This is a genomic window from Pseudomonas sp. OVF7 (genome assembly GCF_030644265.1).
Classification (GTDB): domain Bacteria; phylum Pseudomonadota; class Gammaproteobacteria; order Pseudomonadales; family Pseudomonadaceae; genus Aquipseudomonas; species Aquipseudomonas gorinensis.
Genome location: NZ_CP128996.1, coordinates 631,786 through 689,456, shown reverse-complemented (window position 1 = coordinate 689,456; position 57,671 = coordinate 631,786). Strand labels below are relative to the sequence as shown.

At 60.8% G+C, this 57,671-nt stretch carries 49 protein-coding genes and 1 tRNA gene (2 of these 50 only partly in view); 32 read left to right on the top strand and 18 right to left on the bottom strand.

Annotated elements, in window-relative coordinates; translation table 11 throughout:
* From rsmA to QU606_RS03105, 8 genes are all read left to right on the top strand, one after another.
* Positions 1 to 742, top strand: partial view of a 16S rRNA (adenine(1518)-N(6)/adenine(1519)-N(6))-dimethyltransferase RsmA gene (gene rsmA / locus QU606_RS03140; RefSeq protein WP_024077718.1) — the 3' portion only. 71 nt of this gene lie to the left of the window's left edge; 742 of the gene's 813 nt are visible here — the last part of the coding sequence; its start codon lies off the left edge, out of view; the stop codon is at positions 740 to 742.
* Between the two features lie 160 nt (positions 743 to 902).
* Entirely contained in the window at positions 903 to 1,283 is a 381-nt protein-coding gene (gene apaG, locus QU606_RS03135; RefSeq protein WP_024077719.1) for a Co2+/Mg2+ efflux protein ApaG, read from the top strand.
* Positions 1,283 to 2,134 (top strand): symmetrical bis(5'-nucleosyl)-tetraphosphatase, encoded by an 852-nt coding sequence (locus QU606_RS03130; RefSeq protein ID WP_069077163.1) that lies wholly within the window; start codon positions 1,283 to 1,285, stop codon positions 2,132 to 2,134. The genes apaG and QU606_RS03130 overlap by 1 nt, the downstream gene beginning before the upstream one ends.
* A 29-nt stretch (positions 2,135 to 2,163) precedes the next feature.
* Positions 2,164 to 2,493 (top strand): thiosulfate sulfurtransferase GlpE, encoded by a 330-nt coding sequence (gene glpE, locus QU606_RS03125; RefSeq protein ID WP_024077721.1) that lies wholly within the window; start codon positions 2,164 to 2,166, stop codon positions 2,491 to 2,493.
* Positions 2,494 to 2,778: 285 nt separating this feature from the next.
* Positions 2,779 to 4,701: a PrkA family serine protein kinase gene (locus QU606_RS03120; RefSeq protein ID WP_024077722.1), complete on the top strand. Its 1,923-nt coding sequence runs from the start codon at positions 2,779 to 2,781 to the stop codon at positions 4,699 to 4,701.
* A 113-nt stretch (positions 4,702 to 4,814) separates the two neighbouring features.
* The gene (locus QU606_RS03115; protein WP_024077723.1) at positions 4,815 to 6,086 is read left to right on the top strand and encodes a YeaH/YhbH family protein; all 1,272 of its coding nucleotides are present in this window, start codon (positions 4,815 to 4,817) and stop codon (positions 6,084 to 6,086) included.
* The gene (locus tag QU606_RS03110) at positions 6,083 to 7,648 is read left to right on the top strand and encodes a SpoVR family protein (protein WP_024077724.1); all 1,566 of its coding nucleotides are present in this window, start codon (positions 6,083 to 6,085) and stop codon (positions 7,646 to 7,648) included. Before QU606_RS03115 ends, QU606_RS03110 begins: the two co-directional genes overlap by 4 nt.
* Before the next feature lie 63 nt (positions 7,649 to 7,711).
* The gene (locus QU606_RS03105; RefSeq protein WP_304998106.1) at positions 7,712 to 8,944 is read left to right on the top strand and encodes a multifunctional CCA addition/repair protein; all 1,233 of its coding nucleotides are present in this window, start codon (positions 7,712 to 7,714) and stop codon (positions 8,942 to 8,944) included.
* Between the two features lie 68 nt (positions 8,945 to 9,012).
* Here QU606_RS03105 and folK read toward each other — a convergent pair whose 3' ends face one another.
* Together folK and folB are read right to left on the bottom strand one after the other, a co-directional pair.
* On the bottom strand, positions 9,013 to 9,531 hold the full coding sequence (gene folK, locus QU606_RS03100; RefSeq protein ID WP_069077161.1) for a 2-amino-4-hydroxy-6-hydroxymethyldihydropteridine diphosphokinase: 519 nt from the start codon (positions 9,529 to 9,531) through the stop codon (positions 9,013 to 9,015).
* Complete coding sequence (gene folB, locus QU606_RS03095) at positions 9,522 to 9,875, bottom strand: dihydroneopterin aldolase (protein ID WP_015886183.1); 354 nt, start codon at positions 9,873 to 9,875, stop codon at positions 9,522 to 9,524. Before folB ends, folK begins: the two co-directional genes overlap by 10 nt.
* A gap of 72 nt (positions 9,876 to 9,947) precedes the next feature.
* Here folB and plsY point away from each other — a divergent pair, with 72 nt between their 5' ends.
* A complete protein-coding gene (plsY, locus tag QU606_RS03090) occupies positions 9,948 to 10,517 on the top strand; it encodes a glycerol-3-phosphate 1-O-acyltransferase PlsY (protein ID WP_024077727.1) in 570 nt (189 codons plus the stop codon).
* A gap of 33 nt (positions 10,518 to 10,550) precedes the next feature.
* Here plsY and tsaD read toward each other — a convergent pair whose 3' ends face one another.
* Complete coding sequence (gene tsaD, locus QU606_RS03085) at positions 10,551 to 11,576, bottom strand: tRNA (adenosine(37)-N6)-threonylcarbamoyltransferase complex transferase subunit TsaD (RefSeq protein WP_024077728.1); 1,026 nt, start codon at positions 11,574 to 11,576, stop codon at positions 10,551 to 10,553.
* A 203-nt stretch (positions 11,577 to 11,779) separates the two neighbouring features.
* Between tsaD and rpsU the strand changes: the two genes are divergently transcribed.
* The 6 genes from rpsU (at position 11,780) to arsA (ending at position 22,320) form a co-directional block, all read left to right on the top strand.
* Positions 11,780 to 11,995, top strand: a complete 216-nt coding sequence (rpsU, locus tag QU606_RS03080) for a 30S ribosomal protein S21 (RefSeq protein ID WP_002551877.1) — start codon at positions 11,780 to 11,782, stop codon at positions 11,993 to 11,995.
* Between the two features lie 442 nt (positions 11,996 to 12,437).
* Positions 12,438 to 14,408: a DNA primase gene (gene dnaG, locus QU606_RS03075; protein ID WP_069077159.1), complete on the top strand. Its 1,971-nt coding sequence runs from the start codon at positions 12,438 to 12,440 to the stop codon at positions 14,406 to 14,408.
* 67 nt (positions 14,409 to 14,475) lie between these two features.
* A complete protein-coding gene (gene rpoD, locus QU606_RS03070; protein ID WP_024077730.1) occupies positions 14,476 to 16,326 on the top strand; it encodes an RNA polymerase sigma factor RpoD in 1,851 nt (616 codons plus the stop codon).
* Between the two features lie 123 nt (positions 16,327 to 16,449).
* Positions 16,450 to 20,193 (top strand): EAL domain-containing protein, encoded by a 3,744-nt coding sequence (locus QU606_RS03065; protein WP_069077158.1) that lies wholly within the window; start codon positions 16,450 to 16,452, stop codon positions 20,191 to 20,193.
* A gap of 15 nt (positions 20,194 to 20,208) precedes the next feature.
* Positions 20,209 to 20,285 (top strand) — tRNA-Ile (locus QU606_RS03060).
* Positions 20,286 to 20,559: 274 nt separating this feature from the next.
* The gene (gene arsA, locus QU606_RS03050; RefSeq protein WP_193689894.1) at positions 20,560 to 22,320 is read left to right on the top strand and encodes an arsenical pump-driving ATPase; all 1,761 of its coding nucleotides are present in this window, start codon (positions 20,560 to 20,562) and stop codon (positions 22,318 to 22,320) included.
* Between the two features lie 62 nt (positions 22,321 to 22,382).
* Here arsA and QU606_RS03045 read toward each other — a convergent pair whose 3' ends face one another.
* Positions 22,383 to 22,808, bottom strand: coding sequence for a VOC family protein (locus tag QU606_RS03045; RefSeq protein WP_304998105.1), 426 nt, complete (start codon positions 22,806 to 22,808; stop codon positions 22,383 to 22,385).
* A gap of 112 nt (positions 22,809 to 22,920) precedes the next feature.
* Between QU606_RS03045 and QU606_RS03040 the strand changes: the two genes are divergently transcribed.
* From QU606_RS03040 to pqqE, 10 genes are all read left to right on the top strand, one after another.
* On the top strand, positions 22,921 to 23,790 hold the full coding sequence (locus QU606_RS03040) for a LysR family transcriptional regulator (RefSeq protein ID WP_150295712.1): 870 nt from the start codon (positions 22,921 to 22,923) through the stop codon (positions 23,788 to 23,790).
* A 36-nt stretch (positions 23,791 to 23,826) separates the two neighbouring features.
* A complete protein-coding gene (locus tag QU606_RS03035; protein ID WP_024077735.1) occupies positions 23,827 to 24,273 on the top strand; it encodes an Lrp/AsnC family transcriptional regulator in 447 nt (148 codons plus the stop codon).
* 167 nt (positions 24,274 to 24,440) lie between these two features.
* Entirely contained in the window at positions 24,441 to 26,123 is a 1,683-nt protein-coding gene (locus QU606_RS03030) for an NAD(P)/FAD-dependent oxidoreductase (RefSeq protein ID WP_150054475.1), read from the top strand.
* Positions 26,124 to 26,133: 10 nt separating this feature from the next.
* Complete coding sequence (locus QU606_RS03025; RefSeq protein ID WP_024077737.1) at positions 26,134 to 26,928, top strand: carbon-nitrogen hydrolase family protein; 795 nt, start codon at positions 26,134 to 26,136, stop codon at positions 26,926 to 26,928.
* 48 nt (positions 26,929 to 26,976) lie between these two features.
* Positions 26,977 to 29,358, top strand: coding sequence for a pyrroloquinoline quinone biosynthesis protein PqqF (pqqF, locus tag QU606_RS03020; protein ID WP_304998104.1), 2,382 nt, complete (start codon positions 26,977 to 26,979; stop codon positions 29,356 to 29,358).
* A 159-nt stretch (positions 29,359 to 29,517) separates the two neighbouring features.
* Entirely contained in the window at positions 29,518 to 29,592 is a 75-nt protein-coding gene (gene pqqA, locus QU606_RS03015) for a pyrroloquinoline quinone precursor peptide PqqA (RefSeq protein WP_003194766.1), read from the top strand.
* 71 nt (positions 29,593 to 29,663) lie between these two features.
* The gene (gene pqqB, locus QU606_RS03010; RefSeq protein ID WP_024077739.1) at positions 29,664 to 30,575 is read left to right on the top strand and encodes a pyrroloquinoline quinone biosynthesis protein PqqB; all 912 of its coding nucleotides are present in this window, start codon (positions 29,664 to 29,666) and stop codon (positions 30,573 to 30,575) included.
* An 11-nt stretch (positions 30,576 to 30,586) separates the two neighbouring features.
* On the top strand, positions 30,587 to 31,339 hold the full coding sequence (gene pqqC / locus QU606_RS03005) for a pyrroloquinoline-quinone synthase PqqC (protein WP_024077740.1): 753 nt from the start codon (positions 30,587 to 30,589) through the stop codon (positions 31,337 to 31,339).
* Entirely contained in the window at positions 31,336 to 31,611 is a 276-nt protein-coding gene (gene pqqD, locus QU606_RS03000) for a pyrroloquinoline quinone biosynthesis peptide chaperone PqqD (protein ID WP_024077741.1), read from the top strand. The genes pqqC and pqqD overlap by 4 nt, the downstream gene beginning before the upstream one ends.
* Positions 31,604 to 32,734: a pyrroloquinoline quinone biosynthesis protein PqqE gene (gene pqqE / locus QU606_RS02995; RefSeq protein WP_258538722.1), complete on the top strand. Its 1,131-nt coding sequence runs from the start codon at positions 31,604 to 31,606 to the stop codon at positions 32,732 to 32,734. Before pqqD ends, pqqE begins: the two co-directional genes overlap by 8 nt.
* Positions 32,735 to 32,739: 5 nt before the next feature.
* Here the strand turns inward: pqqE and QU606_RS02990 are convergent, their stop codons facing one another.
* Together QU606_RS02990 and QU606_RS02985 are read right to left on the bottom strand one after the other, a co-directional pair.
* On the bottom strand, positions 32,740 to 32,898 hold the full coding sequence (locus tag QU606_RS02990; RefSeq protein WP_024077743.1) for a YqaE/Pmp3 family membrane protein: 159 nt from the start codon (positions 32,896 to 32,898) through the stop codon (positions 32,740 to 32,742).
* Positions 32,899 to 33,080: 182 nt separating this feature from the next.
* Positions 33,081 to 34,349 (bottom strand): aspartate aminotransferase family protein, encoded by a 1,269-nt coding sequence (locus QU606_RS02985; protein ID WP_069077144.1) that lies wholly within the window; start codon positions 34,347 to 34,349, stop codon positions 33,081 to 33,083.
* A 209-nt stretch (positions 34,350 to 34,558) separates the two neighbouring features.
* On the opposite strand from QU606_RS02985, the gene QU606_RS02980 reads away from it, so the two are divergent.
* Complete coding sequence (locus tag QU606_RS02980; protein WP_024077745.1) at positions 34,559 to 35,458, top strand: LysR family transcriptional regulator; 900 nt, start codon at positions 34,559 to 34,561, stop codon at positions 35,456 to 35,458.
* Between the two features lie 241 nt (positions 35,459 to 35,699).
* On the opposite strand, the gene QU606_RS02975 is transcribed toward QU606_RS02980, so the two are convergent.
* The 10 genes from QU606_RS02975 to bioB all read right to left on the bottom strand — a co-directional run bounded on the left by QU606_RS02975 (position 35,700) and on the right by bioB (position 48,147).
* A complete protein-coding gene (locus QU606_RS02975) occupies positions 35,700 to 37,478 on the bottom strand; it encodes an acyl-CoA dehydrogenase C-terminal domain-containing protein (protein WP_168232761.1) in 1,779 nt (592 codons plus the stop codon).
* 119 nt (positions 37,479 to 37,597) lie between these two features.
* A complete protein-coding gene (locus QU606_RS02970) occupies positions 37,598 to 39,370 on the bottom strand; it encodes an acyl-CoA dehydrogenase C-terminal domain-containing protein (protein ID WP_168232762.1) in 1,773 nt (590 codons plus the stop codon).
* A 90-nt stretch (positions 39,371 to 39,460) separates the two neighbouring features.
* On the bottom strand, positions 39,461 to 40,750 hold the full coding sequence (locus tag QU606_RS02965; protein ID WP_041161035.1) for a diguanylate cyclase: 1,290 nt from the start codon (positions 40,748 to 40,750) through the stop codon (positions 39,461 to 39,463).
* Between the two features lie 202 nt (positions 40,751 to 40,952).
* Positions 40,953 to 42,758: a phenylacyl-CoA dehydrogenase gene (locus QU606_RS02960; protein WP_024077749.1), complete on the bottom strand. Its 1,806-nt coding sequence runs from the start codon at positions 42,756 to 42,758 to the stop codon at positions 40,953 to 40,955.
* 414 nt (positions 42,759 to 43,172) lie between these two features.
* The gene (locus QU606_RS02955) at positions 43,173 to 43,454 is read right to left on the bottom strand and encodes a hypothetical protein (protein WP_024077750.1); all 282 of its coding nucleotides are present in this window, start codon (positions 43,452 to 43,454) and stop codon (positions 43,173 to 43,175) included.
* Positions 43,455 to 43,558: 104 nt separating this feature from the next.
* Positions 43,559 to 44,239, bottom strand: a complete 681-nt coding sequence (bioD, locus tag QU606_RS02950; protein ID WP_024077751.1) for a dethiobiotin synthase — start codon at positions 44,237 to 44,239, stop codon at positions 43,559 to 43,561.
* Positions 44,236 to 45,048 carry a malonyl-ACP O-methyltransferase BioC gene (gene bioC, locus QU606_RS02945; protein ID WP_024077752.1) on the bottom strand — a complete coding sequence of 271 codons (813 nt, stop codon included), beginning with the start codon at positions 45,046 to 45,048 and terminating at the stop codon, positions 44,236 to 44,238. Before bioC ends, bioD begins: the two co-directional genes overlap by 4 nt.
* The gene (locus QU606_RS02940) at positions 45,041 to 45,772 is read right to left on the bottom strand and encodes an alpha/beta fold hydrolase (protein ID WP_024077753.1); all 732 of its coding nucleotides are present in this window, start codon (positions 45,770 to 45,772) and stop codon (positions 45,041 to 45,043) included. Before QU606_RS02940 ends, bioC begins: the two co-directional genes overlap by 8 nt.
* On the bottom strand, positions 45,765 to 46,946 hold the full coding sequence (gene bioF, locus QU606_RS02935; RefSeq protein WP_304998103.1) for an 8-amino-7-oxononanoate synthase: 1,182 nt from the start codon (positions 46,944 to 46,946) through the stop codon (positions 45,765 to 45,767). Before bioF ends, QU606_RS02940 begins: the two co-directional genes overlap by 8 nt.
* Before the next feature lie 145 nt (positions 46,947 to 47,091).
* Complete coding sequence (bioB, locus tag QU606_RS02930) at positions 47,092 to 48,147, bottom strand: biotin synthase BioB (RefSeq protein WP_168232764.1); 1,056 nt, start codon at positions 48,145 to 48,147, stop codon at positions 47,092 to 47,094.
* A gap of 92 nt (positions 48,148 to 48,239) precedes the next feature.
* Here bioB and QU606_RS02925 point away from each other — a divergent pair, with 92 nt between their 5' ends.
* From QU606_RS02925 to rarD, 5 genes are all read left to right on the top strand, one after another.
* Positions 48,240 to 48,977: a ComF family protein gene (locus QU606_RS02925; protein WP_304998102.1), complete on the top strand. Its 738-nt coding sequence runs from the start codon at positions 48,240 to 48,242 to the stop codon at positions 48,975 to 48,977.
* A 58-nt stretch (positions 48,978 to 49,035) separates the two neighbouring features.
* On the top strand, positions 49,036 to 49,800 hold the full coding sequence (locus QU606_RS02920; RefSeq protein ID WP_069077136.1) for a TOBE domain-containing protein: 765 nt from the start codon (positions 49,036 to 49,038) through the stop codon (positions 49,798 to 49,800).
* A 90-nt stretch (positions 49,801 to 49,890) separates the two neighbouring features.
* On the top strand, positions 49,891 to 51,789 hold the full coding sequence (locus tag QU606_RS02915) for a PhoX family phosphatase (RefSeq protein ID WP_102623887.1): 1,899 nt from the start codon (positions 49,891 to 49,893) through the stop codon (positions 51,787 to 51,789).
* Between the two features lie 178 nt (positions 51,790 to 51,967).
* Positions 51,968 to 52,942, top strand: coding sequence for a serine/threonine protein kinase (locus QU606_RS02910; protein ID WP_024077759.1), 975 nt, complete (start codon positions 51,968 to 51,970; stop codon positions 52,940 to 52,942).
* Between the two features lie 128 nt (positions 52,943 to 53,070).
* Complete coding sequence (gene rarD / locus QU606_RS02905; RefSeq protein WP_102623888.1) at positions 53,071 to 53,955, top strand: EamA family transporter RarD; 885 nt, start codon at positions 53,071 to 53,073, stop codon at positions 53,953 to 53,955.
* Positions 53,956 to 54,178: 223 nt separating this feature from the next.
* On the opposite strand, the gene QU606_RS02900 is transcribed toward rarD, so the two are convergent.
* Positions 54,179 to 54,691: a glycine cleavage system protein R gene (locus tag QU606_RS02900; RefSeq protein WP_024077761.1), complete on the bottom strand. Its 513-nt coding sequence runs from the start codon at positions 54,689 to 54,691 to the stop codon at positions 54,179 to 54,181.
* Between the two features lie 486 nt (positions 54,692 to 55,177).
* On the opposite strand from QU606_RS02900, the gene QU606_RS02890 reads away from it, so the two are divergent.
* Complete coding sequence (locus QU606_RS02890) at positions 55,178 to 57,355, top strand: malate synthase G (RefSeq protein ID WP_069077133.1); 2,178 nt, start codon at positions 55,178 to 55,180, stop codon at positions 57,353 to 57,355.
* 167 nt (positions 57,356 to 57,522) lie between these two features.
* On the opposite strand, the gene QU606_RS02885 is transcribed toward QU606_RS02890, so the two are convergent.
* Positions 57,523 to 57,671 carry the 3' portion of a response regulator gene (locus QU606_RS02885; protein ID WP_024077763.1) on the bottom strand. Its footprint extends 298 nt past the window's final position, so only the last 149 of its 447 coding nucleotides appear in the window; its start codon lies beyond the right edge, outside the window; its stop codon occupies positions 57,523 to 57,525.

The window sequence follows — 57,671 nt, the reverse complement described above, 5'->3', positions numbered from 1 at the left end:
CGACCGTATCCTGCGCTCCATCCATGCCAAGCCTGAAGACCGTCTGCTGGAAATCGGCCCGGGCCAGGGCGCCCTGACCCAAGGCCTGTTGGCCAGCGGAGGCCAACTGGACGTGGTCGAACTGGACAAGGACCTGATCCCGATCCTCAACCAGCAGTTTGCCGACAAACCCAACTTCAACCTGCATCAGGGCGATGCGCTGAAGTTCGACTTCAACACCCTGAACGCGGCGCCCAACAGCCTGCGGGTAGTGGGTAACCTGCCGTACAACATCTCCACACCGCTGATTTTTCACCTGCTCAACAACGCCGGGATCATCCGCGACATGCACTTCATGCTGCAAAAGGAAGTGGTGGAACGCCTGGCTGCCGGCCCTGGCGGTGGTGATTGGGGTCGCCTGTCGATCATGGTGCAGTACCACTGCCGCGTCGAACACCTGTTCAACGTCGGCCCTGGCGCATTCAACCCGCCACCGAAGGTCGACTCGGCCATCGTGCGCCTGGTGCCTCACGCCGTACTGCCGCACCCGGCAAAGGATCACAAATTGCTGGAGCGCGTGGTGCGTGAAGCGTTCAACCAGCGTCGCAAGACCTTGCGCAACACGCTGAAGGCCCTGCTGAGCAACGCTGAAATCGAAGCCGCCGGCGTCGACGGCAGCCTGCGCCCCGAGCAACTGGACCTGGCTGCCTTCGTGCGTCTCGCAGACCAACTGGCCATCCAGCCTGCCCCCGCGGTGGAATAAACACCAGGAGCCGGTTTGCCAGCGATGGCGTGCTCGTCATTGCTATCGCCGGCAAGCCGGCTCCTGCCGGGCCAGACAGCATGTCTGGCCTAGTGCCCACCTCATGGCCTAGACTGATCCGCATCTGCTGTCCTCCGCTTTTGCTTTTAAGGCCTCTTGCATGTCCGATCCTCGCTACCAGATCGACGTCAGCGTCGTCACCCGCTTCCTGGCGGACCAATCGCAACCTGAACAGAACCGCTTCGCCTTTGCCTACACCATCACGGTGAAAAACAATGGGCTGGTGCCGGCCAAGCTGCTGTCTCGCCATTGGGTGATCACTGACGGTGACGGCCAAGTCGAAGAAGTGCGCGGCGCCGGCGTCGTCGGCCAGCAGCCATTGATCGATATCGGCGCCAGTCATACCTACAGCAGCGGCACGGTGATGACCTCCAAGGTGGGCACCATGCAAGGCTCGTATCAGATGAAGGCCACTGATGGCCAACTGTTCGACGCAATCATCAAGCCTTTTCGCCTGGCGGTGCCCGGAGCCTTGCACTGATGGCGACGTACGCGGTCGGCGATCTGCAAGGCTGCCTGGAGCCCCTCCAGTGCCTGCTCGAACGCGTGGCCTTCGACCCAGCAAAAGATCGCCTGTGGCTCGTTGGCGACCTGGTCAACCGTGGCCCGCAGTCCCTCGACACCCTGCGCTACCTCTATCGCCTGCGTGACTCGCTGGTGTGCGTATTGGGCAATCACGACCTGCACCTGCTGGCGGTCGGCAATAATATCGAGCGCCTGAAAAAGGGCGATACGCTGCGCGAGATCCTCGAAGCGCCGGACCGGGGCGAACTGCTGGATTGGCTTCGCCAGCAGAAAATCATGCATTACGACGAAAGCCGTGACATGGCCCTGGTCCACGCCGGTATCCCGCCCCAGTGGACACTGAAAAAGGCCCTCAAGTGCGCCGCCGAGGTCGAAAGCGCCCTGGCCGATGACAGCCTGTACACCGCCTACCTCGACGGCATGTACGGCAACGAACCGGTCAAATGGGACAACGACCTCACCGGCGTGGCCCGCCTGCGAGTGATCACCAACTACTTCACGCGCATGCGCTTCTGCACCGCCGAAGGCAAGTTGGACCTCAAGAGCAAGGAAGGCGCCGACACCGCGCTGCCCGGCTACAAACCCTGGTTCGCCCATAAGGACCGCAAGACCCGCGACACGAAGATTATCTTTGGTCACTGGGCGGCCCTCGAAGGCAAGTGCGACGAACCTGGTGTATTCGCCCTCGACACCGGCTGTGTGTGGGGTGGCGCCATGACCATTATGAACATCGACACCGGCGAGCGCCTGAGCTGCCAGTGCCCCTCCCCTCTTCCCGCTACACTGCCGGCTGCCGCCAAGCGCTAGACGCAGCAGCCACGCCCAAGGAGCCCGCCATGAGCGAATTCAAACGTATCTCTCCCGAACAAGCCCAGGTCCTGCGCGAACAAGGCGCGGTGGTGGTGGATATTCGTGATCCGCAGACTTACGCCCTGAACCACATCAAAGACGCCCGTCATCTGGACAACCACAACATTGCCGATTTCATCCGCGCCGCCGACCTCGACGCGCCGGTGATCGTGGCCTGCTACCACGGCAACTCCAGCCAGAGCGCGGCCGCCTACCTGATCAGCCAGGGTTTCTCCGACGTCTATAGCCTGGACGGCGGCTTTGAGCTGTGGCGTACGACGTATCCTGCAGAAATTTCTTCATCCGATTCGCAATAATTTTTTTCACACCCCGCTACCCCCCGTGATGCTTGGGCTAGCGCCGTTTCTGACGAACGGCGCAGCCAAACTAATTGTGCATCGCACCTTGACCTCCCGGATTCCGAACTATCCTTAAGCGCAGGCCATCCGAATCAGGGGAGAGCCGGTACACCGGCGTGCGGGTCATCGGTAGCGTTTCAGGGTGTTCTGGGGGGAAAACAGCCATTGGCGTCCGTCAATGTCTGCCAGCATCGACTGATTGATCCGGCGTCGGCTCCACGTATCGAGCGAGGTGACGACGTCATGAGTATTTTTAGCCACTTCCAACAACGCTTCGCATCCACACAGCAGGAAGAACTCACGCTTCAAGAGTATCTCGAGCTGTGCAAACAGGATCGCAGCACCTACGCGTCTGCCGCCGAACGCCTGCTGCTGGCGATTGGCGAGCCGGAGCTGGTAGACACCTCCAACAATTCGCGCCTGTCGCGAATATTCTCCAACAAGGTGATCCGTCGCTACCCGGCCTTTGAGGACTTCCATGGAATGGAAGAATGCATTGACCAGATCGTCTCCTACTTCCGCCATGCCGCCCAAGGCCTGGAGGAGAAGAAACAGATCCTCTACCTGCTCGGCCCGGTTGGCGGCGGTAAATCGTCCCTGGCTGAAAAGCTCAAACAACTGATTGAGAAAGTGCCCTTCTATGCGATCAAGGGCTCGCCGGTCTTCGAATCGCCCCTGGGCCTGTTCAACGCCACGGAAGATGGTGCGATCCTCGAAGAGGATTTCGGCATTCCCCGGCGCTACCTCAACACCATCATGTCGCCCTGGGCCACCAAGCGGCTGGCCGAGTTTGGCGGTGATATCAGCCAGTTCCGCGTAGTGAAACTCTACCCGTCGATCCTCAACCAGATCGGCGTGGCCAAGACTGAACCGGGCGATGAGAACAACCAGGACATTTCGGCACTGGTGGGTAAGGTCGATATCCGCAAACTGGAGGAATTCCCGCAGAACGATGCCGACGCCTACAGCTACTCCGGCGCGCTGTGCCGGGCCAACCAGGGCCTGATGGAATTCGTGGAGATGTTCAAGGCGCCGATCAAGGTGCTGCACCCACTGCTCACCGCGACCCAGGAAGGCAACTACAACAGTACTGAAGGCCTGGGTGCGATTCCGTTTACCGGGATCCTGCTGGCCCACTCCAACGAATCGGAATGGCACACCTTCCGCAACAACAAGAACAACGAAGCCTTCATCGACCGGATCTACATCGTCAAGGTGCCGTACTGCCTGCGCGTCAGTGACGAAATCAAGATCTACGACAAGTTGCTGTTCAACAGCTCCCTGGCCAAGGCGCATTGCGCACCTGACACCTTGAAGATGCTTGCCCAGTTCACCGTGCTGTCGCGCCTCAAGGAGCCGGAAAACTCGAATATCTACTCGAAGATGCGGGTGTACGACGGCGAAAACCTCAAGGACACCGACCCCAAGGCCAAGTCGATCCAGGAATATCGCGACACGGCGGGCGTGGATGAGGGCATGAACGGCCTGTCGACGCGCTTTGCGTTCAAGATCCTGTCCAAAGTCTTCAACTTCGACCCCCATGAAATCGCCGCCAACCCGGTGCACCTGCTCTATGTGCTGGAGCAGCAGATCGAACAGGAGCAATTCCAGGCAGAAACCCGCGAACGCTACCTGCGCTTCCTCAAGGAATACCTCGCACCACGCTACATCGAGTTTATCGGCAAGGAAATCCAGACCGCTTACCTGGAGTCCTACAGCGAGTACGGCCAGAACATCTTCGACCGCTACGTGTTGTACGCAGACTTCTGGATCCAGGACCAGGAATACCGCGACCCGGAAACCGGCGAAATCCTCAACCGCGTGGCCCTCAACGAGGAACTGGAAAAAATCGAGAAACCGGCGGGCATCAGCAATCCGAAGGATTTCCGCAACGAAATCGTCAACTTCGTATTGCGCGCACGAGCGAACAACAACGGCAAGAACCCCACCTGGCTCAGCTACGAGAAGTTGCGGGTGGTCATCGAGAAGAAAATGTTCTCCAACACCGAGGATCTGCTGCCGGTCATCAGCTTCAACGCCAAGGCCAGCAAGGAGGACCAGCAAAAACACAACGACTTCGTCACACGCATGGTCGAGCGTGGCTACACCGACAAACAAGTACGGCTACTCTCCGAGTGGTATTTGCGAGTTCGCAAATCGCAGTAAGGCAGCGGCAAGCGTGCGCTGCCAGGCATTTGGCCTGGCAGCTGACCGCTTGTCTCTAAGCTTCCAGCTCGCGGCTTGAAGCTTGTAACGTGAAGCTGCCCGGAGGGCTCCCCATGAGCTATGTGATCGACCGACGCCTCAATGGCAAGAACAAAAGCACGGTAAACCGCCAACGTTTCCTGCGGCGTTACCGTGACCACATCAAAAAGGCCGTTGAAGAGGCCGTCAGCCGCCGCTCCATCACCGACATGGAGCACGGCGAGCAAATCAGCATTCCCGGACGGGACATCGACGAACCGGTGCTGCACCATGGCCGGGGCGGCAAACAAACCGTGGTGCACCCCGGCAACAAGGAGTTCACCACTGGCGAACATATCCAACGACCCCAGGGCGGTGGCGGGGGCAAAGGCCCAGGCAAGGCGGGTAACTCCGGCGAGGGCATGGACGAGTTCGTGTTCCAGATCACCCAGGAAGAATTCCTCGAATTCATGTTCGAGGACCTGGAGCTACCCAACCTGGTCAAGCGCAACCTGACCGGTACCGACACCTATAAAACGGTGCGCGCCGGGATCAGCAACGAAGGCAATCCGTCCCGTATCAACATCATCCGCACCCTTCGCTCAGCCCATGCACGGCGTATCGCCCTATCGGGAAGCAGCCGCGCCAAGCTGAGAGAGGCCAAGGAAGAGTTGGCACGCTTGAAGCGCGAAGAACCGGATAACTTCGGCGATATCCAGGAAATTGAAGTTGAAATCGAGAAACTCAGCGCGCGGATCCACCGGGTGCCGTTCCTCGACACCTTCGATTTGAAATACAACCTGCTGGTCAAGCAGCCCAACCCCAGCTCCAAGGCCGTGATGTTCTGCCTGATGGACGTGTCCGGCTCGATGACCCAGGCCACCAAGGACATTGCCAAGCGCTTTTTCATCCTGCTGTACCTGTTCCTCAAGCGGAACTACGACAAGATCGACGTGGTGTTTATCCGCCATCACACCAGCGCCCGTGAAGTGGACGAAGAGGAGTTCTTCTACTCGCGGGAAACCGGCGGCACTATCGTTTCCAGCGCCTTGAAACTGATGCAGGAGATCATGGCCGAGCGCTACCCCGCCAACGAGTGGAACATCTATGCCGCGCAAGCCTCGGACGGTGACAACTGGAACGATGACTCGCCCATCTGCCGCGACATCCTGATCAACCAGATCATGCCGTTCGTGCAGTACTACACTTATGTTGAGATCACCCCCCGTGAGCATCAGGCGCTGTGGTTCGAATACGAGCGCATCGGCGAAGCCTTTGCCGACACATTCGCCCAGCAGCAACTGGTCTCGGCCGGCGATATCTACCCGGTCTTCCGTGAACTCTTCCAGCGCAGGTTAGTGACATGACCGCCAAAAAAGAGCAAAAACGCCAACCTATCTCCACGGGGTCTGAGTGGACCTTTGAACTGATCCAGGCCTATGACCGGGAAATCAGCCGTATCGCGGCCGGTTATGCCCTGGACACCTACCCCAACCAGATCGAAGTGATCACCGCTGAACAGATGATGGACGCCTATGCCTCGGTGGGCATGCCGCTGGGTTATCACCACTGGTCCTATGGCAAGCACTTCCTCAGCACTGAAAAGTCCTATAGCCGCGGGCAGATGGGCCTGGCCTACGAAATCGTCATCAACTCCGACCCGTGCATCGCCTACCTGATGGAAGAAAACACCATCTGCATGCAGGCGCTGGTGGTGGCTCACGCCTGCTATGGGCATAACAGCTTTTTCAAGGGTAACTACCTGTTCCGCACCTGGACCGACGCCAGCTCGATCATCGATTACCTGGTGTTCGCCAAGCAGTACATCATGCAATGCGAGGAACGCCATGGCATCGACGCGGTGGAAGACCTGCTCGACTCCTGCCATGCCCTGATGAACTATGGGGTCGACCGCTACAAACGACCCTATCCGATTTCGGCCGAGGAAGAGCGCCTGCGCCAGAAGGAGCGCGAGGAGCACCTGCAGAAGCAGATCAATGACCTGTGGCGCACTATTCCCAAACGCGCGGGCAAGAACAGTGACAAGGATAATGCACGCTTCCCCGTCGAACCCCAGGAAAACATCCTGTACTTCCTGGAAAAACACGCACCGCTACTGGAGCCTTGGCAACGGGAAATCGTGCGCATCGTGCGCAAGATCGCCCAGTACTTTTATCCACAACGCCAGACCCAGGTGATGAACGAAGGCTGGGCGACATTCTGGCACTACACGTTGATGAACGACCTGTACGACGAAGGCCTGGTCACCGACGGCTTCATGATGGAGTTCCTCACTTCCCATACCAGCGTGGTATTCCAACCCGGCTTCGACAGCCCGTATTACAGCGGCATCAACCCCTATGCCCTGGGCTTTGCCATGTACCGCGACATCCGGCGCATGTGCGAGCACCCCACCGAGGAAGACCGTCGCTGGTTCCCGGAAATCGCCGGCAGCGATTGGCTGTCGACCATCAAGTTCGCCATGAGCAGCTTCAAGGATGAAAGTTTCATCCTGCAGTACCTGTCACCCAAGGTCATTCGCGACCTCAAGCTGTTCAGCATTCTGGATGACGACCTCAAGGATGACCTGGTGGTGCCGGCCATTCACGACGAACCAGGCTACCGCATCATCCGGGAAACCCTGGCGGCGCAGTACAACCTGGGCAACCGCGAGCCGAACATCCAGATATACAGCATCGACGTACGCGGCGATCGCTCGCTGACCCTGCGTCATCAGCAGCACGACCGCAAACCCTTGGGGGAATCCACCGAGGAGGTGCTCAAGCATCTGCACCGGCTATGGGGGTTCGATATCCACCTGGAAACCTTGCAGGGTGATCAGGTGATGAAAACCCACCATGTCCCCCCACGCAGCGATCACAACGACAACGACTACGGCCGCCTGGACCTCGCCGTCGTCCATCTCTGAAACAGCAAAGCCTCCATTGGCCAGGCACAGGCGGTATCCTGTGGCGCTAATGGAGGCTTTTTCATGAAAATCTACAAAGTCGGTGGCGCCGTGCGCGACCGCCTGCTGGGCATCAAGGTCACCGATATCGATCGCGTCGTCGTCGGCGCGACCACCGACGAGATGCTTGCCAAAGGCTACAAACCGGTGGGCGCGGACTTCCCGGTATTCCTGGACCCGAAAAACGGCGACGAATACGCCCTCGCCCGCACGGAACGCAAAAGTGGTCGTGGGTATGGCGGGTTTGTGTTTCACGCCAGCCCTGAAGTCACCCTGGAAGAAGACCTGATCCGTCGCGACCTGACCATCAACGCGATGGCCGAAGACGACGACGGCAACCTGACCGATCCATATCACGGCCAACGCGATCTTGAAGCGCGCATTTTGCGTCACGTTTCCCCGGCGTTCGCCGAAGATCCTTTGCGCGTACTTCGCGTTGCGCGGTTTGCCGCACGTTACGCCCACCTGGGTTTCACGGTCGCTTCCGAGACCCTGGAGCTGATGCGCCAACTCAGCGAATCCGGTGAACTGGAGGCCCTGACCCCGGAGCGCAGCTGGAAAGAAATCTCCAGGGCGCTGATGGAAGATCAACCCCAAGTGTTTATCCAGGTACTGCGTGACTGCGATGCGCTGAAAACCTTGATGCCGGAAGTCGACGCCCTGTTCGGCGTACCACAGCCCGAAGCCCATCACCCCGAAATCGACACCGGCGTGCACACCTTGAGCGTGTTGGAGCAGGCCGCCCTGCATCAGCAGCCGCTGACCGTGCGCTGGGCCTGCTTGCTGCACGACCTGGGCAAGGGCCTGACGCCTGTGGATAAGTTACCGCAGCATATCGCTCATGAGCATCGAGGCCTGGAACTGATCAAGGCCGTCAATGAGCGCTTCAAAGTACCGAGGGATTGCCAGGAATTGGCGTTGCTGGTGGGCCAATATCACACCCATGGCCACCGCGCGCTGGAGCTGAAAGCGTCAACGCTGCTGGAGTTACTGCAGAGTTTTGACGTCTACCGCAGGCCACAGCGTTTTGAAGAGTTTGTAGTCGCCTGCGAAATGGATGCCCGGGGCCGCAAGGGGCTGGAGCAAAGAAGTTATCCACAAGCGGATTACTTGCGCGGTGCGGCGAAGGCAGCGCGCGAAGTTGCCGTTGCGCCACTGCTTGAGAAAGGTTTCAAAGGCCCGGAGTTGGGCGAGGCACTCAAGCGCGAACGGCTCAAGACACTCAAAGCCTACAAGGAACAACACAAACCCTTGTAGGAGCCTTGCTCGCGAAGAACGTCAACGATAACGCAACGCTCTCAGTTTTTTCGCGAGCACGCTCGCGCCTACAAGAGCGCGTCCGGGGTGAGTTGCTGGCCCTGCCATTCAAACCCGACAGGCGCCAGCACCTGGTCGATCTGAGCATCACGCCAGAGTGCAGCCATCGTCTTGCCCGCTTCAGGATGCACACGATCGGGCGCCATCAACGACAGCGGCCACAGCACGAAGGCGTTTTTCAGGATTTCTGCCCGTGGCAGGATCAAACCATCAAAGTTGCCCACCAAGTCGCCGTACAGCAGCACGTCGATATCCAGCGGTAGCCCTTTGCGGTCTGGCGCATAACGACCGTTGTCGGCCTCGATGAATTTAAGCCGGCGATCCAGCTCCATCAACGGCAGGTCGGTATAGGCCGACACCACGAGATTGAAGAACGGTCCGCTCTTGATGCCCACGGGTTGGCTTTCGAACACAGCCGAACAGCGCACATCCGTCAAGAAGCTCGCCAGCGCGTCAAGACCCGCGCGCAGGTGGGCTTCGCGCTCAATATTGCTGCCAAGGCCGAGATAAACCTGAGTTAGCGACATCCGCGCTCGATCTCCACGCCCACGCCCTTTGCGGCCGGTACGGCACCCGGTTTGGTCAACTTGAGGTGCAGCCAGGGAATCTGGAATTCACTCATCAGCACTTCGGCCAGCCGCTCGGCGAACGTCTCCACCAACTGGTACTGAGACTGTTCGGCAAAGGCCTGGATGCGGGCAGATACGCTGGCGTAATCCAAAGCCAGGGTCAGGTCGTCACCGGCAGCGGCTGGGCGATTGTCCCACGCGAAGCTCAGGTCCAGGCGCAAGCATTGACGGATCCCGCGCTCCCAGTCGTAGGCCCCAATCACGGTGTCGACTTCCAGGCCTTCGATAAACACTCTGTCCAAGCTCTTCTCCGCAGCACGACAAGGGCGCAATGCCCCGTTAGAATCAGGGCGTCCTCGCCCGGAATAGTTAGCATGTTTTGGTCACTGGCGATTTTCGCCTACCTGCTTGGCTCGCTGTCCTTCGCCATTTTGCTCAGCCGCCTGACGGGAAATCCCGACCCGCGAATGAGTGGTTCAGGCAATGCCGGCGCTACCAACATGTTGCGCCTGGCCGGCAAGAAACTCGCCGTACTCACCCTGCTGGGCGACGTCTGCAAAGGCCTGTTACCCGTACTGATCGCCAGCCTGGCCGGCCTTACCCTGCAACAGCAGGCCTGGATCGGCGTGTGCGCCGTCCTCGGCCACCTGTTCCCTTTGTACTTCCGCTTTCGCGGTGGCAAAGGTGTCGCCACGGCGGCCGGCATGCTGCTGGGGATTTACCCACCGGCGGCGCTGCTGGCCGTGCTCGCCTGGCTGCTGACGTTCTACTTGACCCGCACCAGCTCGTTGGCCGCACTGATCGCCACCCCGCTCACCCTGCCCTTGCTGGCCTGGCAGGAACCGGCTGCATTGCTGCCGATGAGTGTGTTGACACTGTTGATTGTCTGGCGTCACCGCGGCAATTTACGCGACCTGTTTGCCGGGCGCGAACGGCATTTTTAAAATCGCCCGATAAGCCCGGCTCACATCGCGCCATTACAACGGCGACAACTGCTCCATCGGCCAGCGCGCCTGCACGCTGATCGCCAGGCTTTCATGCTGCCCGGCCTGCAGGCGCTGGCAACCGGCATAGGCGATCATCGCGCCATTGTCGGTGCAGAACTCAGGGCGCGCGTAGAACACATCACCCTTCATGTCTCCAAGCATTTTTTCCAGCGAGGTGCGCAAGGCCTTGTTGGCGCTGACGCCCCCTGCAATCACCAGGCGCTTCATGCCGGCCTGTTTCAGGGCGCGCTTGCACTTGATGGTCAAAGTCTCCACCACGGCCTGCTGGAATGCCAGCGCGATGTCGCAACGGGCTTGCTCACTGTCGTCCCCGGCGCTGACGCTTTGCTGCCAGGTATTGAGCGCGGAGGTTTTCAAGCCGCTGAAGCTGAACATCAGGCCCGGCCGATCGCACATTGGGCGCGGGAAGGTATAACGACCCTGGATGCCTTTTTCTGCAAGACGGGCGATTTCCGGACCACCGGGATAATTGAGCCCCATCATCTTCGCGGTCTTGTCGAAGGCTTCGCCGGCGGCGTCGTCCAGGGACTCGCCCAACAGCGTGTATTGACCGATGCCGTCGACCTGAACCAGCTGCGTATGGCCGCCCGAAACCAACAAAGCGACGAACGGGAACTGCGGCGGTGTTTTTTCCAGCATCGGCGCCAATAAATGGCCTTCCATATGATGCACACCCAGGGCAGGAATACCCCAGGCAAAAGCCAGCGCCTGGGCGCAAGAAGCCCCAACCAGAAGGGCTCCAACCAATCCAGGGCCGGCGGTATAGGCAATGGCATCGATCTCGGTGGGCACACAACCGGCTTCATCCAGCACCTGGCGAATCAACGGCAGCATGCGCTTGACGTGATCACGACTGGCAAGCTCGGGCACCACGCCGCCATAGGCGCGGTGCAGGTCGATCTGACTGAACAGCGCATCGGCCAAAAGCCCGCGTTCACTGTCGTAAAGTGCGACACCGGTTTCGTCGCAGGAGGTTTCAAGTCCCAGTACTAGCATGGGTTTGCGCCTTGTAGAGGCTGAATTCGAAGGCGCGCATAATAGTCGCCACTCCCCCTCCCGACTAGCGGTTTTCGATCAGAGGCTTTGCATTCCGGGCAATGAGGGGTTAACATCCGCAACCCTTAAAAACCGACGACCTCAGCCGCGAATTTTTTGCGACGAGAACGTTGATTCCCGGTAATGAAAGAAGGTAGCTCTGGATGCCAGCCGTCAAAGTAAAAGAGAACGAACCCTTCGACGTAGCTCTGCGTCGTTTCAAGCGCTCCTGCGAAAAAGCCGGTGTTCTGGCTGAAGTTCGTAGCCGCGAATTTTATGAGAAGCCAACTTCTGAGCGTAAGCGCAAGGCAGCAGCCGCTGTTAAGCGTCACGCCAAGAAAGTTCAGCGCGAACAGCGCCGCGCCGTTCGTCTGTACTAATACACAGACGTTCGTAGCAAGCTTCTGCCAAGCCCGGCCCTCAGCCGGGCTGTTGGCATTTGCGGATATCGCTTGATGCTTCATCGTCGACGCCGCCCATGCGACAGAGACACCGCTTCACACGTCAGGACTGGCTTTTCTGCCAGCGGTGCACGTCTCTTCTGACGAGCCTAACAAGGCTACTGACGAGCACACTTATTTTCAGGCAGGCGATCAACAGGTCGACTGTGCCCAACGATGAGCTTCCGAGGCCCTCTATTGGCCAAGACCGGATGCCAGGGCAGCCTTTACACGCCGGACACTGATTGAAATTAACGTCAGTGAACGTTCGGCAGATACACTTCCATACAGCCCAAGCAGACGATTGATGGTCGAGCCACTCGATACGTACGCCTGAGCACTTCACGGGCCCTCAATTACACGCAGTGATGACGAGAACGCCATGGCCGGGCTGATTCCCCAGAGCTTTATTGACGACCTTCTGAACCGCACCGACATCGTCGATGTTGTCAGCTCGCGCCTGCAAATGAAGAAGGCAGGCAAGAACTACACCGCCTGCTGCCCGTTCCACAAGGAAAAGACCCCTTCGTTCAGCGTCAGCCCCGACAAGCAGTTCTATTACTGCTTCGGTTGCGGCGCGGGCGGCAATGCCCTCGGCTTTATCATGGACCACGACAACCTGGACTTCCCCCAGGCCGTCGAGGAACTGGCCAAAGCCGCCGGCATGGAAATCCCTCGCGAAGAAAGTGGCCGACCGCACAAACCGCGGCAACCCACTGACTCGCCGCTATACCCACTGCTGACCGCCGCTGCGGACTTTTATCGCCAGGCGCTCAAGAGCCATCCGCAGCGCAAGGCCGCCGTCGATTACCTCAAGGGCCGTGGCCTTACCGGTGAAATCGCCCGCGACTTCGGTCTCGGCTTCGCCCCGCCGGGCTGGGACAACCTGTACAAACATTTGAGCAGCGACACCCTGCAGCAAAAAGCCATGATCGACGCCGGCCTGCTGGTGGAAAACGCCGAGACCGGCAAGCGCTACGACCGTTTCCGCGACCGCGTGATGTTTCCGATCCGCGATAGCCGCGGCCGGATCATCGCCTTCGGTGGTCGCGTGCTCGGCGACGACAAGCCCAAGTACCTGAACTCCCCGGAAACCCCGGTGTTCCACAAGGGACAGGAACTCTACGGCCTGTTCGAGGCGCGCAAGAACAATCGCAACCTCGATGAAATCATCGTGGTTGAAGGCTATATGGATGTGATCGCCCTGGCCCAGCAAGGTTTGCGCAACGCCGTGGCCACCCTCGGCACAGCCACCAGCGAAGAGCACATGAAACGCCTGTTTCGCGTAGTGCCCAGCGTTTTGTTCTGCTTCGACGGCGACCAGGCTGGCCGCAATGCCGCCTGGCGCGCCCTCGAAGCCACGCTGTCGAGCCTGCAGGATGGTCGCCGCGCACGCTTTCTGTTCCTGCCCGAAGGCGAAGACCCGGACACCCTGGTCCGCTCCGAAGGCACCGACGCCTTTCGCGCACGCATCAATCAACACGCGCAGCCGCTGGCGGATTATTTCTTCCAGCAACTGACTGAAGAAGCCGACCCGCGCTCTCTCGAAGGCAAGGCCCACATGGCCACCCTCGCGGCGCCACTGATCGACAAGGTTCCAGGCGCCAACCTGCGCACCCTGATGCGTCAACGCCTGCTGGAAATCACCGGCTTGAGCGGCGAAGCGGTCAGCCAGCTGGTGCACAGCGCACCACAGGACGCACCGCCCGCCTACGACCCTGGCATGGACTACGACGCCATGCCGGACTATTCCGACTTCCACCAACCGCAGGAGGCGTATGCGCCCCAGCAGGAGTGGACGCCGAAGAAACCCGGCGCCGGCGGCAAGAAATGGGACAAGAAACCGTGGAGCAAGAACGGCAAGCGCGGTGATCGCGACGAGCCCTATGCCCCCCGTACACCGGTAGCCGTGGAAGCCCCGACGCTCATTGCATTGCGCACGTTGATTCATCACCCGCAATTGGCGGGCAAGGTCGAAAGCGCCGAGCATTTTGCCAACGAAAGCAATACCTACGCCCAGGTGCTGATTGCCCTGATCGAGGCAGTTCAGAAAAATCCTAAGCTAAACTCTATTCAGCTGATGGCTCGTTGGCATGGCACCGAACAAGGTCGCTTGCTCAAGGCACTCGCGGAAAAGGAGTGGCTAATTGACGGCGACAACCTTGAACAACAGTTTTTAGACACCATTACTAGGTTATCCGAGGGCCAGCACACGCAGACCCTCGATGAACTCATCAAGAGAGCAAGGCAGCCGGGATTGTCGGCTGAAGAGCAAATTCAGATAGCAAAACAGATGCGCGACCTCTTAAAACAGAATGTTTCCGCATCAAACCCGACCTCAGCTGGCGTGTGAGGTCATAGCTCGGGTATAATCCTCGGCTTGTTTTTTGCCCGCCAAGACCTTCAGTGGATAGGGTGTTATGTCCGGAAAAGCGCAACAGCAGTCTCGTATCAAAGAGTTGATCACCCTTGGTCGTGAGCAGAAGTATCTGACTTACGCAGAGGTCAACGATCACCTGCCTGAGGATATTTCAGATCCAGAGCAGGTGGAAGACATCATCCGCATGATTAATGACATGGGGATCCCCGTACACGAGAGTGCTCCGGATGCGGACGCCCTTATGTTGGCCGACGCCGATACCGACGAGGCAGCCGCTGAAGAAGCCGCTGCCGCGTTGGCCGCGGTGGAGACCGACATCGGTCGCACGACTGACCCTGTGCGCATGTATATGCGTGAAATGGGTACCGTCGAGTTGCTGACACGCGAAGGCGAAATCGAAATCGCCAAGCGTATTGAAGAGGGTATCCGTGAAGTGATGGGCGCAATCGCGCACTTCCCTGGCACGGTTGACCACATTCTCTCCGAGTACACTCGCGTCACCACCGAAGGTGGCCGCCTGTCCGACGTCCTGAGCGGTTATATCGACCCGGACGACGGTATTGCGCCGCCTGCTGCCGAAGTGCCGCCGCCTGTCGACCCGAAAGCCGTGAAAGCGGACGACGATGCCGAAGACGACGATGCTGAAGCCAGCAGCGATGACGAAGATGAAGTCGAAAGCGGTCCAGACCCGATTATCGCTGCCCAGCGTTTCGGTGCGGTTTCCGATCAAATGGAAATCACCCGCAAGGCCCTGAAAAAGCACGGTCGCGCCAACAAGCTGGCGATTGCCGAGCTGGTAGCGCTGGCCGAGCTGTTCATGCCGATCAAGCTGGTACCGAAGCAATTCGAAGGCTTGGTTGAGCGTGTTCGCAGTGCCCTTGAGCGTCTGCGGGCACAAGAGCGTGCGATCATGCAGCTCTGTGTTCGTGATGCGCGCATGCCGCGTGCCGACTTCCTGCGCCAGTTCCCGGGCAACGAAGTTGACGAAAGCTGGACCGATGCACTGGCCAAGGGCAAGGCGAAATACGCCGAAGCCATTGGTCGCCTGCAGCCAGACATCATCCGTTGCCAGCAGAAGCTGACCGCGCTTGAGACCGAAACCGGTCTGACGATTGCCGAGATCAAGGACATCAACCGTCGCATGTCGATCGGTGAGGCCAAGGCCCGCCGTGCGAAGAAAGAGATGGTCGAAGCGAACTTGCGTCTGGTGATCTCCATCGCCAAGAAGTACACCAACCGTGGCCTGCAATTCCTCGATCTGATCCAGGAAGGCAACATCGGCTTGATGAAGGCTGTGGACAAGTTCGAATACCGTCGCGGCTACAAGTTCTCGACTTATGCCACCTGGTGGATCCGTCAGGCGATCACTCGCTCGATCGCCGACCAGGCCCGCACCATCCGTATTCCGGTGCACATGATCGAGACGATCAACAAGCTCAACCGTATTTCCCGGCAGATGTTGCAGGAAATGGGTCGCGAACCGACTCCGGAAGAGCTGGGCGAACGCATGGAAATGCCTGAGGATAAAATCCGCAAGGTATTGAAGATCGCTAAAGAGCCGATCTCCATGGAAACCCCGATCGGTGATGACGAAGACTCCCACTTGGGTGACTTCATCGAAGACTCGACCATGCAGTCGCCAATCGATGTCGCCACCGTTGAGAGCCTTAAAGAGGCGACTCGCGACGTACTCTCCGGCCTCACTGCCCGTGAAGCCAAGGTACTGCGCATGCGTTTCGGCATCGACATGAATACCGACCACACCCTTGAGGAAGTCGGTAAGCAGTTTGACGTGACCCGTGAGCGGATCCGTCAGATCGAAGCCAAGGCGCTGCGCAAGTTGCGCCACCCGACGCGAAGCGAGCATCTACGCTCCTTCCTCGACGAGTGATCCCAGAACCCCCGGCCCAGGCCGGGGGTTTTGCTGTGTGCCGATAAAATTCCCCGCGCGCCCCTCTCCCCCCTCAATGCCCGTCTACACTCGAAACATTCCCCGTGCCATAACGAGACCGTTATGCCCAGATTGCCGACCGTGATACTGCTGTCGCTGCTGACCTGGACCGCAACGGCTGGCGCGTTGACTCTCACTGATGATGAGCGTGGCTGGTTGGCGGACCATCAGGAGCTGCGCCTGGGGGTGGACGCGTCGTGGCCGCCCTTTGAGTACCGTGATGAAAACGGCCGCTACCAAGGCTTGGCGGCAGACTATGTGCGGTTGATCCAGGACCGCCTCGGCGTCAGGATCAAACTGATCGAGCCGGAGAACTGGAGCGCCCTGCTGGAGCTAGCCAGGCAAAACAAGCTCGATCTGCTGCCCGGCATCATGTCCACCCCGGAACGCCAGAGTTTTATGGCGTTCACACGCCCTTACCTGGATTTTCCCATTGTCATCCTCGCCCATGAAGGCGGTGCACAACCACGCAACCTGAAGGAGCTCTATGGCCTGAAGATCGCCGTGGTGGAAAACTACGCCCCCCATGAGCTACTGCGCACCCACCACCCTGACCTCAATCTGGTGGCTCTGCCCAATGTGAGCTCGACGCTGCAGGCGTTGGCCACTGATGAAGTAGACGCCGTGGTCGGCGATCTGGCTTCCAGCGTCTGGAGCCTGCGCCAGCTCAAGCTCGACGGTTTGTACGTCAGCGGCGAGACACCCTACCGCTACCAACTGGCGATGGGCGTACCTCGGGATGACAAAATGCTGGTGAGCATCTTGGACAAGGTTCTCGCCGACCTCAGCCCAGATGAAACTCAAGCGATTCAGCAACACTGGGTCGGCAGCCTCACCGATCACCGCACCTTCTGGTCAGACCTGCTGACCTACGGCCTGCCGGCGGTACTGCTATTGAGCACGGTGCTGGCCATCGTGATTCGCATCAACCGCCGCCTCAGCTCAGAGATCTCTCGCCGTGTCGCCCTCGAGCAGGAGCTGCGCAGCAGCGAATACCACTATCGCGGCCTGGTCGAAAGCCTGTCCGCCATAGCCTGGGAAGCCAGCGTCAGCGATTTCACCTACAGCTACGTGTCGCCGCATGCCGAAGAGTTACTCGGCTATCCTCGCGCCCATTGGCTGATTCCCGGCTTCTGGCGCAACATCATTCATCCTGCCGACCTGACACGTACCGAAGCGTATTGCTTGCGCGAAACCCGCGCCAACCGTGATCACAGTGTTGATTACCGAGTAATCACGGCCGATGGCCGCTGCTTGTGGGTCCGCGATATTGTCAGCCTGATCGAACATGGCCATGAACCGGTGCTGCGTGGCTTGATGATCGACATCAGCGACGCCAAGCGCACCGAAGAGGCGCTGCAGCTGTCAGAGCAAAAGTTTGCCTCGGTGTTCCAACAGTGCCCGGATATTCTGGTGATCGCACGGATGTCCGATGGCTGCCTGCTGGAGGTCAATAAAGCATTCGAGGACCAGGTTGGCCTGAAGGCCAAGGACGTGATTGGTAAAACCGCCACCGAGCTGAATATCTGGGGCATCCCCGGTACCGGCCCGGATCTGTTGCAACAGGTGCAGACCACCAGCATCCGCAACCTGGAAATGCCTTTTCTGCGCAGCAATGGCCAAGCGTTTACCGGCCTGATTTCGGCCGAACCCTTCCAACTCGACACTATCGAAGCGCTGGTGGTCGTGGTGCGTGATATCACCCAACTCAAGGAAACCCAGCAACAGCTGCAAACCTCCGAAGAAAAATTCGCCAAGGCCTTCCATGCCTCCCCCGATGGTTTACTGCTGAGCCGTCAAAGCGATGGCCTGCTGATCGAGGTCAACGAGGGGTTCAGCCGCATTACCGGCTTTACCAGCGCGACGTCCCTGGACCAGTCGACCCTGGACCTGGGCATCTGGGTCGACCTCAACGAACGCAAACACATGATCGAGCTGATGCAGCGCGACGGGTTTGTCCGGGACTTCATCTGTCACATCCGCCGCAACGACGGGCAGACTCGGCTTTGTGAAGTGTCCAGCCGCCCGCTGCCCATTGGCGGTGATGACTGCATGTTGACCATCGCTCGGGACATCACCGAACGCCAACAGATGCAGGAAAAACTGCAACAGGCCGCAACGGTTTTCGAGAGCACCGCCGAAGGCGTATTGATCACCGACACCCGGCAGAACATCAGCGCCGTCAACCGCGCCTTCAGCGAAATCACCGGCTACAGCGAAGCCGAGGCCCTCGGCCACACGCCGCGCCTGCTCGCCTCAGGCCTGCACGACAGCGCCTTTTATGCCGCCATGTGGCACCAGTTGACTGCCCATGGGCACTGGCAAGGCGAAATTTCCAACCGTCGCAAGAACGGTGAGGTGTATCCCAGTTGGCTGACCATCAGCGCCGTGCGCAACCGCGACCAGTTGATCACGCATTTTGTCGCCGTGTTCGCCGACATCTCCAGCCTCAAGCACGCCCAGGCCCGCCTCGACTATCAGGCACACCACGACCCCCTGACCGGCCTGCCCAACCGCACGTTGTTTGAAAGTCGGTTACAGGCCGCCATCAACTGCCAGCAGGAAACCGGCAGCCAGGGCGCGGTGCTGTTCCTCGACCTGGACCGCTTCAAACATATCAACGACAGCCTCGGTCACCCCATCGGCGACCTGCTGCTCAAGGACATCGCCGTACGTCTCAAGGAGCAGTTGCGCGACATCGACACCGTCGCACGCCTGGGGGGTGACGAATTCATCATCCTGCTGCCCGGCCTGCAACAAGCCAGCGATGCACAACACTTGGCCAACAAACTGCTGGACTGCTTCACCCCGCCGTTCCAGGCCGGTGAACACGAGTTCTTTATCAGCGCCAGTATTGGCACCAGCCTCTACCCCCAGGACGGCACCGACGTGGCCACCTTGGTCAAAAACGCCGACGCCGCGATGTACCGCTCCAAGGCCAAGGGCCGTAACCGGGTCGAAAGCTACACCCGCGACCTCACGGCCCAGGCCAATGAACGCGTAGCGCTGGAGCACGAACTGCGGCGCGCCATCGAACGCGATGAATTGAGCCTGTATTACCAACCAAAACTGAGCCTGCTCACGCAGGAACTGATCGGGGCCGAGGCACTGATCCGCTGGCACCACCCGACATTCGGCGATGTAGCGCCGGAACACTTTATCGCCCTGGCCGAAGAAAACGGCATGATCCTGCAGATTGGTGACTGGGTGCTGGAACAGGCGTGTCGACAAATGCACGCCTGGCAAACCGCCTTCGATGGCTTCGGCCCCCTGTCGGTCAACCTCGCCGGCGCCCAACTGCGCCACCCCAACCTGCTGTCACGCATCGAACAATTGCTGCGCGAGTACCACCTGGAACCTGGCTGCCTGCAACTGGAGATCACCGAGAACTTCATCATGAGCCAGGCCGAAGAAGCCCTCGATGTGCTGCATCAGCTCAAGCGCCTGGGCGTACAACTGGCGATTGATGACTTCGGTACCGGCTATTCGTCCCTCAGCTACCTCAAGCGCCTGCCCCTGGACTTCCTGAAGATCGACCAATCCTTCGTCCGCGGCCTGCCCGACGACCCTCACGACGCCGCCATCGTGCGCGCCATCATCGCCCTCGGCCACAGCATGCAATTCACCATCATCGCCGAGGGCGTGGAAAATTCGGCGCAGCAAGCCTTCCTTGCCGCAGAGGGCTGCGAACAGATGCAAGGCTACATCGTCAGCCTGCCTCTCCCCCCAGAGCTGTTCGCCGCGACCTTCCTTCGTATGAGTGTTGAGGATTTTTCGGATAGCACAGCGGAGAAACCATCGCTATAATCCGCGACCTACTAAGGGCCTATAGCTCAGTTGGTCAGAGCAGAGGACTCATAATCCTTTGGTCCACGGTTCAAGTCCGTGTGGGCCCACCAACTCCAAAGCCGCGCATTGCGCGGCTTTTGCGTTTCTGGCGTATCGACCTCATATACAGTCCAACGGTCCAAGTGATCGTGACCGAAGGTTATCGCCGGAGGAAGAACACCTTCTGCTCGCCGCCGTGAATCGACATAGCAACCCTATGTTGGGCTGGACTGTTTGCATCGCTGGGCTAAACCTGTCCGCTTGATTCATAAAATAAACTGGAGGTGCAGAACACCGGTCTAAACTCTGAGCCTCAGTTGTGCTCCGCGGGGAGGCCAGCACGCCATGCGACCCACCATCAAACTGCTCGATCAACCCACCAAATATATGTTCTTCACTGGCAAGGGCGGAGTGGGCAAAACGTCGGTCTCCACTGCGGTATCAATCGCCTTGGCTGATGCAGGCAAGCAGGTGCTGTTGGTTAGTACAGACGCCGCCTCGAACCTTGATGAGATGCTCGGTGTCGAGTTGAGCAATCAGCCTGTAGCAGTGCCGGAGGTGCCTGGGATGTTCGTGCTGAACATCGACCCCGAGGCCGCCGCCATCGACTACCGAGCCCGGGTAGTCGAGCAAATGGGCTCCCAGGCCAGCGATCAGGATATTGCTCTGGTACGCGAGCAGCTTTCGGGGGCATGCACGACCGAAATCGCAACCTTCGATGAGTTTGCCCACCTCCTGTCAGAAGGCGCAGCAGCCTACGATTATGTCGTGTTCGATACCGCGCCCACGGGGCACACGCTTAGACTGTTGAGCCTGCCAAAAGCGTGGAGCGGTTTTTTGGAAGGCAATGACCGTGGCGCGTCATGCCTGGGGCCGCACTCGGGTTTGAAAATGCAGGAGCAGCTTTTCAAGCAGGCGTTGGCGGCGCTCAACAATTCAGCCCTGACCACCGTTGTGCTAGTCACTCGCCCTGACAAAGGCGCGCTCGACGAGGCTGCGCACTCCTCCGACGAGCTCCGTGAGTTGGGTCTGGTCAACCAGCGTTTAGTGGTAAACGCGGTGTTCAAACGCAGCGATTTGAATGACCCGATCGCAGCAGCGATCGAGGCTATTGGCCAACGGGCGCTCGACCAGATGCCAGCTTCACTGCGCCAGCTTTCAGCCGACTATATTTCGCTCAAGGCCGTAGACTCCGTTGGTTTGCCCGCGCTTCGCGGACTGCTTGCCCCGGAGCCTGCCAGGCCAACAAGTACTGCAACTCAAGCGCCCTCACGCCTGGAACATCACACGCTCTCGGAGCTGATCGCCGAGCTTGCGAATGATGAACGCGGGTTGATCATGGTCATGGGCAAAGGTGGGGTTGGCAAAACCACTATTGCCGCCGCCGTCGCCCTGGGCCTGGTGCAGCACGGCAAGTCCGTGCACCTGAGCACCACTGACCCTGCGGCGCATCTGGCCGTGACCCTCAATGCCGATGTGAAAGGGCTTAGCGTTGGCCGCATTGACCCTAAGGTCGAGACCCAAAAATACGTAGACAAGATCGTGGCGTCCCGCGCGCCGACCCTGACGGAAGCTGAAATAGCCTTGCTCATCGAGGACCTTCGCTCCCCCTGTACCGAAGAGGTCGCCGTCTTCCACGCGTTCTCCCGCGTGGTTTCTCAAGCCAGGACCTCGTTCGTGGTACTGGACACCGCCCCCACGGGGCATTCTTTGCTACTGATGGATGCCACAGGCGCCTATCACCGCCAGATGCTTCGGGAATTCAAAGGCCGAGCCTCGGACCATATCGTTACGCCATTGATGCGCCTGCAAGATGCCAACTACACCAAAATTCTCCTTGTGACGCTGCCCGAAGCCACACCTGTGTCTCAGGCGACAGCGCTGCAAGATGACTTGCGCAGGGCCAACATCGAACCGTATGCATGGGTGGTCAATAAGTCACTATTGGCTACAGCCACCACCGACCCGCTGCTGCGCGCGCGCCTGGATAGCGAGCAAAAACAGATGACGCGAGTAGCCGACCAAACCAGCCATGCTGTCATTGTGGTTCCCTGGACGGCGGAGCCGCCTGTTGGCGTCGCTGCGTTAAAGCACCTGCTGGATTGATACGCCAGCGTCGGCTCGACGCTGCGTCTCTACTGGAAGAAAGACCGTGCGAAATACAGTCATCACTTCGCAAACAACTGCCCCATATCCCGAAACGCCTTGAACTCCAGCGCATTCCCGCACGGATCAAACAGGAACAACGTCGCCTGCTCCCCCACCTGCCCCTTGAACCGAATGTGCGGTTCCAACACAAACTTCGTCTCCCGCGCCTGCAAACGCTCGACCAGGGCATGCCAGTCTTCCCAGCCCAGCACCACGCCAAAATGCGGGACCGGCACGTCGTGGCCGTCCACTGCATTGGTATGCGCCGCTGCTTGAGAGGCGGTTTTCGGGTGTTCGTGGATGACCAATTGGTGGCCGAAGAAATTGAAGTCAACCCAGTGCTCGCTCGACCGCCCCTCCTCCAGGCCAAAGACTTCAGCGTAGAAGTGCCGCGCGGCGGCCAGGTCGAATACCGGGATTGCCAGGTGAAAAGGAGCCAATGCCATCAGGTCAAACCTCTGTGGGTATTAGATGCGTCGAGTTTAGCCTTGCTCCAGATGATGAAAAGACGATAATTTTTGCGCCGAGCTCAAATTATTTCGATGAATCGAGACGTCCATGCTGCGTGAATTGAAGACCTTTATTGCGGTAACCCGCCATGGCACGTTTGCGGCGGCGGGCATGCATATCGGGCTGACGCAGTCGGCGGTGAGTGCACAGATTCGCCAGCTGGAGCAGGTGCTGGGGATGCAATTGTTCGACCGCACGGGACGCCAGGCCACCCTGAATGCCGCCGGCATTCGCGCTTTGCCGCTGGCCAAGGAGATCCTGGAGACCTTCAACCGCATGGCGGTGCCGGTGGATGCCAATGAATACCGGGGCGAGTTGAAAGTCGGCGCGATCACCACGGCGCAGACCGGCCTGCTGCCTCAGGCGCTGGTGCGCTTACGCCAAGCCGCGCCGACAGTGGAATGCAAATTGGTGCCCGGGGTCTCCCTTGAGTTGCTGAGCCAGGTCGACGCCGGCGAGCTGGACTCGGCGATCATCATTCGCCCGCCCTTTGACTTGCCCAAGGAGTTGCATGTACGCGTGCTGCGCAAAGAGCCGTTCGTACTGATCGTGCCTCAGACCGTCGACGGCGATGACCCTTTGCAATTGCTCGGCACACAGCCACACGTACGTTATGACCGCGCTTCGTTTGGGGGGCGATTGGTCAGCCGATTTCTGCGTGAACAAAAGATAGAGGTACAGGTAGCGCTCGAGCTGGATGAGCTGGAAGCCATCGTGAAGATGGTCGAGTGCGGCCTGGGCGTGTCGTTGATTCCCCAGGCGGGCCTGTGGCTGGAGCGCTCGCCCAAGGTGCGGATTATCCCGCTGGGTCATCTGACCTTTTACCGCGAGATCATCCTGTTGAGCCGCTACAGCCAACGCCACCTACCGGTGCCGCAGCTGTTCGCCCGCTGCCTGCTCGCCGACGCAAGCCTGTAACATGCCACCCCATTGCCGCCCGTATCGGAGCCTCCCTTGCACGCCCTAGATGAAATCGATCGCCAATTGATCGCCGCTTTGCAGATCAACGCTCGCGAAAGCGTCGCCATGCTTGCCCGGCAGTTGGGTATCGCGCGCACCACGGTGACGTCGCGCCTGGCGCGCCTGGAAAAAACCCAGGTGATTACCGGTTACGGCGTGCGCCTTGGCCAGCGGGTCGTGGATGGCGGTTTGCAGGCTTATGTCGGCATCACCGTGCAGGCACGCTCGGGCAAGGACGTGCTGCGCAGGCTCAGCGCCATGGCTCAGGTCCAGCAGCTCTGCGCCGTGAGCGGCGAGTTCGATTACGTGGCCTGGCTGCGCACCGATTCGCCGGAGCAGTTGGATCAACTGCTGGACCAGATCGGCAGCGTCGACGGCGTGGAGAAAACCACCACCTCGATCATCCTCAGCAACAAATTAGACCGTGGCCAGCCAATCTGACCAGCCACCTCGTCAGATTGACCAAAAACAATCCAAACCGACGACAGTTTGCGTCTTATTAACGAGCGCTACGCTGCCTAAACTGGCTGCCATCTTTTCCTATACTCATCGGGTCGCTTCCCGCCGAGTCGTCAGTAAGGTCAGCCATGAGCATTCCTTCCAGCACCATCAGCAAAACCAACCGCCACCCGGTCGACGGCAAGAAGCCCATCACCATCTTCGGCCCGGACTTTCCGTTTGCCTTTGATGACTGGATCGAACACCCAGCAGGCCTGGGCAGCATTCCCGCAGCCAACCATGGCGCCGAAGTGGCGATCGTCGGCGCCGGGATTGCCGGGCTGGTGGCCGCTTATGAACTGATGAAGCTGGGTTTGAAGCCCGTGGTATACGAAGCCTCGAAGATGGGTGGCCGCCTGCGCTCCCAAGCCTTTGAAGGCGCCGAAGGCATCATCGCCGAGCTGGGTGGCATGCGTTTCCCGGTATCGTCCACGGCGTTCTATCACTACGTGGACAAACTGGGCCTGGACACCAAACCCTTTCCCAACCCACTGACCCCGGCCTCCGGCAGTACGGTGATCGACCTGGAAGGCCAGACCCACTACGCACAAAAGCTCTCTGACTTGCCGGCACTGTTCCAGGAAGTGGCTGACGCCTGGGCCGATGCCCTGGAAGCCGGTTCGCAGTTCGGCGATATCCAGCAAGCCATCCGCGACCGTGACGTGCCACGCCTCAAAGAACTGTGGAATAAACTGGTGCCCTTGTGGGACGACCGCACCTTCTATGATTTTGTCGCCACCTCCAAGGCGTTCGCCAAGTTGTCGTTCCATCACCGCGAAGTGTTCGGCCAGGTCGGTTTCGGCACGGGCGGCTGGGACTCGGATTTCCCCAATTCCATGCTGGAAATCTTCCGCGTGGTGATGACTAACTGCGACGACCACCAGCACCTGGTGGTCGGCGGCGTGGCGCAAGTGCCCATGGGCATCTGGCGCCATGTGCCGGAACGCTGCGCCCATTGGCCAGCCGGTACCAGCCTCAGTTCATTGCACAGCGGCGCGCCACGGGCCGGGGTCAAGCGCATTGCCCACGCGCCCGGTGGCCGGTTCGCAGTCACCGACAACTACGGTGACACCCGCGAATACGCGGCGGTACTGACCACCTGCCAGAGCTGGTTGTTGACCACCCAGATCGAATGCGATGAAACCCTGTTCTCGCAAAAGATGTGGATGGCCCTCGACCGTACGCGCTACATGCAGTCGTCGAAAACCTTCGTGATGGTCGACCGCCCGTTCTGGAAAGACAAAGACCCGGAAACCGGCCGCGACCTGATGAGCATGACCCTCACCGATCGCCTGACCCGTGGCACTTACCTCTTCGACAACGGCGACGACAAGCCGGGCGTGATCTGCCTGTCGTACTCGTGGATGAGCGACGCCCTGAAAATGCTCCCGCAGCCCATCGACAAGCGGGTGAAGCTGGCCCTCGACGCGCTGAACAAGATCTACCCGAAAGTCGACATCAAGGCGCGCATCATCGGCGACCCGATCACCGTGTCCTGGGAAGCCGACCCGCATTTCCTCGGGGCCTTCAAGGGCGCGCTGCCCGGCCACTATCGCTACAACCAGCGGATGTACGCGCACTTCATGCAGAAGGACATGCCCGCCGAACAACGAGGGATTTTCATTGCCGGCGACGACGTATCCTGGACCCCCGCCTGGGTGGAAGGCGCCGTGCAAACCTCGCTGAACGCGGTGTGGGGCATCATGACCCACTTCGGTGGCAGCACCCATCCAGAAAACCCAGGGCCGGGTGATGTGTTCGATGACATCGGGCCGATCGCCCTGCCCGAGTAAGGAGTTGACCATGCGTGTCGCCCTGTACCAATGCCCGCCCTTGCCCCTGGATGTGGCGGGCAACCTCAAGCGCCTGCACAAACTGGCGCATGAGGCGTCCGGCGCTGATGTGCTGGTGCTGCCGGAGATGTTCCTGACCGGTTACAACATCGGCGCCGAGGCCGTGGGCGCACTGGCCGAAGCGCAGAATGGCCCATCAGCCCATGCGATTGCCGAACTGGCACGCAGCGCGAAGCTGGCGATTCTGTACGGCTACCCGGAGCGAGCCGAGGATGGGCAAATCTACAACGCCGTGCAATTGATCGACGCCAATGGGCAGCGCCTGTGCAACTACCGCAAGACGCACTTGTTTGGCGACCTGGATCATTCGATGTTCAGCGCCGGCGAGGATGATTTCCCGCTGGTGGAACTCAACGGCTGGACGCTCGGATTCCTCATCTGCTACGACCTGGAGTTCCCGGAAAACACCCGGCGCCTGGCCCTGGCCGGTGCCGAACTGATCCTGGTGCCCACGGCCAATATGGTGCCGTTCGACTTTGTTGCCGACGTCACCGTGCGGGCACGGGCCTTTGAGAACCAGTGCTACGTGGCCTACGCCAACTATTGCGGGCACGAAGGCGAGATCCATTACTGCGGACAAAGCAGCATCGCCGCGCCCAATGGCCAGCGCATCGCCCAGGCCGGCCTGGATGAAGCCTTGATTGTCGGCACGCTGGAACACCAATCGATCCTCGACGCCCGCGCCGCCAATCACTACCTGCAAGACCGTCGCCCCGAGCTCTATGGCACTCTGTACAAGCCCTGACCTGATGGGTTTGCTAGCATAGGCGCTTCCTACGTTTCGGAAGTGCCCATGCCTGCGCCGGTCCATCCTCACCACTCTCATCTGACCCTGGCCAATGGTTTGCGGGTTTCCCTGCGTCATGCCCCGCGCCTGAAGCGCTGCGCCGCGGCCTTAAGAGTGGCTGCCGGCAGCCATGACGTCCCGTTGGCGTGGCCAGGCCTGGCGCATTTCCTGGAACACTTGCTGTTTCTGGGCACGGTGCGGTTCACGGGTGACGAAGGCCTGATGAGCTACGTGCAGCGCCACGGCGGCCAGGTCAACGCCAGCACGCGCGAGCGCACCACGGACTTTTTCTTTGAGCTGCCGGTATCGACCTTCGACGATGGGCTGGAGCGGCTGGCGGACATGCTGACTCACCCGCGCCTGATGCTGGAAGACCAACGGCGCGAGCGCGAGGTGCTGCACGCGGAGTTCGTCGCCTGGTCCGAGGATGCCAACGCACAGCAACAAGTGGCACTGCTGCAAGGCGTCGCCGCCAATCATCCACTGCGGGGTTTTCATGCCGGCAATCGCGATAGCCTGCCGCTGGAAAGCGAGGCATTCCAGCAGGCGTTGCGGGCATTTCACGCGCACTTCTATCGAAGCGGGCAGATGACGTTGAGCCTTGCCGGCCCACAATCCTTGGCGCAACTGGAAGCCTTGGCGCAGCGGTTCAGTGACGCACTGACATCGGGGCCCCTGCATCCGCAGGACGCCCCACCCGCCTTGATGGCCGGCCTGGCGCGCGGTTATCAACACACTGCTGGCAATCACCTGCATCAGGTCATCACCTGCGCAGCACCCCGCGAAGCGCTGGATTTCCTGTGCCTCTGGCTTAATACCTCGGCGCCGGGCGGTCTGCTTGCCGAAGTGAAAACGCGACAACTGGCCACCGCGCTGCATGCCAGCGTGGTTTATCACTTCAGCGGGCAAGCGCTGCTGGATATCGACTTTACCCTGGGCACCCAACGCGGCTCCGCACCACAGATCGAGACACTGCTGCACGACTGGCTGAGCTTTTTCGCCCACAGCGACTGGACACCCTTGCGCGAAGAGTTCGCCTTGCTGAACGCGCGCCAACAACAGACCCTGAGCGCACTCGCCTTGGCGCGACATGACAGCGACGGCCTGGAGCCACAACTGTCGGAACACAGCGCCACCGCCCTCAAGGCCATGCTCGACGCCCTGCAACTGGCGCCCTCCCGGCACACCTGGCAGCTCCCGCCGAACAACCCGTTCCTGCGCCCGCCTGCCAGGGACGAACGCGCCGGTTTGATCCGTGGCCAGACCAGCGCCCATCGAGGCTTGCGCACCTTCGCCCAGGACCGCTCACGGGGACGCAGGGAAGTGTCGGCTCTGACCTTCAGCCAGGCCCTGGCGAATGACAGCGGCGAAGGCGCTTTATACCTGCACTGGCGCTTTGATTCTCCCGTGCCAGCAGGGCTGGAAAGCACATTGCAGCCCTTGCGCACGAATGCCCGCCAGGCCGGGGTCGAATTGTCTTTCGAAACGACCGGCAACGATTGGCTGCTGAAAATGGTCGGCCTGCATGAGCCCATGCCGGCCGTGCTGGAAGCGTTGGCACATCGCCTGCACCAGCCGTTGGAGGCGCCCTGCGCCCAGCCCACTATGATCGCGATTCGAGCATTGCTCAGCGCCCTGCCGGCGTGCTGCGCCGGCAGCCCGCCCAAGGCCGGTGAGCCATCGGCGTCGTGGGCCAACGCGCGTTGGCACGGGCTGGGCTGCGGTTTGCCCGCCGCGTATGAAGCGGCGATCAAAACCGCTGCCGCTCGCTTGCCCGGGCAGCCCGTTAACAGCGAGCACGTCCCCCCAAGCCTCAGCGGTCAACAGCTGTGGCATGAGGTAAAGACCGATTCCAACGACGCCGCCTTGCTGCTGTTTTGCCCGACACCCACATATTCCCTGACGGATGAAGCGTCATGGCGACTGCTCGGGCACTTGCTCCAGGGCCCGTTCTATCAACGTCTGCGCGTTGAATTGCAGCTGGGCTACGCCGTATTCAGCAGTGTCCGACAAATCAACGGGCAAACCGGCCTGTTGTTGGGGGTGCAGTCCCCCAGTGTTTCCCTTGAAGCGATCGTTGATCACCTCCAGGCGTTTCTTGCCCAACTGCCGGCATTGATCGACAGCAACGACGACCTGGGCCAGCAACCCTTGGCGCAACAATTCACAGCACAGGCGCTGCCCATCGCCCAAGCCGCCGAACTGTTGTGGCACGCGCGCCTGGCAGGCCATCCGTCGGATTACCTCTCACAGTTGCAACAAGCAATCCTGACCCGCACCCGCGAAGACCTGCAGTACGCCGCCCAACAATTGCAGCTCGCCGCGGGCGGCTGGCGCTGCGTCGCCAATGGTCCGCGCATCAATGCTGCCTGGCAGACGGTGCAGTGATCATTGCCGCCCCTGCAATAGGCTTTTTCCACCAAGACAGCGCTAACTTGAAAAGAATTCGGTAACATTCCCACGCACACATCTGAACATCTCCGACTGGAGGTGGACTATATGTATTACTTGGTAGTAAACGTCCCATCCCTTCGTAGGAGTAAGAATATGACCTGGTCCAAACCTGCTTACACTGATCTGCGCATCGGTTTCGAAGTGACCATGTACTTCGCCAGCCGCTGATTGGCTGGGTAAGATTACGCCTCGGCTCGTCCGGGGCGTTTTTGTTTTCAGCTTTGCTTGATGGAGCGGCCATGTTTGTCCAGATTCTAGGTTCCGCCGCCGGCGGCGGCTTCCCGCAGTGGAACTGCAACTGCGTGAACTGCGCAGGCTTTCGTGACGGCAGCCTGCGGGCGCAGGCGCGCACCCAGTCGTCCATCGCGATTTCCGACGATGGCGTCAATTGGGTGCTGTGCAATGCTTCGCCGGATATTCGCGCGCAACTCCAGGGCTTCGCGCCCATGCAGCCCGGTCGCGCACTGCGCGATACCGGCATCAGCGCAATCATCCTGATGGACAGCCAGATCGACCACACCACCGGCCTGTTGAGCCTGCGCGAAGGCTGCCCGCACCAGGTGTGGTGCACCGACATGGTCCATGAAGACCTGAGCAGCGGCTTCCCTCTGTTCACCATGCTCACCCACTGGAACGGCGGCCTGGCCTGGAACCGTATCGAGCTGGACGCCAGCTTCACCATCCCCGCCTGCCCCAACCTGCGCTTCACCCCGCTGCCGTTGCGCAGCGCCGCGCCACCCTATTCGCCGCACCGCTTCGACCCGCACCCCGGCGACAACATCGGCCTGATCGTCGAAGACCTGCGCACTGGCGGCAAACTGTTCTACGCCCCAGGCCTGGGTAAAGTCGATGCGCCGCTGCTGGAGATCATGGCCGGCAGTGATTGCCTGCTGGTGGATGGCACGATGTGGGACGACGATGAGATGCAGCGCCGTGGCGTCGGCACCCGCACCGGTCGCGAGATGGGCCACCTGGCACAGAACGGCCCCGGTGGCATGCTCGAAGTGCTGGAACAATTGCCGAAGCAGCGCAAAGTGCTTATCCATATCAACAATACCAACCCGATCCTCGATGAAGACTCCCCCGAACGAGCGGAACTGGTGCGGCGCAATGTCGAAGTGGCTTACGACGGCATGAGCATTGAATTGTAGGAGCTGACGACATGACTGACACACCGTTGACACCCGTCGAATTCGAGCACGCCCTGCGGGCCAAGGGCGCCTTCTACCATATCCATCACCCATACCACGTGGCAATGTATGAAGGCCGCGCCACCCGCGAGCAGATCCAGGGCTGGGTCGCCAACCGTTTCTACTACCAGGTGAATATCCCGCTGAAAGACGCCGCGATCCTGGCCAACTGCCCGGACCGCGAGATCCGCCGCGAATGGATCCAGCGCCTGCTCGACCACGATGGCGCCCCCGGTGAAGATGGCGGTATCGAAGCCTGGCTGCGTTTGGGCCAGGCTGTCGGCCTCGACCCGGACCAACTGCGCTCCCAGGAACTGGTGCTGCCCGGCGTGCGCTTTGCGGTGGACGCCTACGTCAACTTTGCGCGCCGCGCCAGCTGGCAGGAAGCCGCCAGCAGCTCGCTGACCGAGCTGTTCGCACCGCAGATCCACCAATCACGCCTCGACAGCTGGCCACAGCATTACCCATGGATCGACCCCACCGGCTACGAGTATTTCCGCACCCGCCTGGGCCAGGCCCGACGCGACGTGGAACACGGGCTGGCGATCACCCTGCAGCACTACACCACCCGTGAAGGCCAGGAGCGCATGCTGGAAATTCTCCAGTTCAAACTGGACATCCTGTGGAGCATGCTGGATGCCATGAGCATGGCCTACGAACTGAATCGCCCGCCGTATCACAGCGTGACCGAGCAGCGGGTCTGGCATAAAGGGATCGCCCTATGAGCTTTGATCGCAGCAAAAAACCGACCTGGCGCCAGGGCTACCGCTACCAGTACGAACCCGCGCAAAAAGGCCATGTGTTGCTCTACCCCGAAGGCATGATCAAGCTCAACGACAGCGCCGCGCTGATTGGTGGGTTGATCGACGGTGAGCGCGACGTGGCGGCGATCATCACTGAGCTGGATAAACAATTCCCCGGTGTGCCTGAGCTGGGTGATGACATCGAGCAATTCATGGAGGTCGCCCGTGCCGAGCACTGGATCACCCTTGCCTGAAAAACCGGCGATCGGCCTGCCGCTGTGGCTGCTCGCCGAGCTGACCTACCGCTGCCCGTTGCAATGCCCGTATTGCTCCAACCCGCTGGACTTTGCCGAGCAAGGCAAGGAGCTGAGCACCGAGCAGTGGATCAAGGTGTTTCGCGAGGCTCGTGAGATGGGCGCCGCGCAATTGGGGTTTTCCGGCGGTGAGCCGCTGGTGCGCCAGGACCTGGCCGAGTTGATCGCTGAGGCGCGCAAGCTGGGCTTCTACACCAACCTGATCACCTCGGGCATCGGCCTGACCGAGCAGAAGATCAGCGACTTCAAGAAAGCCGGCCTGGACCATATCCAGATCAGCTTCCAGGCCAGCGACGAACAGGTAAACAACCTGCTGGCCGGTTCGAAAAAAGCCTTCGCGCAAAAGCTGGAAATGGCCCGTGCAGTGAAGGCGCACGGCTACCCGATGGTGCTGAACTTCGTCACCCACCGGCACAATATCGACAAGATCGACCGCATCATCGAGCTGTGCATCGCGCTGGAGGCGGACTTTGTCGAACTCGCCACCTGCCAGTTCTACGGCTGGGCGCAGCTCAATCGTGTGGGCCTGTTGCCGACCCAGGAGCAACTGGTGCGCGCCGAACGTATCACCAACGAATACCGCGCCAAGCTCGAAGCCGAAGGCCACCCGTGCAAGCTGATCTTCGTCACCCCGGATTACTACGAGGAACGCCCAAAAGCCTGCATGAACGGCTGGGGCAGTATCTTTCTGACGGTAACACCCGACGGCACCGCCCTGCCCTGCCATGGCGCCCGACAGATGCCGGTGCAGTTTCCCAATGTGCGCGACCACAGCATGCAGCACATCTGGTACGACTCCTTCGGCTTCAACCGCTTTCGCGGCTATGACTGGATGCCCGAGCCGTGCCGTTCATGCGATGAAAAGGAAAAGGACTTCGGCGGCTGCCGCTGCCAGGCTTTCATGCTCACGGGGGATGCGAGCAATGCCGACCCGGTGTGCAGCAAGTCCGAGCAACACGGCATCATCCTTCAGGCACGGGAAGAAGCCGAACACGCCACCCAGACCATCGAGCAACTGGCCTTTCGCAATGAGCGCAACTCACGGCTCATCGCAAAAGGCTGACGACCTCAGCGCTTGGCGATGATGTACACGGCGTGGATGATGCCCGGGAAGTAACCGCACAAGGTCAGCAGGATGTTCAGCCAGAACGCGCCGGCAAAACCCACTTGCAGGAACACACCCAGTGGCGGCAGCAGAATGGCGATGATGATACGAATGAAATCCATGGGTCAGCTCCAAAAAGTCGGCTCGTGTGAGCCGTGTAGCTAATCGACCTTGGGGGTTCGTGAGGGTTCAGTGGGATCTGGCACCGGGCCATACCGAAGTGCACAGTCAAAAAAACGCCCCCAGCCGAAAAAATCAGGCTGGAGGCGACGCGTAGACCGCGAGACGGTTCAGGAATAGGGGGTTAAACGGCGATGCCCTTGCGGCATTGCAACTGCGCGGTGCGCACGCGGGAGAAAGCGCGGGCCAGGCGCAGGAGCATTTCGTCGATATTGCTCTTGCTCACCGTCAGCGCCGGCGTGAAGCGCAGGCAGTCGGGCTGCGGGGCGGTCAGGATCAAGCCTTCATGAAGTGCAGCTTTTACTACGGCGTCCGCAGAGTCATCCGACAGCGTCAGCCCCCACATCAGGCCGTGACCGCGCAGTTCGCCGTGATCGTAGCGATAAGCCAGGCGGGCCAGGCCTTCACCCAGGTAAGCACCCGACTCGCGCACATGTTCAAAGAAGCCGTTCTCCAACACAGTATCGAGGACCGCGACACCGGCCGACGCCATCAGCGCGTTGCCATGATGGGTGCCTTCCAGCTCCCCCACTTCAAAGCAACAGGCTTTGCCCCGCGCCAACAGCGCCGCCAACGGTACGCCGCCGCCCAGGCCTTTGCCGAGGGTAACGATGTCGGCCCGCACGCCGTACTGCTCTTGCGCGAGCAAGGTGCCGCAACGGCCGATGCCGGTTTGCACTTCGTCGAGGATCAGCAGAATCCCCAGCTCACGACACAGGCGCTCAACGCCTTTAAGGTAGTGATCGGTCGCCGGGATGACCCCGGCTTCACTCTGGATCGGCTCCAGCATGATGGCGACGGTGTGTGCATCGACCGCGGCGTGCAAGGCCGGCAGGTCGTTGAACGGCACATGGCTGAAACCCGGCAACTGCGGCTCAAAGCGGTTTTCCTGGGTGCTCGCCGAGGCCGACATCGCCGCAAAGCTGCGACCATGACAACCGTTGCTGGCACTGATGATTCGATACGCGCCACCGCGATACAACTGCCCCCATTTGCGCGCCAGCTTGATCGCCGCTTCGCAGGCTTCCGCGCCACTGTTGAGCAGATACGCCTGGTCGCTGCCGGTGCGATGACACAAGCGCTCGACCAGAGTGAGTTGGGCGCGATTGTGCAGGGCATTGCCGGGATTGATCAGGGATTGGGTCTGATCAGCCAGGGCTTTGATCAGGACCTGTGGGCTGTGGCCGAGGCTATTGGCGGCACTGCCCTGGCTGAAATCCAGGTAGGCACGGTCATCGCTGTCCCACAGCCAGGATGCCTGGCCACGTACAAAGACTTGTGGGGGGCGTGCCACGGTTGGCATCAGGCATTCGCCGGGGAGATCTTCATGGGGCGCGTCCAGGATCAGGTCATCCAGGCTCGCCGCGGGGCGACGCAAATTGAACAGGTTCACACTTTACCTCCCATGGCAACCACGCCTTGGTCGGTCCCACCGGCAAAACCCCACGAGAGGTTTTTTGCCTTGCCTATGCAAATACCATCAACATAAACGCTATTCATTGCCCGATCTGGCCCTGTAAGCCTTGTGGATAGGCGCTAGACTAGGCGTCTCGGCGGCTAACGGCCATTTCGATTTTCCAGCTTTTTCGATAAGAAAGACTTATGGATTTCAAGCAACTGCGTTATTTCGTCGCGGTATATGAAGAAGGCCACGTGGGCCGTGCCGCTGAACGCCTGTCGATCTCCCAACCGGCGCTGTCACAGCAGATTCGCCAACTGGAGCAGAACCTGGATGTCAGCCTGTTCGAGCGCAGCAGCAAGCGCCTGTTACCGACACTCGCCGCCCATACCTTGTACAACCACGCCCTGCCGTTGATCGACGGTATGCAGCAAGCCGTCGAAGCCTTGCGCAACTTCAAGGGCCAGGCACTGCGCACCTTGGCCATCGGCGTCCTGCAAACCGTGCACACCAGCCTGGTGCCGCAGATGCTGGAGCGGGTGCGCAAGGCCCAACCCCACCTGGTGGTGCAGATCTACGAATTGACCGGGATTGAGATTGAACGGCGGCTGCTCAACGGCTCGCTGGACATCGGCATCAGTTACCTGCCGCCACGCCAGCCGGGCCTGCACGGTGTGCTGTTGTATGAAGATGAACTGAAAGTGGTGATCCCCGAGGATCACCCCCTGCGCGAATTCAAGAAGGTCTCGCTGAAACAGGCGGCCGAATTACCGATGTTGCTGCTGGGAGAAGAGTTTCAGGTTCGACAGATCTGGCAGGGCCAGTTGGCTAACCTCGGGCGGCGCCCGCAAGTGCAAGCGGAGCTCAATACCATGGTGGGGATTCTCGACAGCCTGCCCCATACCAAACTGGCGACCGTCTTGCCGGGCCGTTCCCAGGATGAACACAACAGCCAGTCGCTGCTGTGGAAGCCCTTGAGTGAACCCAGGGTGCCGCTGAAAGTGGGCCTGGTGTGCCGCGATGTGCAGCGTCAGCAGGCCACGATGGCGTTGCTGCGCACCTTGCTTGAAGACGTGATGAATGCCCCGCTGGCCCAGCCCTGAACTCAGCGCCCCTGACTTTTTCGCGGGCAAAAGAAAACCCCGCCGAAGCGGGGCTTTGCAGACTGTTTCCCTGACATCCATTTCACTCCGCCATCCTGGCAGAATCCTACGTGTCCGTGTTGTTGCTTTGCGCTTCCTGCGCGACGTCCATGTGAAGTAGATTATCCGTGGATCCAATTTGGCGATAGAGGACGAATAGCGGCACGTCATGTAAGAGAATGCTTACACGCCCTCAACCCCCTTAGAACAACGCTTCATCCAGCAAAAACAGCGATTCGCTACCGGCTTTTACAGACGCACTCAGTGAGTGAATCCGCGGCAACAGACGGGCAAAGTAGAACCGTGCAGTGCCCAGCTTGCTGGCGTAGAAGTCTTCCTGCGCCTCTTTGCCCAACGCGGCCTTGGCCATCAATGCCCACATATAGGCATAGGCCATGTATCCAAATGCATGCAGGTATTCCACCGAGGCCGCGCCGATTTCATTCGGGTTGGTCTTGGCGCGGTCCAGCACCCAGGCGGTCAGGTCGTCCAGGTTATCCACCGCCGCGTTCAGCGGCTTGGTGAACTCGGCCAACTCAGGGCCTGCGGTGGCGGTGAACTGGCGAATCTCATCGGCGAACAAGGTGTAGAACGCACCGCCGCTGCCGACGATCTTGCGCCCCATCAAGTCCAACGCCTGAATACCGTTGGTGCCTTCGTAGATCTGGGTGATACGCACATCGCGCACCAGTTGCTCCTGGCCCCATTCACGAATGTAGCCGTGGCCGCCAAACACTTGCTGGCCGAGCACGGCGGTTTCCAGGCCCAGGTCGGTGAGGAAGGCCTTGGCGACGGGGGTCAACAGCGCCACCAGGTTGTCGGCACGCTCGCAGGTGGCAGCGTCTTCACTGAACTTGGCGATGTCCAACTGCGTCGCCACGTAAGTGGAGAACGCACGGCCGCCTTCGTTCGAGGCTTTCATGGTCAGCAGCATACGGCGCACGTCGGGGTGCACGATGATCGGATCAGCCACCTTGTCCTTGGCCTGCGCCCCCAGGGGCGAACGGCTCTGCAAGCGGTCACGCGCATATTCGATCGCGTTCTGGTACGAGCGCTCGCCGGACGCCAGGCCCTGGATACCCACCCCCAGGCGCTCGTAGTTCATCATGGTGAACATCGCTGCCAACCCACGGTTAGGCTCGCCCACCAGGTAGCCGACCGCTTCGTCGAAGTTCATCACGCAGGTCGCCGACGCCTGGATACCCATCTTGTGTTCAATGGAACCGCAGCTCACCGGGTTACGCGCACCCAGGCTGCCGTCGGCGTTCACCATGAACTTCGGCACCAGGAACAGCGAAATGCCCTTGGGACCGGCCGGCGCATCCGGCAACTTGGCCAGCACCAGGTGGATGATGTTTTCCGTCAGGTCGTGTTCACCACCGGTGATAAAGATCTTGGTACCGCTGACTTTGTAGGACCCGTCCGCTTGAGGCTCGGCCTTGGTCCGGATAATGCCCAGGTCGGTGCCGGCATGGGCCTCGGTCAGGCACATGGAACCGGCCCACTTGCCGGAGTACATATTCGGCAGGTAGGTGGCCTTGAGCGCTTCGCTGGCATGGGTGTTGATCGATACACAGGCGCCCGAGGTCAACATCGGGTACAGGCCGAACGCCAGGCTCGACGAGTTGATCATCTCTTCGACCTGGGCCGACACGGCCTTGGGCATGCCCATGCCACCGAAGATCGGGTCACCGCCGACACCGACCCAGCCACCTTCCGCGTAGGTTTTGTACGCCTGGGGGAAACCCTCCGGCGTGGTGACGACCGTGTCCGCCCAGTGGCAACCCTGTTCATCGCCACCACGGCTGAGCGGGGCGATGGATTTGGCGGTGACTTTGCCGGCCTCTTCAAGGATCGCCTCAACGGTTTCGGCATCTACGGTGTCTGCCAATGCCGGCAATTGGGCCCAAGTTTTGGCGACCTCAAAAACTTCGTTGAGGACGAAGCGCATATCACGCAGCGGCGCTTTGTAATCAGCCATGGCAAACCTCGTGAGAACGTGAAAAGTGATTCGATAGGATCGGTTTTACAGGCTCCGAGTGTACCCGAACAACTTTTCAGACACATAGGGTCCACTTGTGACTGATTGGTATTTTTAAGTCATCGCAACGCAAATGCCTCCGCAGACAGACTCATCAGGCAGTCACTGCCGGCTTCCACGGCCGCCCGATGGGTCGCAGTACGTGGCAGCAAGCGCTTGAAATAGAAGTCGCAGGTGGCCAGCTTGGCTGTGGCGAAGTCGCTGTCGCCCTGTTCCAGCGCTGCAATCGCCATACGCAGCCACAGGTAGGCAAGGATGACGTAACCGCTGTACATCAGGTAATCCACCGCAGCGGCGCCCACTTCGTCAGGGTTTTTCATCGCGGCCATCCCGACCTGGGTGGTCAGCTCGCCCCATTCCTGGTTCAGTTGATTGAGCTGCAGCACATAGCCTTTGAGCTGCGCATGCTCGGCATTCGCCGCGCAAAACTTATGCACAATCCTGGTAAAGCCGCGCAGCAGCTTGCCCTGGCTGCCCAACACCTTGCGCCCCAGCAGGTCGAGGGCCTGGATGCCGTTGGTGCCTTCATAGATCGGTGCAATCCGCGCATCGCGTGCCAGTTGCTCCATGCCCCACTCACGAATGTAGCCATGGCCGCCGAATACCTGCATGCCGTGGTTGGTCACCTCCAGCCCGGTATCGGTCATAAAGGCTTTGCAGATCGGCGTCAGGAACGCCAGCAGGTCTTCAGCCTCCTGGCGCTGGCCGGCGTCGCGGCTCAGGTGCGCGGTGTCGAGCAGTTGCGCGGTGAAATAGGTCAGCGCCCGGTTGCCCTCGTTGAACGCTTTCATGGTCAGCAACATACGGCGTACATCGGGGTGCACGATGATCGGGTCGGCGGCTTTTTCCGGCGCCTTGGCGCCGGTAAGCGAGCGCATTTGCAGGCGGTCGTTGGCGTACTTGATCGCGCCCTGGAAGCTCGCCTCGCCGTTACACAGGCCCTGCATGCCGGTGCCCAGGCGTGCATGGTTCATCATGGTGAACATGCAGTTGAGGCCCTTGTTCGCCTCGCCAATCAAAAAGCCCCGGGCGCCGTCAAAGTTCAGCACGCAGGTGGCCGAGCCCTTGATGCCCATCTTGTGCTCGATGGAGCCGCAATGCACGGCGTTGCGTTCACCGGAATCGGCATGAAACTTGGGCACGATAAAGAGGGAGATGCCCTTGGTGCCCGCTGGCGCATCCGGCAGCTTGGCCAGCACCAGGTGGATGATATTGGCGCTCATGTCGTGTTCACCGGCCGAGATGAAAATCTTGCTGCCGGTGACGGCGTAGCTGCCATCCGCCTGGGGCACGGCACGGGTCTTGATCAGGCCCAGGTCGGTACCGCAGTGGGCTTCGGTCAGGCACATGGTGCCGGTCCATTGGCCGGCGGTGAGTTTGCTCAGGTAGGTGGCTTTCTGTTCCTCGGTGCCATGGGCGTGGATCGCCGACATCGCGCCGTGGGTCAGCCCCGGGTACATACCCCAGGAGGTGTTACTGGAGCCGATCATTTCGCTCAGCACCAGGCCCAGGGATTGCGGCAAGCCTTGGCCTCCGTAGGCGGGGTCTGCCGCCACGCCGTGCCAGCCACCTTCCACGTACTGGGCGAAGGCTTCCTTGAAACCTTTGGGCGTGGTCACCACGCCATTATCGAAATGGCAGCCTTCTTCATCGCCACTGCGATTGAGCGGTGCCAGCACGTTCTCGCAAAATTTCGCACCTTCTTCGAGGATCGCACTGACCATGTCCGGGCTGGCGTCCGTCGCGCCCAGCGCGGCGTAGTGGCCGTGGAAGTCGAACACGTGGTCGATCAGAAAGCGCATGTCGCGCAGGGGAGCTTTGTACTCAGGCATGGCAATGTCTCCGGCAGCAGATGATTTCAACCTACTGCCGGCCAGCGCCCCGGACAATCACTGTAGAGCCGCTGAATACACCACCATCACTCAACCGGCAGCGCTCTCCATGCGCACAGCGCCGCGGCGGGTTTGCCCGGCCGCGACCACGCAATTACGCCCGGCGCCCTTGGCGGCGTAGAGCGCCTGGTCGGCGGACTTGAGCACCTCTTCGGGCGTGCGCTGCTCAGCCTGGCGCTCGGCCACGCCGATGCTGACGGTCACCGAGACACTTGAGGCGCCACTCCCCGCCCGGCGTTGACGGCCCTGCTGATCGTCCTGGGGCCGGTCTGAGTGGCGCAACTTGATGTCGTAGTCGGCGATGATCTCGCGAATTTCCTCCAGGTGCGGCATGCACTCGTCCAGGGTCTTGCCGGCAAATACCACGGCGAACTCTTCACCGCCGTAACGGTAGGCACGCCCACCCCCATTGACCTTGGACAGTTTGCTCGCCACCAGGCGCAGCACTTGGTCCCCCACATCGTGGCCATGGGTGTCGTTGAAACGCTTGAAGTGGTCGACGTCGCTCATGGCCAGCACATAGTTGCGCCCCAGCCGCTGCATGCGCTCGTTGAGGGCACGACGCCCCGGCAGGCCGGTCAGCTCGTCACGGAAGGCCATTTGATAGGCCTCGTGGGCGACACCGGCAGCGATCATCAGCATCACTTGGCTGCACATGATGTTCAGGGTAAACGGCAGGATAAATGTCTGCGGCAGCATCCAGAACATCCCCAGCAGCCCGACCATCTGCGCCGCATGCAGCGGCCGCGGCTGGTACCAGTACTGCGCCGCCAGGGTCAGGAAACCAATCAGGAACATCGGGTACGACAGCTGGATCAGGCTCATCCAGGTGCCATGCAACGCCGGCCAGCGAATTTCGGCCAACCAGTTGAGCAGCGCCTGGGGATAACTTTGCTCAAGAGCCAGGGCCACGCTGCCTACCGCCAGCAACACAGCACCACGTGCGACAAAGTCGCGGAACAGGTGGGTCTTTTCTTGCCACAGGGCATAGACGCTGAACAACACGGGCAACAGCAGGCAACACAGGTGGAACACCACCGCCGCGTCTTCGCGAACCCGGCCATTGTCTCGGTAGAAATCGGTCTGGGTGTCGAGCAGGAAGTAGACGATGTACACCGTGATCATCAGGAACAGTTCACGCTGGCGCCGATAGACCGCGCAATACGATCCGCCGAGCAACAGCACCAGGGTCGGCAACACGTTGAACAGCGAAGTGAAGAAGACGTTGAGGTCCTTGACGTACGCAGCCGAGAGCCCGGCCAGCAATAGCAGCAACGAAGGAAAGAAATGACTGAAACGTACTGCGGACACGCGTGACAAGGGTAAAACTCCGACCCGCAAAAAAGATGGCACAGTGCCTTCACGCGAACAGTTAAGCACAACCTGCCCGACATGTATCACATTGCCATCACTGTAACGGCAGCTCGACGCAATCCCTGAGCGCAACGCTGCGTTTTTTATCGTCGAAAAAAAACCGCCGCTCCCGAAGGAAGCGGCGGCCCTGAAGTGAACCCGGTAAGGCTTAGTAAGCCAGGCCGAAGTCCTCTTCTTTCATGTCCATCAGGTTGTTGGCGCCCGACAGCATGGTGGCTACGTGGGTGCGGGTGCGCGGCAGGATGCGTTGGAAGTAGAAGCGCGCGGTCTGCAGCTTGGCGGTGTAGAACGCTGCCTCGCTGGTACCGGCAGCCAGTTTCTCGGCGGCCAGGCGGGCCATGTCGGCCCAGAAGTACGCCAGGCACGCGTAACCGGAGTACATCAGGTAGTCCACCGAAGCAGCACCGACCTCTTCACGGTCTTTCATCGCCGCCATGCCGACCTTCATGGTCAACTCGCCCCACTCTTTGTTCAGCGCAGCCAGTGGCGTTACGAATTCCTTGACGGCTTCGTTGCCTTCGTTGGCCTGGCAGAACTTGTGGACGATCTTGGTGAAGCCTTTAAGTGCTTCGCCCTGGGTCATCAGCACTTTACGGCCGAGCAGGTCCAGCGCCTGGATACCGGTGGTGCCTTCGTACAGCATCGAAATGCGGCTGTCGCGAACGTTCTGCTCCATGCCCCACTCGGCGATAAAGCCGTGGCCGCCGTAGATTTGCACACCGTGGTTAGCCGATTCAAAACCGACTTCAGTCATGAACGCCTTGGCGATCGGGGTCATGAACGCCAGCAGGCCATCGGCCTGTTTCTTGGCTTCGTCGTCGGTGCCGTACTTGACGATGTCCACTTGCTTGGCGGTGAAGTACACCATCGCACGGTTGCCTTCAGCGAAGGCTTTCATGGTCAGCAGCATGCGGCGCACGTCAGGGTGCACGATGATGGGGTCGGCCGCCTTGTCCGGCGCTTTCGGGCCTGTCAGGGAACGCATTTGCAGGCGATCACGAGCGTATTTCAGGCCGCCCTGGAAACCGATCTCGGCGTGGGCCAGGCCTTGCAGCGCGGTGCCCAGGCGAGCGGTGTTCATAAAGGTGAACATGCAGTTCAGGCCTTTGTTCGCCGGGCCGATCAGGAAACCGGTGGCCGCGTCGAAGTTCATCACGCAGGTGGCGTTACCGTGGATGCCCATCTTGTGTTCCAGGGAACCACAGGTCACGGCGTTGCGTGCACCGATCGAGCCATCGGCATTGGGCAGGAACTTGGGCACGATAAACAGCGAGATGCCTTTGGTGCCCGCCGGTGCATCCGGCAGGCGGGCCAGTACGATGTGGACGATGTTATCGGCCATGTCGTGCTCACCGGCCGAGATGAAGATCTTGGTGCCGGAGACTTTGTAGGAACCGTCGGCCTGAGGTTCGGCCTTGGTACGCAGCATGCCTAGGTCGGTACCACAGTGAGGCTCGGTCAGGCACATGGTGCCGGTCCATTCGCCCGACACCAGTTTGGTCAGGTAGGCGTCTTGTTGCTCGGGGGTGCCGTGCTCGGAAATGGTGTTCATCGCACCATGGGACAGGCCGGGGTACATGCCCCACGACCAGTTGGCTTCACCGACCATTTCGCTGACAGCCAGGCCCAGGGATTCCGGCAGGCCTTGGCCACCATGCGCCACGTCGTGGGCCAGGCTTGGCCAGCCGCCTTCGACGAACTGTTTGTAGGCTTCTTTGAAACCAGCAGGGGTCTTAACGCCTGACTCGCTCCAGGTGCACCCTTCGATGTCACCCACGCGGTTCAACGGTGCCAGCACTTGCTCACAGAACTTGGCGCCTTCTTCGAGAATGGCGTCAACCATGTCCGGGGTAGCGTCCTGGCAAGCCGGCAGGCTCTGATAGTGCGCTTCATAACCAAGCAGTTCGTCACGAACGAAGCGAATATCACGCAAGGGGGCCTTGTAGTCAGGCATAGCGATAAACCTCTGCTGATGTATCTGGAATGAACAACCGCGTGGATTTGTTATGGCGGTCAAACAGGTGTTTGAAACATACGTTTACGACCTGGGGTTGTCAAGCGTCCACCCGACACCGTTTGTCCTGATGCAGGTTATGGGCAGACACGGCCACGCCTGCGGCGGGATGCCACATCAGAAGGATATGCAGAAAATTCAGAGGGAAGGCATGTGGCAATGCGGGGCTTGTTGTGGCGAGCGGGCTTGCCCCGCGTTGGGCTGCGCAGCAGCCCCAATAAATCTGAATGCGGTGTATCAGGTATTACCAGGGTGGTTGGTTTTGGGGCCGCTTCGCAGCCCAACGCGGGGCAAGCCCGCTCGACACAACAAGCCCGCTCGCCACGAGGGCCCGCGCGTAGAGGGGGTCAGGGATTAAGCGAAGGTATCGATCAACGTGCCGAGCATTTCGTCCGAAGCCTTGGCGACTTTCGCGCCGAGCTCCACTTGAAACTTGCCTTGCGCCATTTCCACCATGTTGCTCGCCGAATTGGACGGCTGGGCGCGGGCGTTGGCACGTAGAAGGTCTACCTGCGCATCCGAGGGCTGGGTTGTCGCGGCGCTGGCAATCTTGCCGGCGGCCTGGTCGACACGGCTTTGCCCGGCCTGAATGGTGCTCAAGCCTGAATAAAACGCACTGCTGCCAGAGATTTCCATGGCGTGGCCCTGCTAAGAGAATCGTGAAGTTGAATTGAAGCAGAGATCCTGTCAAAAGGCCCGTCAAAAACGCTAATGGCATAATGCCTTATCGATAGCCAAAATCAGTCAAGCAGGTCCAGTTGCAGGTGCTCGGCCACCGCCTCAGCACTGGCGTGCTTGAGTTTCGGCACCCGGCCCAGGCAAGGAGCGGGCAAGCGCTCGGCCAGGGTGGCGAGGTTTTCTTCCAGACGAGAGGTCTTGGGGTCGATGATATTCGCCACCCAGCCCGCCAGGGGCAAACCGTCCCTTGCGATAGCTTCGGCAGTCAACAACGCATGGCTGATGCACCCCAGGCGCACGCCCACCACCAGGATCACCGGCAACTTGAGCGCCATGGCCAAGTCCGACAGGTTGTCCTGATCGGCCAATGGCACGCGCCAGCCGCCCGCGCCTTCGATCAAGGTGAAATCCGCTTGCCGTGCCAGGACCTGCTGCATGGGTTTGAGCAGCGACTGCACCGTCAGCGCCACACCCGCCTCTCGCGCGGCCAAATGGGGGGCAATGGCCGGTTCGAACGCCACCGGGTTGACCTCGGCATACGTCAGCGGTAACGAACACTCAGCGAGCAGCGCCAGGGCGTCGGCGTTGCGCAGGCCCTTGGGCGTGACCTGGCAACCGGAGGCGACCGGTTTGCCGGCGGCGGTGCTTTTGCCAGCCTGGCGCGCCGCGCGCAGCAGGCCGGCAGCGACGGTGGTCTTGCCGACATCGGTGTCGGTACCGGTGATGAAATAAGCGGCGCTCATAAAGGTTTCTCCAGTACGGCGTACACCACTTGGTAAGTCGCCGGCAGGCCCTGGGCCCGACGGAACCGCTCATAAGCGTTCACCAGTGCAACAATCCGCGCACGCCCCGTCAACCCTCCCGGTCGCCCAGGGTTGAGATTGTGCGCCCCCAGCGCCTTCAATTCATGGGTCAGGCTGCGCACATCCGGGTAGTGCAGCACATGGGGTTGACGCTCCAGGCTGATCACACGCAAGCCACTGGCCGCGCACAACTGCTGGTAAGCCTCGAAGGTCCGGAAGCGATTGACGTGCACCAGGCCATCCGCTGCCCGCCAGCTTTCGCGCAACTCATCCAGGGTGCCCACGCACAAGCTTGCGAACGCCAGCACGCCACCGGGCTGCAGCACTCGATACGCCTCGTTGAGCACCGCCGCGAAGTCCGCACACCATTGCACCGCCAGGCTGGAGAAGATCAGCCCGCAACCGCCATCCCGCAATGGCAGGCGCTCGGCATCGCCGGCGATGAAATGCTCGGCGCCCCCCAGAGGCCGTGCATGGTTGAGCATGCCTTCGGCAATATCCAGCGCCACGCCGTGGCTGGCGGGCCACATGCCGCCCAGCACCCGGCTGAAATACCCCGTGCCACAGCCCATATCCAGCCAGCGTTGCGGCGCCCCGGCAGACGGTAAGCGGGCCAGCAGTTCATGCCCCACCGCCCGTTGTAACTCGGCGACACTGTCGTAACTGGCCGCCGCACGGGAAAACGAGGCCGCTACCTGACGCTTGTCCGGCAAGGCGCCTGGCAGGGGAGGATGGGATAAATCAGTCATCAACGCACTCATGCAAAAAAGCCTGGATAGCCCCCGCCACGCCGTGGGGGTCTTCCAGAAGAAAAGCGTGACCGGCCTGTTCAATCAGGCCGATTTCCACATCGGGGAGCAACGCCAGCAGATCACTGGCGGCTTCGGCCGGCACCAGCCCGTCCAGGCCGGCAAACAGGTGCAACTGGGGGCCGCGAAACGCTTGCAGGGCGGCGCGGGTATCGAGTTGGGCCAGCAACTCAAGGCCTGGCATCAACACGCTGGCGGGTGAATTCGGCGCACCGCTGACCAGTAATCGCGAAAGCCCGCGTGGGTCCTCGGCACCCTTGGCGCACAACAGGCCAAAACGCTTGAGCGTGACTTGGGAATCGGCGTGGCAGCCCGCCAAAAAAGCATCGAAGGTCTCGCCGGGCATCGCATTCGGCCAGCCATCGTGGGCGACGAAACACGGGTTGCTCGCCAGGGTCAGCAGGCCGCAACAGCGCTCGCCACGCCTTGCAGCCAGCTCGGAAGCGAGCATACCGCCCAGCGACCAACCGCCCAGCCAGGCGTTGTCCGGCAGCGTGGCGTCGAGTTCGTCGAGCCACTCTTCCAGGTCGCAGGAATCCAACGCCGGCAACGGCTCGATCTGCACCTGCAAGTGTTCGTCCAGCCCACGCAGGGCGGCGGCCAACGGCTCCAGCGGTGAAACGCCGAGGCCCCAGCCGGGCAACAGAATCAGTCGATCACGCATGGTCGGGCTCCGTGGCACCCAGCAAGCGGAAACACGCCTCCAACGCATTTAACAATAGCTGCACCTGCGTCTCGCTGTGGGCGGCCGTCAATGTCACACGCAACCGCGCGCTGCCGGCAGGCACGGTGGGTGGGCGGATCGCAGTGACCATCAGGCCACGCTCGCGCAGCATCTGCGACAGGCGCACGGCCTTGGCACTGTCGCCGATCAGGATCGGCTGGATCGGTGTAAAGCTGTCCATCAAGTCCAGCCCGAGCTGCTCGGCGCCCTGGCGGAACTGGCGGATCAGGCGATTAAGGTGCTCGCGTCGCCAATGCTCGGTGCGCAACAGCTCCAGGCTTTTGAGGGTGGCGCAAGCCAGCGCCGGTGGCTGGCTGGTGGTGTAGATATACGGCCGGGCAAACTGGATCAGGCTTTCGATCAACTCCTCGCTGCCCGCCACAAACGCCCCGGCGGTGCCGAACGCTTTGCCCAGGGTACCGACCAGCACCGGCACGTCGTCCTGGCTCAAGCCGAAATGCTCGACGATCCCGCCACCGTTGGCACCCAACGGGCCAAAGCCATGGGCGTCATCCACCATCAACCAGGCGCCCTTGGCTCGCGCTTCACGGGCCAGCGCTGGCAGGTCGGCCAGGTCGCCATCCATGCTGAACACGCCGTCGGTGACCACCAGGGTGTTGCCGCTGGCTTTCTCCAGGCGCTTGGCCAGGCTGGCGGCGTCGTTGTGCAGGTAGCGATTGAAGCGCGCGCCGGACAGCAGGCCGGCGTCCAGCAACGAAGCATGGTTGAGGCGGTCTTCCAGCACGGTATCGCCCTGCCCCACCAGCGCGGTGACTGCACCGAGGTTGGCCATGTAGCCGGTGGTAAACAGCAATGCCCGCGGGCGACCGGTGAGGTCGGCCAGGGCTTCTTCCAGCTCATGGTGCGGCGTGGCATGGCCCACCACCAAGTGCGAAGCGCCGCCGCCCACGCCCCAACGGGACGCCCCGGCGCGCCAGGCCTCGATCACTTGCGGGTGATTGGCAAGGCCCAGGTAATCGTTATTGCAGAACGCCAGGAGGGGTTGGCCGTCGACCACCACTTCCGGGCCTTGAGGGCTCTGGAGCAGCGGGCGTTGCCGGTAAAGGTGTTCGGCACGGCGGGCAGCGAGGCGCGCGGAGAGATCAAAAGACATGCAGGCCTCGGACTGGCAGGTTCAACTCGATCAGAACAGGTGGGAGGGAGCATGCCCTCGATAGCAATTCGTCAGTTGAAACCTAGGTCGACTGACACGCCGCAATCGGGGGCAAGCCCCCTCCCACCGTTGTTCTGTATTTCAATCAAACAACGGCGTTATAGAACTGCTCGCTGCTCTTGTGCTCCACCAGCGCCTGTTCAATCGCCGCCTGATGCACTTCATCGGCATGCTCTTCGCGGGCTTCAGGCTGGATGCCCAGGCGCGCGAACAGTTGCATGTCCTTGTCAGCCTGCGGGTTGGCGGTGGTCAGCAGCTTGTCGCCGTAGAAAATCGAGTTGGCGCCGGCAAAGAAGGCCAGGGCCTGCATCTGCTCATTCATCGCTTCACGGCCGGCCGAAAGGCGCACATGGGATTGCGGCATCAGGATGCGCGCTACCGCCAGCATGCGGATGAAATCGAACGGGTCGATGTCCTCGGCGTTTTCCAGCGGCGTGCCGGCGACTTTTACCAGCATGTTGATCGGCACCGACTCCGGGTGCTCGGGCAGGTTGGCCAGCTGGATCAGCAGGTTGGCGCGGTCGTCGAGGGACTCGCCCATGCCGAGGATGCCGCCGGAGCAGATCTTCATTCCCGAGTCCCGCACGTAGGCCAGGGTTTGCAAGCGCTCGGCGTAGGTGCGGGTGGTGATGATCGAACCGTAGAACTCCGGCGAGGTGTCGAGGTTGTGGTTGTAGTAGTCCAGGCCGGCCTGGGCCAGCGCTTGGGTCTGGTCCTGGTCGAGGCGGCCGAGGGTCATGCAGGTTTCCAGGCCCATGGCCTTCACGCCCTTGACCATCTCCAGCACGTAGGGCATGTCTTTGGCCGACGGGTGTTTCCACGCAGCGCCCATGCAGAAGCGCGTCGAGCCGATGGCTTTGGCGCGGGCAGCCTCTTCGAGGACCTTCTGCACTTCCAGCAGCTTTTCTTTTTCGAGACCCGTGTTGTAGTGGCCCGACTGCGGACAATATTTGCAATCTTCCGGGCAGGCACCGGTCTTGATCGACAGCAACGTCGACACCTGCACACGGTTGGCATCGAAATGCGCGCGGTGCACGCTCTGCGCCTGGAACAACAGGTCATTGAACGGCTGCACGAACAGGGCTTTGACTTCGGCTAAGGACCAATCGTGACGCAGGGTTGCAGTGGTGCTGGCGCTCATGGGCGATTCCTTGATTATGCTTGGGCTTTCGCTGTGGGAAGGGCAATACCCACAGGCACGACACGGATGCTCGGCATATTTAAGGAAGAATCATGCACTGTCAACCGAGATACAAACACCAGGTTTACATCTGGTTAAAAAACACACAAACCTGTTTAATCTGCGATGAGGCGACCGAAAGCGCCGATTGCGTATGCAACGTCTGCGAAACCGAGCTGCCGTGGCTGATGGAACAGTGCGAAGTGTGCGCCCTGCCCTTGCCGATGGAGGGTCTGGTCTGCGGCCAATGCCAAAAATACCCGCCGGCCTTTAAACAGGTGGTCGCCCCCTGGTCCTACAGTTTCCCGGTCGACACCCTCATCAGCCGCTTCAAGCACCAGGCTCGCTGGCCGCTCGGGCATCTGCTGGGGCGTTTGCTTGCGCGCTACCTGCAACATCGCTTCGAGCAGACCGACCTCAGCCGCCCGGACTGCCTGCTGCCCGTGCCCCTGGCCCGCAAGCGCCTGCGCGAACGTGGCTATAACCAGGCACTGATGCTGGCTCGCTGGCTCAGCGCCGAGCTGGACCTCGAATACGATGAGCACCTGTTGTTACGTCCCCATGAAACCGTGGCGCAACAAACCCTCGACGCCAAGGCTCGCAGGCGCAACCTGCTCAGCGCCTTTGCCCTGGCACCCGGCGCCCAGGTGCAGGGCCGCCACCTGGCGCTGGTGGACGATGTGCTCACCACCGGCGCCACCGCCCACAGCCTGGCGCAACTGTTGATGGAGGCCGGCGCGCGGCAGGTCGATGTGTACTGCCTGGCCCGCACGCCCAAACCAGGCGCCTGACTTGACTCCCGGGCGCCAGGGCGGCAACGTCCCCTGCATCTCATCGAAGCGTATTCCCATGTCCCTGCCCACTTCCCTCAGCCAACACATCATCCGCCGCCCCCAGCGCATCGCCTTGCTGGGCCACATTGCCGAGCAGGGCTCCATCACCCGCGCCGCCAAAAGCGCCGGCCTGAGTTACAAGGCCGCCTGGGACGCGATCGATGAACTAAACAACCTGGCGCAAAAGCCGCTGGTGGAACGCAGTGTCGGCGGCAAGGGCGGCGGCGGCGCCAAGCTGACAGCCGAAGGTGAGCGTGTACTGCGCCTCTACCAACGCCTGCAAGTGTTGCAGGCCGAGGTCTTGGGGTCGGCCGAAGCCGCCAGCGATTTCAACCTGCTGGGCCGCTTGATGCTGCGCACCAGCGCCCGCAACCAATTGCACGGCCAGGTCATCGGCATCGACAGCCATGGCCGTAATGACCTGATCCACCTGCAACTGGCCGGCGGCCTGAGTTTGCATGCGCAGATCACTCACGACAGCACGCAACGACTGGAGCTGGAGAACGGCGTGGAAGTGGTCGCGCTGATCAAGGCCGGCTGGCTCGAATTGCTCGCCGCCGGGGCGCCAGCAACACCCGGACACAATTATATGAGCGGTACCGTCGACGCGATTCTCGCCGCCGAGGACGGCCCCAGCGAAGTGCGCATCGCCCTGCCCAGCGGCCAGGTTTTATGCGCCCTGGCGCAGCCTGACGCCCTTAAGGCGCTGGGCACTGCCGTAGGCAAAACCGTCCAAGTGCAATTCGCACCGAGCAATGTACTGCTGGGGACGCCGGTCTAGGCGCGCGTCCTGCTGCGCCCACCTTCAAACTGCAACAATTTCGTCACGCCCGCTCCTTATGGTGTCTGCAAAAACCGCAGGGAGCCTGACATGAGCCTATTAGAAGAAAACCAAGCCACCGACCTCGAACAGATGGTTGGCCTGACCCGCCGTCGCTTTATCGGCGCCGGAGCCCTGTGCGGTGCCGCGATGTTCCTCGGCGGCAACCTGCTGACCCGCAGCGCACTCGCCGTCAACGCCGCCTCCGCCAGCCCGTTGTTGGGCTTTGCCAGTATCGCCGCCGCCACCAGCGACGCCATCAGCCTGCCACCCGGCTATACCGCCTCGGTGCTGATCAGCTGGGGCCAGCCGCTGCACAAGAACGCGCCGGCCTTCGACCCGTCCGGCAACGGCACGGCCAAGGCCCAGGAGCAGCAGTTCGGTGACAACAACGACGGCATGAGCCTGTTCGCCTTCCCCGGCGATGACAACCGCGCGCTGTTGGCGATCAACAATGAATACACCAACTACCGCTACCTCTTCGCCCACGGCGGCGCGCCGCAATCGGCCGAAGACGTGCACAAGGCCCAGGCCAGCGAAGGTGTGTCAGTGATCGAAGTGCGGCGCCAGGGCGACACCTGGCAGTTCGTCCAGGACTCGCGTTACAACCGGCGTATCCACGGCAATTCGCCGATCCGCCTGAGCGGCCCCGCCGCTGGCCACGAATGGTTGAAAACCAGCGCCGACAAGTCCGGCAAAAAAGTCCTCGGCACTTTCCAGAACTGCGCCAACGGCAAGACCCCATGGGGCACTTACCTGACGTGCGAAGAAAACTTCACCGACTGCTTTGGCAGCAGCAACCCCCAGCAAGCGTTCGATGCCGGGCAGAAACGCTATGGCGTGGTGGCCGCCAGCAAGGAGATCAACTGGCACTTGCACGACCCGCGCTTCGACATGGCCAAGAACCCCAATGAACTCAACCGTCACGGCTGGGTCGTGGAAATCGATCCGTTCGACCCGCAATCCACCCCGGCCAAACGCACCGCCCTGGGCCGTTTCAAACACGAGAACGCCGCCTTGGCGCAAACCCGCGACGGCCGCGCCGTGGTGTACATGGGCGACGACGAGCGCGGCGAATTTATCTACAAGTTCGTCAGCCGCGACAAGATCAACCACAAGAACCCCAAGGCCAACAAAGACCTGCTCGACCACGGCACCTTGTACGTGGCCATCTTCGATGCGGGCGATGGCAACGCCGATCATCCCAAGGGCAAAGGGCAATGGGTCGAGCTGACCCATGGCAAAAACGGCATCGACGCCAGCACCGGTTTTGCCAGCCAGGCCGAAGTACTGATCCACGCACGCCTGGCCGCCAGCGTGGTGAAAGCCACGCGCATGGACCGCCCGGAATGGATCGTGGTCAGCCCCACTGACGGCCAGGTTTATTGCACCCTGACCAACAACGCCAAGCGGGGCGAAGACGGCCAGCCAGTGGGCGGCCCTAACCCGCGCGAGAAAAACGTCTACGGCCAGATCCTGCGTTGGAAGGCCAACGCCGATGACCACGGTGCCCCGGACTTTACCTGGGACCTGTTTGTGGTGGCCGGCAACCCAGGCGTACACGCCGGCACACCCAAGGGCGGCTCGTCCAATATCAACCCGCAAAACATGTTCAACAGTCCCGATGGCCTGGGTTTCGACAAGGCCGGGCGCCTGTGGATTCTCACCGACGGCGACTACAGCAACAGCGGCGACTTCGCCGGCATGGGCAACAACCAGATGCTCTGCGCCGACCCGAGCACCGGAGAAATTCGCCGCTTCATGGTGGGGCCGGTGGCCTGTGAAGTGACGGGGATCAGCTTTTCGCCGGATCAGAAGACCCTGTTTGTGGGGATTCAGCATCCAGGTGAAACCGGCGGTTCGACTTGGCCGGAGCACCTGCCCAATGGCAAGCCGCGATCGTCGGTGATGGCGATTCGGCGGGAAGACGGCGGGATTGTCGGCGCCTGACGGGCCGCTATCGGGGGCAAGCCCCCTCCCACATTGGTCCGCGTTCCTACAGGTTAAACGCGGTCAACTGTGGGAGGGGGCTTGCCCCGATAGCAATCGCACAGTCACCCCCTATCTCAAGCCCGGTGCGTTACCATACCCGGCCGGACGCGGCGACCTGCTGCGCGCAGGAGTTCGTATGGCCCATCCGTTTGAAACACTCACTCCCGACCTGGTTCTCGACGCCGTCGAAAGCATCGGTTTTCTCAGCGACGCTCGCGTATTGGCGCTCAACAGCTACGAAAACCGCGTCTATCAGGTGGGCATCGAAGACTCCGAGCCGCTGATCGCCAAGTTCTATCGTCCGCAGCGCTGGACCAACGAAGCCATCCTCGAAGAACACAGCTTTACCTTCGAGCTCGCCGAGTGCGATGTGCCGGTGGTCGCGCCGATGATCCATAACGGCAAGAGCCTGTTCGAACACGCCGGTTTCCGCTTCACCCTGTTTCCTCGCCGTGGCGGCCGCGCGCCGGAGCCGGGCAACCTCGACCAGTTGTACCGCCTCGGGCAGTTGCTCGGGCGCTTGCACGCCGTCGGCGCCACCCGCCCCTTCGAACACCGCGAAGCCCTCGGGGTGAAGAACTTCGGTCACGACTCCCTCACGACCCTGCTCGAAGGCAATTTCATTCCCAAAAGCCTGCTGCCGGCCTACGAGTCCGTCGCCCGCGACCTGCTCAAGCGTGTGGAAGAGGTGTACAAGGCCACGCCGCACAAGAACATCCGCATGCACGGCGATTGCCACCCCGGCAACATGATGTGTCGCGACGAAATGTTCCACATCGTCGACCTGGATGACTGCCGCATGGGCCCGGCGGTGCAGGACCTTTGGATGATGCTCGCCGGCGACCGCCAGGAATGCCTCGGCCAGTTGTCCGAGTTGATGGACGGCTATCAGGAGTTCCACGACTTCGACCCGCGCGAACTGGCCCTGATCGAACCGTTGCGCGCCTTGCGCCTGATGCACTACAGCGCCTGGCTGGCACGACGCTGGGACGACCCGGCGTTCCCCCACAGCTTCCCGTGGTTTGGCAGCGAGCGGTATTGGGGTGACCAGGTGCTGGCATTGCGTGAGCAGCTCTCAGCCCTCAACGAAGAGCCGCTGAAACTCTTCTGATTGTTTTTAATGTGGCAGGGGGCTTGCCCCCTCCCACACAAAGCAGACCTCATTACCAATCCAGTCCCATTGGTTGACAAATATCCTTACAATCGCGCTTTGTTAGCTGCCTAAGCAAGGATTCTGCAATGCACGCCGCCAACCCCCGCAAGGGGTACATCCTGGGCCTGAGTGCCTACGTCATCTGGGGTCTGTTCCCGCTCTACTTCAAAGCCATCGCCAGTGTTCCCGCCGCCGAAATCATCGTGCACCGCGTGCTATGGTCGGCGCTGTTTGGCAGCTTGCTGTTGATGGCCTGGAAACATCCCGGCTGGTTCCGCGAACTGCGCGACAACCCCAAGCGCCTGGCGATCCTGGCCCTCAGCGGTTCGTTGATCGCCGGTAACTGGCTGACCTATGTCTGGTCGGTGAACAGCGGGCGCATGCTCGAAGCCAGCCTGGGCTACTACATCAACCCGCTGGTGAATGTGCTGCTGGGCATGCTGCTGCTCGGCGAGCGGCTGCGTCGCCTGCAATGGGTGGCCGTGGGGCTGGCCGCGGTGGGTGTGGCGCAACAGGTATGGCAGGTGGGGAGCTTGCCGTGGGTATCTTTAGTGCTGGCGCTGACCTTTGGTTTCTACGGCCTGATCCGCAAGCAGGCGCCGGTCAAGGCGCTGCCGGGGCTGGTGGTGGAAACCTGGATGCTGGTGCCGATCGCCGTGGCATGGTTGCTGTTCAATCCGTCGGCCCACAGTGCACAACTGGCATTCTGGAGCACGTCCGAAGCCTGGTGGCTGGTAGCGGCGGGCCCGGTGACGCTGATCCCGCTGGTGTGCTTCAACGCCGCCGCACGGCATTTGCCCTACACCGCCCTGGGCTTTTTGCAGTATGTGGCGCCGACCCTGGTGCTGCTGGAAGCCGTCCTGCTGTTCGGTGAACACCTGGCGCCCAGCACCCTGCTCGCTTTCGCCTTTATCTGGGCCGGCCTGGTGGTCTATAGCGTGGACGCCTGGCTGACCGTGCGCAAACGCTGATCAAATAACGTACAAACCTGTGCAAGCCACGGCCCGCGTGGCTTGCAGGCATTCACCCCAAGGTTATCCACAGCCTGGTCCCCGTCATTTGTGCACAAGCCGTTGAAACTGCTCGTTTTTTGCTCAGATGACGAAGACGGCCGGCCGGCGTGGCCTGGGGCCGAGTCTCTACAGGTTATCCACAGGCCCATGCAAGATTTCCATGCATAACCTGGTGGGCAGATTATTCCTCGTTGTGCAGTTCCACCATCAGGTCGTCTGCCAAGGTTTCCAGGGATTGCTGCAAGTCATCCAGGGATAACGTCGCCGGCACCTGCAACAGCGCCTCGGCGGTAAACAGTGGGTCGCCACTCATGGGCGCTGGGCGCACATCGGTGCTCAGGCTACCCAGGTTCACGCCCTGCTTGCTCAACAGCGCCGTGATCTCGCGCACGATGCCCGAACGGTCATTGCCCACCAGCGTCATCAGAATCGATTTGGACGCCACAGCCTGGCCAGTGCTGCCCTCCCCCACCAGCACGCGAATGCCGTGTGTGGATAAATCCTCCAGCGCATCGACCAACGCCTGACGGTTCTCCGCCGGCACGCTGACTCGCAGAATCCCGGCAAACTGGCCAGCCATGTGAGCCATGCGACTCTCGAGCCAGTTGCCACCGTGGACCGCGATGTTCTGCGCGACGCGTTCGACCAGGCCGGGTTTGTCGGCGGCGATAATAGTGAGTACAAGATGGTCCATGGCAAAGCCCTCTGGTGCTGATACCGGTAGGAGCGAGAGTGCTCGCGAAGGTCGTTAACGATAGCGCGGGAATACTGACACCCAACGGCACCCTCAGGTTGTTCGCGAGCGAGCGCGTTCCTACAAGGTGGACGCCGCAGCCCATGAAAACAAATCGTGTACCATTTTTATATTTATATGGAACAATCTCATGGTTTTTTGAGAACATCCCATACCCCACTGTGACCGTACGACCAAAGTGGGTCGCTAAACGACGTATTTAGTCTAATTTTCACAACCGCAAATCATCATGTAGTATGCCCAGTCGCGCACTACATAACGTTAGGTCGATGTCTGCCAAGGCGCCAACGTATCACGATAACCCGCCAGCCCAGCCGCCTCGACGGCATGTACTGGGGGATCGGGTTCGTGGTTTAAATGGCCAGAGGCTTCATTGGTAAATTGAAAAGCTGAAAAGCGCATAAGCTCCGCAGAGTGAGGCAAGCAATGACTGAACACGTTCAAGTCGGTGGCCTGCAGGTCGCCAAAGTCCTGTTCGACTTCGTGAACAACGAAGCCATTCCCGGTACCGGCATCACTGCCGACCAGTTCTGGGCCGGCGCCGACAAGGTCATCCACGACCTGGCACCGAAGAACAAAGCCCTACTCGCCAAACGCGACGATTTCCAAGCGCGGATCGACACCTGGCACCAGACCCACGCCGGCCAGGCCCATGACCCGGTGGCCTACAAGGCCTTCCTGCAAGATATCGGATACCTGCTGCCAGAAGCCGCAGACTTCCAGGCCTCGACCCAAAACGTCGACGACGAAATCGCCCGCATGGCCGGCCCGCAGCTGGTGGTGCCGGTGATGAACGCCCGTTTCGCCCTCAACGCCTCCAATGCACGCTGGGGCTCGCTGTATGACGCGCTGTATGGCACCGATGCCATCAGCGAAGCCGACGGCGCCGAAAAGGGCAAGGGCTACAACAAGGTGCGCGGCGACAAGGTCATCGCCTTCGCCCGCGCCTTCCTCGACGAGGCTGCGCCGCTCAGCGCCGGCAGCCATGTCGACTCCACCGGCTATAAAATCGCTGATGGCAAGCTGATTGTCAGCCTCAAGGGCGGCAGTAACAGCGGCCTGCGCGACGACGCGCAGTTGATCGGCTTCCAGGGCCCCGCGGCCCAGCCGATTGCGATCCTGCTGAAACACAACGGCCTACACTTCGAAATCCAGATCGACGCCAGCACCCCAGTCGGCCAGACCGACGCTGCCGGCGTCAAAGACGTCCTGATGGAGGCCGCGCTGACCACCATCATGGACTGCGAAGACTCCGTCGCAGCCGTCGATGCCGACGACAAAGTGGTGATCTACCGCAACTGGCTCGGCCTGATGAAGGGTGACTTGGCCGAGGAAGTGGCCAAGGGTGGCAAGACCTTCACCCGCACCATGAACCCCGACCGCGTCTACACCGGCGTGGATGGCCAGGACGTGACGCTGCACGGCCGTTCGCTGCTGTTCGTGCGCAACGTGGGTCACCTGATGACCATCGACGCGATCCTCGACAAAGCGGGCAACGAAGTACCGGAAGGTATCCTCGACGGCCTGCTGACCAGCCTGGCGGCGATCCATAGCCTCAACGGCAACAGCAGCCGCAAGAACAGCCGTACCGGTTCGGTATACATCGTGAAGCCGAAGATGCACGGCCCGGAAGAAGCCGCGTTCACCAACGAGCTGTTCGGTCGCATCGAAGACGTGCTGAACCTGCCGCGCAATACCCTCAAAGTCGGGATCATGGACGAGGAGCGCCGTACCACGGTCAACCTCAAGGCCTGTATCAAGGCCGCCAGCGAGCGCGTGGTGTTTATCAACACCGGCTTCCTCGACCGTACCGGCGACGAAATCCACACCTCCATGGAGGCCGGTGCGATGGTGCGCAAGGCCGCCATGAAAACCGAAAAGTGGATCGGCGCCTATGAAAACTGGAACGTCGATATCGGCTTGAGCACCGGCCTGCAAGGTCGTGCACAGATCGGTAAAGGCATGTGGGCAATGCCCGACCTGATGGCGGCGATGCTCGAACAGAAAATCGCCCACCCGTTGGCCGGCGCCAATACCGCCTGGGTCCCATCGCCTACCGCTGCGGCGCTGCACGCACTGCACTACCACAAGGTCGACGTGTTCGCGCGCCAGGCCGAACTGGCCAAGCGCGAACGCGCGTCGGTGGACGATATCCTGACCATTCCCCTGGCCAAGAACACTGATTGGTCCGAGGAAGAGATCCGCAACGAACTGGATAACAACGCCCAGGGCATCCTCGGCTACGTCGTCCGCTGGATCGACCAAGGCGTTGGCTGCTCCAAAGTGCCGGACATCAACGACGTCGGCCTGATGGAAGACCGCGCCACCCTGCGCATCTCCAGCCAGCACATCGCCAACTGGCTGCGCCACGGCGTTGTGACTCAGGACCAGGTGATGGAAAGCCTCAAGCGCATGGCGCCGGTGGTGGACCGTCAGAATGCCGGGGATGCGTTGTACCGTCCGCTGGCGCCGGATTTCGATAGCAATATCGCGTTCCAGGCGGCGGTGGAATTGGTGATTGAAGGGACCAAGCAACCGAATGGTTATACCGAGCCGGTATTGCACCGCAAGCGTCGGGAGTTCAAGGCCAAAAACGGCCTGTAACCAACGCGGCCCCTGTAGGAGCGAGCTTGCTCGCGAAGAACCAACAGGCAACGCGGGCTATCTGGTAACACTGCGTTTTCGTTCACGGTTTTCGCGAGCAAGCTCGCTCCTACAGGTAAAAGAAAGCCCTGATCTCGCGATCAGGGCTTTTTTTGTTTCAACGGGCTTTACTGCGTCATCCCCAGCTCACGCTTGACCATCTTCGCCAACTTCACGCTATCGATCGGTTTGAGCAGGAAGTCCAATACACCATCATGCATAGCATCAATCACGTCCTTGGCGTCCGCGTCCCCCGACATGATGATGATCGGCAATG

Coding starts and splice junctions, on each gene's coding strand:
- dnaG (WP_069077159.1), top strand. CDS start 12,438: ATGGCCGGGCTGATTCCCCAGAGCTTTATTGACGACCTTCTGAACCGC.
- QU606_RS02925 (WP_304998102.1), top strand. CDS start 48,240: ATGCACTGTCAACCGAGATACAAACACCAGGTTTACATCTGGTTAAAA.
- QU606_RS03025 (WP_024077737.1), top strand. CDS start 26,134: ATGCGTGTCGCCCTGTACCAATGCCCGCCCTTGCCCCTGGATGTGGCG.
- apaG (WP_024077719.1), top strand. CDS start 903: ATGTCCGATCCTCGCTACCAGATCGACGTCAGCGTCGTCACCCGCTTC.
- QU606_RS03130 (WP_069077163.1), top strand. CDS start 1,283: ATGGCGACGTACGCGGTCGGCGATCTGCAAGGCTGCCTGGAGCCCCTC.
- QU606_RS02980 (WP_024077745.1), top strand. CDS start 34,559: ATGGATTTCAAGCAACTGCGTTATTTCGTCGCGGTATATGAAGAAGGC.
- QU606_RS02990 (WP_024077743.1), bottom strand. CDS start 32,898: ATGGATTTCATTCGTATCATCATCGCCATTCTGCTGCCGCCACTGGGT.
- QU606_RS02915 (WP_102623887.1), top strand. CDS start 49,891: ATGAGCCTATTAGAAGAAAACCAAGCCACCGACCTCGAACAGATGGTT.
- pqqC (WP_024077740.1), top strand. CDS start 30,587: ATGACTGACACACCGTTGACACCCGTCGAATTCGAGCACGCCCTGCGG.
- QU606_RS03105 (WP_304998106.1), top strand. CDS start 7,712: ATGAAAATCTACAAAGTCGGTGGCGCCGTGCGCGACCGCCTGCTGGGC.
- arsA (WP_193689894.1), top strand. CDS start 20,560: ATGCGACCCACCATCAAACTGCTCGATCAACCCACCAAATATATGTTC.
- QU606_RS02955 (WP_024077750.1), bottom strand. CDS start 43,454: ATGGAAATCTCTGGCAGCAGTGCGTTTTATTCAGGCTTGAGCACCATT.
- bioB (WP_168232764.1), bottom strand. CDS start 48,147: ATGAGCGCCAGCACCACTGCAACCCTGCGTCACGATTGGTCCTTAGCC.
- pqqF (WP_304998104.1), top strand. CDS start 26,977: ATGCCTGCGCCGGTCCATCCTCACCACTCTCATCTGACCCTGGCCAAT.
- QU606_RS02975 (WP_168232761.1), bottom strand. CDS start 37,478: ATGGCTGATTACAAAGCGCCGCTGCGTGATATGCGCTTCGTCCTCAAC.
- QU606_RS02940 (WP_024077753.1), bottom strand. CDS start 45,772: ATGCGTGATCGACTGATTCTGTTGCCCGGCTGGGGCCTCGGCGTTTCA.
- tsaD (WP_024077728.1), bottom strand. CDS start 11,576: ATGCTAGTACTGGGACTTGAAACCTCCTGCGACGAAACCGGTGTCGCA.
- folK (WP_069077161.1), bottom strand. CDS start 9,531: ATGTCGCTAACTCAGGTTTATCTCGGCCTTGGCAGCAATATTGAGCGC.
- QU606_RS02910 (WP_024077759.1), top strand. CDS start 51,968: ATGGCCCATCCGTTTGAAACACTCACTCCCGACCTGGTTCTCGACGCC.
- bioF (WP_304998103.1), bottom strand. CDS start 46,946: ATGTCTTTTGATCTCTCCGCGCGCCTCGCTGCCCGCCGTGCCGAACAC.
- glpE (WP_024077721.1), top strand. CDS start 2,164: ATGAGCGAATTCAAACGTATCTCTCCCGAACAAGCCCAGGTCCTGCGC.
- QU606_RS03065 (WP_069077158.1), top strand. CDS start 16,450: ATGCCCAGATTGCCGACCGTGATACTGCTGTCGCTGCTGACCTGGACC.
- QU606_RS02890 (WP_069077133.1), top strand. CDS start 55,178: ATGACTGAACACGTTCAAGTCGGTGGCCTGCAGGTCGCCAAAGTCCTG.
- bioD (WP_024077751.1), bottom strand. CDS start 44,239: ATGAGCGCCGCTTATTTCATCACCGGTACCGACACCGATGTCGGCAAG.
- QU606_RS02960 (WP_024077749.1), bottom strand. CDS start 42,758: ATGCCTGACTACAAGGCCCCCTTGCGTGATATTCGCTTCGTTCGTGAC.
- QU606_RS03115 (WP_024077723.1), top strand. CDS start 4,815: ATGAGCTATGTGATCGACCGACGCCTCAATGGCAAGAACAAAAGCACG.
- rpoD (WP_024077730.1), top strand. CDS start 14,476: ATGTCCGGAAAAGCGCAACAGCAGTCTCGTATCAAAGAGTTGATCACC.
- pqqB (WP_024077739.1), top strand. CDS start 29,664: ATGTTTGTCCAGATTCTAGGTTCCGCCGCCGGCGGCGGCTTCCCGCAG.
- plsY (WP_024077727.1), top strand. CDS start 9,948: ATGTTTTGGTCACTGGCGATTTTCGCCTACCTGCTTGGCTCGCTGTCC.
- bioC (WP_024077752.1), bottom strand. CDS start 45,048: ATGACTGATTTATCCCATCCTCCCCTGCCAGGCGCCTTGCCGGACAAG.
- QU606_RS03110 (WP_024077724.1), top strand. CDS start 6,083: ATGACCGCCAAAAAAGAGCAAAAACGCCAACCTATCTCCACGGGGTCT.
- QU606_RS03040 (WP_150295712.1), top strand. CDS start 22,921: ATGCTGCGTGAATTGAAGACCTTTATTGCGGTAACCCGCCATGGCACG.
- pqqD (WP_024077741.1), top strand. CDS start 31,336: ATGAGCTTTGATCGCAGCAAAAAACCGACCTGGCGCCAGGGCTACCGC.
- QU606_RS02920 (WP_069077136.1), top strand. CDS start 49,036: ATGTCCCTGCCCACTTCCCTCAGCCAACACATCATCCGCCGCCCCCAG.
- rarD (WP_102623888.1), top strand. CDS start 53,071: ATGCACGCCGCCAACCCCCGCAAGGGGTACATCCTGGGCCTGAGTGCC.
- QU606_RS02900 (WP_024077761.1), bottom strand. CDS start 54,691: ATGGACCATCTTGTACTCACTATTATCGCCGCCGACAAACCCGGCCTG.
- QU606_RS02970 (WP_168232762.1), bottom strand. CDS start 39,370: ATGCCTGAGTACAAAGCTCCCCTGCGCGACATGCGCTTTCTGATCGAC.
- QU606_RS03120 (WP_024077722.1), top strand. CDS start 2,779: ATGAGTATTTTTAGCCACTTCCAACAACGCTTCGCATCCACACAGCAG.
- QU606_RS03045 (WP_304998105.1), bottom strand. CDS start 22,808: ATGGCATTGGCTCCTTTTCACCTGGCAATCCCGGTATTCGACCTGGCC.
- rpsU (WP_002551877.1), top strand. CDS start 11,780: ATGCCAGCCGTCAAAGTAAAAGAGAACGAACCCTTCGACGTAGCTCTG.